This is a genomic window from Rhodanobacter terrae (assembly GCF_042657005.1).
Lineage (GTDB): Bacteria > Pseudomonadota > Gammaproteobacteria > Xanthomonadales > Rhodanobacteraceae > Rhodanobacter > Rhodanobacter terrae.
Genome location: NZ_JBHSNG010000015.1, coordinates 57672 through 100069, shown reverse-complemented (window position 1 = coordinate 100069; position 42398 = coordinate 57672). Strand labels below are relative to the sequence as shown.

Annotated in this window: 43 protein-coding genes (1 of these 43 only partly in view); 24 read left to right on the top strand and 19 right to left on the bottom strand. The window is 66.4% G+C overall.

Annotated elements, in window-relative coordinates:
* Positions 1 to 147 precede the first annotated feature (147 nt).
* The gene (locus tag ACFPPB_RS14015; RefSeq protein ID WP_377328124.1) at positions 148 to 642 is read left to right on the top strand and encodes a hypothetical protein; all 495 of its coding nucleotides are present in this window, start codon (positions 148 to 150) and stop codon (positions 640 to 642) included.
* 42 nt (positions 643 to 684) lie between these two features.
* On the opposite strand, the gene metG is transcribed toward ACFPPB_RS14015, so the two are convergent.
* A complete protein-coding gene (gene metG / locus ACFPPB_RS14010) occupies positions 685 to 2793 on the bottom strand; it encodes a methionine--tRNA ligase (RefSeq protein ID WP_377328122.1) in 2109 nt (702 codons plus the stop codon).
* A gap of 218 nt (positions 2794 to 3011) precedes the next feature.
* Here metG and ACFPPB_RS14005 point away from each other — a divergent pair, with 218 nt between their 5' ends.
* The 3 genes from ACFPPB_RS14005 to ACFPPB_RS13995 are packed head-to-tail and all read left to right on the top strand — an operon-like array spanning position 3012 to position 5650.
* The gene (locus tag ACFPPB_RS14005) at positions 3012 to 4175 is read left to right on the top strand and encodes an MFS transporter (RefSeq protein WP_377328120.1); all 1164 of its coding nucleotides are present in this window, start codon (positions 3012 to 3014) and stop codon (positions 4173 to 4175) included.
* Between the two features lie 25 nt (positions 4176 to 4200).
* Complete coding sequence (locus ACFPPB_RS14000) at positions 4201 to 4863, top strand: HAD family hydrolase (RefSeq protein WP_377328118.1); 663 nt, start codon at positions 4201 to 4203, stop codon at positions 4861 to 4863.
* A complete protein-coding gene (locus tag ACFPPB_RS13995; protein ID WP_377328116.1) occupies positions 4856 to 5650 on the top strand; it encodes a DeoR/GlpR family DNA-binding transcription regulator in 795 nt (264 codons plus the stop codon). The genes ACFPPB_RS14000 and ACFPPB_RS13995 overlap by 8 nt, the downstream gene beginning before the upstream one ends.
* A gap of 83 nt (positions 5651 to 5733) precedes the next feature.
* Here the strand turns inward: ACFPPB_RS13995 and ACFPPB_RS13990 are convergent, their stop codons facing one another.
* Positions 5734 to 6198: a DUF2147 domain-containing protein gene (locus ACFPPB_RS13990; RefSeq protein ID WP_377328114.1), complete on the bottom strand. Its 465-nt coding sequence runs from the start codon at positions 6196 to 6198 to the stop codon at positions 5734 to 5736.
* Positions 6199 to 6360: 162 nt separating this feature from the next.
* Here ACFPPB_RS13990 and apbC point away from each other — a divergent pair, with 162 nt between their 5' ends.
* From apbC to ACFPPB_RS13970, 4 genes are all read left to right on the top strand, one after another.
* Entirely contained in the window at positions 6361 to 7455 is a 1095-nt protein-coding gene (gene apbC / locus ACFPPB_RS13985) for an iron-sulfur cluster carrier protein ApbC (RefSeq protein ID WP_377328112.1), read from the top strand.
* The gene (locus ACFPPB_RS13980; RefSeq protein WP_377328110.1) at positions 7452 to 7997 is read left to right on the top strand and encodes an NADPH-dependent FMN reductase; all 546 of its coding nucleotides are present in this window, start codon (positions 7452 to 7454) and stop codon (positions 7995 to 7997) included. The genes apbC and ACFPPB_RS13980 overlap by 4 nt, the downstream gene beginning before the upstream one ends.
* A 189-nt stretch (positions 7998 to 8186) precedes the next feature.
* Positions 8187 to 8753: a dCTP deaminase gene (gene dcd, locus ACFPPB_RS13975; protein WP_072761435.1), complete on the top strand. Its 567-nt coding sequence runs from the start codon at positions 8187 to 8189 to the stop codon at positions 8751 to 8753.
* Between the two features lie 97 nt (positions 8754 to 8850).
* The gene (locus ACFPPB_RS13970) at positions 8851 to 9324 is read left to right on the top strand and encodes a hypothetical protein (RefSeq protein ID WP_377328108.1); all 474 of its coding nucleotides are present in this window, start codon (positions 8851 to 8853) and stop codon (positions 9322 to 9324) included.
* Between the two features lie 106 nt (positions 9325 to 9430).
* Here ACFPPB_RS13970 and pcp read toward each other — a convergent pair whose 3' ends face one another.
* From pcp to ACFPPB_RS13930, 8 genes are read right to left on the bottom strand one after another with little or no spacing between them, the layout of a single operon-like run.
* Positions 9431 to 10087: a pyroglutamyl-peptidase I gene (gene pcp, locus ACFPPB_RS13965; RefSeq protein WP_377328106.1), complete on the bottom strand. Its 657-nt coding sequence runs from the start codon at positions 10085 to 10087 to the stop codon at positions 9431 to 9433.
* Positions 10088 to 10105: 18 nt separating this feature from the next.
* A complete protein-coding gene (locus ACFPPB_RS13960) occupies positions 10106 to 11074 on the bottom strand; it encodes a 5-oxoproline transporter, DUF979 family subunit (RefSeq protein WP_377328104.1) in 969 nt (322 codons plus the stop codon).
* 2 nt (positions 11075 to 11076) lie between these two features.
* On the bottom strand, positions 11077 to 11772 hold the full coding sequence (locus ACFPPB_RS13955; protein ID WP_377328102.1) for a DUF969 domain-containing protein: 696 nt from the start codon (positions 11770 to 11772) through the stop codon (positions 11077 to 11079).
* A gap of 31 nt (positions 11773 to 11803) precedes the next feature.
* Positions 11804 to 12586 carry a LamB/YcsF family protein gene (locus ACFPPB_RS13950; RefSeq protein ID WP_377328100.1) on the bottom strand — a complete coding sequence of 261 codons (783 nt, stop codon included), beginning with the start codon at positions 12584 to 12586 and terminating at the stop codon, positions 11804 to 11806.
* Positions 12583 to 13566, bottom strand: coding sequence for a 5-oxoprolinase subunit C family protein (locus tag ACFPPB_RS13945; protein WP_377328098.1), 984 nt, complete (start codon positions 13564 to 13566; stop codon positions 12583 to 12585). Before ACFPPB_RS13945 ends, ACFPPB_RS13950 begins: the two co-directional genes overlap by 4 nt.
* Positions 13563 to 14261, bottom strand: coding sequence for a 5-oxoprolinase subunit PxpB (gene pxpB / locus ACFPPB_RS13940; RefSeq protein ID WP_377328096.1), 699 nt, complete (start codon positions 14259 to 14261; stop codon positions 13563 to 13565). Before pxpB ends, ACFPPB_RS13945 begins: the two co-directional genes overlap by 4 nt.
* Before the next feature lie 7 nt (positions 14262 to 14268).
* Positions 14269 to 14694: an HIT domain-containing protein gene (locus tag ACFPPB_RS13935; protein ID WP_377328094.1), complete on the bottom strand. Its 426-nt coding sequence runs from the start codon at positions 14692 to 14694 to the stop codon at positions 14269 to 14271.
* Complete coding sequence (locus tag ACFPPB_RS13930) at positions 14691 to 15359, bottom strand: dienelactone hydrolase family protein (protein ID WP_377328092.1); 669 nt, start codon at positions 15357 to 15359, stop codon at positions 14691 to 14693. Before ACFPPB_RS13930 ends, ACFPPB_RS13935 begins: the two co-directional genes overlap by 4 nt.
* Positions 15360 to 15468: 109 nt before the next feature.
* On the opposite strand from ACFPPB_RS13930, the gene rimO reads away from it, so the two are divergent.
* The 3 genes from rimO (at position 15469) to phnD (ending at position 18746) form a co-directional block, all read left to right on the top strand.
* Positions 15469 to 16803: a 30S ribosomal protein S12 methylthiotransferase RimO gene (gene rimO, locus ACFPPB_RS13925; RefSeq protein ID WP_377328090.1), complete on the top strand. Its 1335-nt coding sequence runs from the start codon at positions 15469 to 15471 to the stop codon at positions 16801 to 16803.
* Positions 16804 to 16807: 4 nt separating this feature from the next.
* The gene (locus ACFPPB_RS13920; RefSeq protein WP_377328088.1) at positions 16808 to 17608 is read left to right on the top strand and encodes a DUF3025 domain-containing protein; all 801 of its coding nucleotides are present in this window, start codon (positions 16808 to 16810) and stop codon (positions 17606 to 17608) included.
* Positions 17609 to 17744: 136 nt separating this feature from the next.
* The gene (gene phnD / locus ACFPPB_RS13915) at positions 17745 to 18746 is read left to right on the top strand and encodes a phosphate/phosphite/phosphonate ABC transporter substrate-binding protein (protein WP_377328126.1); all 1002 of its coding nucleotides are present in this window, start codon (positions 17745 to 17747) and stop codon (positions 18744 to 18746) included.
* Between the two features lie 369 nt (positions 18747 to 19115).
* On the opposite strand, the gene greB is transcribed toward phnD, so the two are convergent.
* Together greB and ACFPPB_RS13905 are read right to left on the bottom strand one after the other, a co-directional pair.
* Entirely contained in the window at positions 19116 to 19616 is a 501-nt protein-coding gene (gene greB, locus ACFPPB_RS13910; RefSeq protein WP_377328086.1) for a transcription elongation factor GreB, read from the bottom strand.
* Complete coding sequence (locus ACFPPB_RS13905) at positions 19613 to 20863, bottom strand: tetratricopeptide repeat protein (protein WP_377328084.1); 1251 nt, start codon at positions 20861 to 20863, stop codon at positions 19613 to 19615. Before ACFPPB_RS13905 ends, greB begins: the two co-directional genes overlap by 4 nt.
* 210 nt (positions 20864 to 21073) lie before the next feature.
* On the opposite strand from ACFPPB_RS13905, the gene ACFPPB_RS13900 reads away from it, so the two are divergent.
* Positions 21074 to 22549: a transglycosylase SLT domain-containing protein gene (locus tag ACFPPB_RS13900; RefSeq protein WP_377328082.1), complete on the top strand. Its 1476-nt coding sequence runs from the start codon at positions 21074 to 21076 to the stop codon at positions 22547 to 22549.
* Between the two features lie 23 nt (positions 22550 to 22572).
* Here ACFPPB_RS13900 and ACFPPB_RS13895 read toward each other — a convergent pair whose 3' ends face one another.
* Both ACFPPB_RS13895 and asd read right to left on the bottom strand, forming a co-directional pair.
* Positions 22573 to 23010, bottom strand: coding sequence for a hypothetical protein (locus ACFPPB_RS13895; protein ID WP_377328080.1), 438 nt, complete (start codon positions 23008 to 23010; stop codon positions 22573 to 22575).
* A gap of 148 nt (positions 23011 to 23158) precedes the next feature.
* Positions 23159 to 23998: an archaetidylserine decarboxylase gene (gene asd / locus ACFPPB_RS13890; protein WP_377328078.1), complete on the bottom strand. Its 840-nt coding sequence runs from the start codon at positions 23996 to 23998 to the stop codon at positions 23159 to 23161.
* A 161-nt stretch (positions 23999 to 24159) separates the two neighbouring features.
* Between asd and prmB the strand changes: the two genes are divergently transcribed.
* The 9 genes from prmB to ACFPPB_RS13845 all read left to right on the top strand — a co-directional run bounded on the left by prmB (position 24160) and on the right by ACFPPB_RS13845 (position 33778).
* Positions 24160 to 25086: a 50S ribosomal protein L3 N(5)-glutamine methyltransferase gene (gene prmB / locus ACFPPB_RS13885; RefSeq protein WP_377328076.1), complete on the top strand. Its 927-nt coding sequence runs from the start codon at positions 24160 to 24162 to the stop codon at positions 25084 to 25086.
* Between the two features lie 92 nt (positions 25087 to 25178).
* Positions 25179 to 26267, top strand: coding sequence for a chorismate synthase (gene aroC / locus ACFPPB_RS13880; RefSeq protein ID WP_377328074.1), 1089 nt, complete (start codon positions 25179 to 25181; stop codon positions 26265 to 26267).
* Positions 26268 to 26298: 31 nt separating this feature from the next.
* Entirely contained in the window at positions 26299 to 27315 is a 1017-nt protein-coding gene (locus tag ACFPPB_RS13875; protein WP_377328072.1) for a 2-hydroxyacid dehydrogenase, read from the top strand.
* A gap of 18 nt (positions 27316 to 27333) precedes the next feature.
* Positions 27334 to 28365 (top strand): aspartate-semialdehyde dehydrogenase, encoded by a 1032-nt coding sequence (locus ACFPPB_RS13870; RefSeq protein ID WP_377328070.1) that lies wholly within the window; start codon positions 27334 to 27336, stop codon positions 28363 to 28365.
* Between the two features lie 10 nt (positions 28366 to 28375).
* Complete coding sequence (locus ACFPPB_RS13865; RefSeq protein ID WP_377328069.1) at positions 28376 to 28663, top strand: hypothetical protein; 288 nt, start codon at positions 28376 to 28378, stop codon at positions 28661 to 28663.
* Between the two features lie 169 nt (positions 28664 to 28832).
* Positions 28833 to 31229: a motility hub landmark protein FimV gene (locus ACFPPB_RS13860; protein WP_377328067.1), complete on the top strand. Its 2397-nt coding sequence runs from the start codon at positions 28833 to 28835 to the stop codon at positions 31227 to 31229.
* A 106-nt stretch (positions 31230 to 31335) separates the two neighbouring features.
* The gene (gene truA / locus ACFPPB_RS13855; protein WP_377328065.1) at positions 31336 to 32118 is read left to right on the top strand and encodes a tRNA pseudouridine(38-40) synthase TruA; all 783 of its coding nucleotides are present in this window, start codon (positions 31336 to 31338) and stop codon (positions 32116 to 32118) included.
* Positions 32115 to 32747 (top strand): phosphoribosylanthranilate isomerase, encoded by a 633-nt coding sequence (locus ACFPPB_RS13850; protein WP_377328063.1) that lies wholly within the window; start codon positions 32115 to 32117, stop codon positions 32745 to 32747. The genes truA and ACFPPB_RS13850 overlap by 4 nt, the downstream gene beginning before the upstream one ends.
* Complete coding sequence (locus ACFPPB_RS13845; RefSeq protein WP_377328061.1) at positions 32744 to 33778, top strand: cupin-like domain-containing protein; 1035 nt, start codon at positions 32744 to 32746, stop codon at positions 33776 to 33778. The genes ACFPPB_RS13850 and ACFPPB_RS13845 overlap by 4 nt, the downstream gene beginning before the upstream one ends.
* Before the next feature lie 11 nt (positions 33779 to 33789).
* Here ACFPPB_RS13845 and ACFPPB_RS13840 read toward each other — a convergent pair whose 3' ends face one another.
* Positions 33790 to 34680, bottom strand: a complete 891-nt coding sequence (locus tag ACFPPB_RS13840; RefSeq protein ID WP_377328059.1) for a LysR family transcriptional regulator — start codon at positions 34678 to 34680, stop codon at positions 33790 to 33792.
* Between the two features lie 129 nt (positions 34681 to 34809).
* Between ACFPPB_RS13840 and trpB the strand changes: the two genes are divergently transcribed.
* The 3 genes from trpB (at position 34810) to accD (ending at position 37987) form a co-directional block, all read left to right on the top strand.
* Positions 34810 to 36021, top strand: a complete 1212-nt coding sequence (gene trpB / locus ACFPPB_RS13835) for a tryptophan synthase subunit beta (RefSeq protein WP_377328057.1) — start codon at positions 34810 to 34812, stop codon at positions 36019 to 36021.
* Positions 36022 to 36151: 130 nt separating this feature from the next.
* Positions 36152 to 36952 (top strand): tryptophan synthase subunit alpha, encoded by an 801-nt coding sequence (gene trpA / locus ACFPPB_RS13830; protein ID WP_377328055.1) that lies wholly within the window; start codon positions 36152 to 36154, stop codon positions 36950 to 36952.
* A 165-nt stretch (positions 36953 to 37117) separates the two neighbouring features.
* Entirely contained in the window at positions 37118 to 37987 is an 870-nt protein-coding gene (accD, locus tag ACFPPB_RS13825) for an acetyl-CoA carboxylase, carboxyltransferase subunit beta (RefSeq protein ID WP_377328053.1), read from the top strand.
* 57 nt (positions 37988 to 38044) lie between these two features.
* Here the strand turns inward: accD and ACFPPB_RS13820 are convergent, their stop codons facing one another.
* From ACFPPB_RS13820 to ACFPPB_RS13805, 4 genes are all read right to left on the bottom strand, one after another.
* The gene (locus tag ACFPPB_RS13820; protein WP_377328051.1) at positions 38045 to 39331 is read right to left on the bottom strand and encodes an NRAMP family divalent metal transporter; all 1287 of its coding nucleotides are present in this window, start codon (positions 39329 to 39331) and stop codon (positions 38045 to 38047) included.
* 37 nt (positions 39332 to 39368) lie between these two features.
* Entirely contained in the window at positions 39369 to 39758 is a 390-nt protein-coding gene (locus ACFPPB_RS13815; protein WP_377328049.1) for a response regulator, read from the bottom strand.
* A 100-nt stretch (positions 39759 to 39858) separates the two neighbouring features.
* Positions 39859 to 41067, bottom strand: a complete 1209-nt coding sequence (locus tag ACFPPB_RS13810) for a cation:proton antiporter (protein ID WP_377328047.1) — start codon at positions 41065 to 41067, stop codon at positions 39859 to 39861.
* A gap of 80 nt (positions 41068 to 41147) precedes the next feature.
* On the bottom strand, positions 41148 to 42398 hold the 3' portion of the coding sequence (locus tag ACFPPB_RS13805) for an MFS transporter (RefSeq protein ID WP_377328045.1). It continues 225 nt past the right edge of the window; only the last 1251 of its 1476 coding nucleotides appear in the window; the start codon falls outside the window, past its right edge; it ends in the stop codon at positions 41148 to 41150.

The window sequence follows — 42398 nt, the reverse complement described above, 5'->3', positions numbered from 1 at the left end:
AGCGTTCGTCCTGGCTCAGGTGCGTGTAGCTCAATGTGCAGTTCCACTTGGCGGTGAAGCTGCGCAGGCTACCGCACCTGCGCTACTTCCCGGGGCTGGAGTGATGCACTTCTAAATTGAATCCGCCGGCGAACGAGTCAAGCCATCGTGCGGCTCATCGAGCGCGCGCGGGAACTCCGCGCAGAAGGTCGTGAGGTGGAGGTCTTCACGACGGTCCCCGAATATCCCGGCGATACGGCCGTCAAAAAGGCAGGCGGTTTGAATGCCTATCGAAGCGCGGGGATGGCGCAGGCCATCCACACCGAAGTTCAACACGGAGCAGCGCATTCGCTGGTGATGGCATTCGTGGGCAACGCACATAGTGCTTACGCAGGTCCCGCCCGCGGTAGTGAGGCCACGGTGACGGAGCGCTTGCTGTCGGACTCCCCCTACGTCGTGAATCTGGACCTGCGTGGCGGTTCGGCATGGGGCTGCGCGCCCGACGGTTGCGGTCCACATGCGCTGGTGGTTAAGGCCACGCCGGCAAAGAAAGGCGGCGTGCTTCGCAAAGCGCAGAACCGATCCGGCCAACCAACGCAGGTGTGGGTGCGGTTTCCGTTATTGACGCCGTCGCCGCCCGCCAAGCAGAAATCCCGTTCCTGAGTCGAAGGAACTGAAGACGAAAAGCATGCGCAGGCGCCGGGTTTAGCGGACGGTCGCGCCTGGCTTCGCACCCTGGTCGGCATCGAGCAGGAACAGGTCGCTGCCGCCGTCGCCGGCCGACAGGATCATGCCTTCGGACAGGCCGAAACGCATCTTGCGGGGGGCGAGGTTGGCAATGAAGACCACGTTGCGGCCGACCAGTTTCTCCGGTTCGCCGTAGGCGGCGCGGATGCCGGAGAAGATCTGTCGCGTGCCCAGCGGGCCGGCGTCCAGTTCGAAGCGCAACAGCTTGTCCGAACCATCGACGAATTCGCAGGCGCTGACCCTGCCGATGCGCAGGTCGAGTCGTGCGAAGTCGTCGATGGCGATCGTGCTCGGCGCTGCAACGGTTTCGTTGCCGGGGACATTCTCGTTCATGGACTTGCCCGCTTCCTTTGGCTTCTTGTCTTTTGCTGGCGCCGCAACGGGTTCTGGGGATGCGCCCATCGAATCCTTCGAGGCCTCGACCATCGCCTCGATGCGCTTGGGATCGATGCGGCCGAGCAGCGGCTCGAAGGCATGGATGGCGTGGTTGTGCAGTGCGGCGCGGGCGTCGTCGAAATCGGCGATCGGCGCGGCCAGGAATTGTTCGGCGGCGGTCACGGTGGCCGGCAGTATCGGCTTGAGCATGCCGGCCAGCAGCCGAAACGCGGTCAGCGCGAACGAACACACCTGGTGCAGTTCCTCGCGCCGGCCTTCGTCCTTGGCCATCGCCCACGGCGCCTTGGCGGCGATGTGGCCGTTGACCAGATCCGCCATCAGCACGAAGCGGCGGGTGACCTCGGCGAAATCGCCACTGTCGTACAGCGCGTCGATACCGTCGTAGTGTTCCAGCAAGCTGTTCCACAGCACGGTTTCCTGTTCACCGAACTGCGGCGCCAGGCGGTCGTCGAAGAACTTGTGCACGAAGCCCGCGGTGCGGCTGGCGATGTTCACCCACTTGCCGACCAGGTGCGAGTTGACGCGCTCCTCGAACGCCTTGAGATCGAGATCCACATCGACCGGCGCATCGCTGAGCATGGTGGCGAAGTAATAGCGCAGGAATTCCGGGTGGATGCCGGCATCGAGATAGGTACGCGCCTGGATGAAGGTGCCGCGCGACTTGGACATCTTGGCGCCGTTCACGGTCAGGTAACCGTTGACGTGCAGCGCGGTCGGCGTGCGGAAGCCGGCGCCGTGCAGCATCGCCGGCCAGAACAAGCCGTGGAAGTTGATGATGTCCTTGCCGATGAAGTGGTGCATCTCGGCGCTGCTGTCGGCGCCCAGGAAGTCGTCGAACTTCAGGCCGGTGCGGTCGCATAGCGCCTTGAAGCTGGCCAGGTAGCCGATCGGCGCATCCAGCCACACATAGAAGAACTTGCCCGGCGCGCCGGGGATCGGAAAGCCGAAGTACGGCGCGTCGCGCGAGATGTCCCAATCCTTCAGGCCGCCGTCCAGCCATTCCCGCAGCTTCGCGGCGACGCCGCTGTTCGCCACCGGCCTGCCATGGGTGAACTTGCCGGCGAACCAGTCGCGCAGCAGTCCGTGGAACTTGCTCAGCTCGAAGAAGTAATGCTCCGAATCGCGCAGCACCGGCGTGACGCCGGACATCACCGAGTACGGATTGATCAGGTCGGTCGGCGCGTAAGTGGCGCCGCAGTGCTCGCAATTGTCGCCGTATTGGTCGGGCGTGCCGCAGTTCGGGCAAATGCCTTTGATGTAGCGATCCGGCAGGAACATCTGCTTTTCCGGATCGAACAGCTGCTTGATGTTGCGCCTGGCGATATAGCCGGCATCGCGCAGCCGCGTATAGATCAGCGAGGCCAACTCGCGGTTCTCGTCCGAATGCGTGGTGTGATATTGGTCGAAGCTGAAGTTGAAATCGGCAAAGTCGGCTTCGTGGCCCGCACGGATGCCCGCGATGAATGCTTCCGGCGACATGCCGGCTTTCTCCGCGGCCAGCATGATCGGCGTGCCGTGGGCGTCGTCCGCGGCCACGAAATGCACCTCGCTGCCCATCATCCGCTGCGCACGTACCCAGATATCCGTCTGGATGTAGCCCAGCATGTGGCCGAGGTGCAGCGGGCCGTTGGCGTAGGGCAGGGCGTGGGTGACGAGCAGGCGGCGACTCATGGCAGACAGACACTCCGGAATGACTGCGTATTATGGCATGCGGGGCCTGCGGTTGGCCGTATATGAGGGCTCGCGCAGGTTATGGACCCCAACGGAGTGAGATGACGGCACTCATTCGCGGTGGCCTGCCGGCTGCGCGAAGTGCCTCTATTTCGATTTGCACGATTTAGTGTATTTGTTTACATTTATACGCGTTTTGAAATAGACGGACCGGACCAATGAACGTGCTGAGTGGATCAATCCCGGCGGGACGAGCGCAGCTCGGGGCGGCTGCCCGCGCCACCCGGCTGATCTTCCTGACGTCCGGCATCGGCATGGCCAGTTGGGCGCCGATGGTGCCGTACGCCAAGGCCCGGCTGGGGTTGGACGATGCGGATCTCGGCCTGGTGTTGCTGGCCTTCGGTGGTGGCTCGATGCTGTCGATGCCGCTGGTCGGCTGGTTGACTCATCGCTATGGCAACCGCAAGGTGATCAGTGTGGCTGGGCTGATGTTGTGCGTGGCGATCCCGCTGCTGGCGATCGTGCCGAACGCGGCGGCGCTTGCCGCAGTGCTGCTGTATTTCGGCGCGATGCTAGGCGCCGTGGACGTGGCGATGAACGCACACGCGGTCGAGGTGGAGCGGTGCGACGGTCGCGCGCTGATGTCGGGCTTCCACGGCCTCTTCAGCATTGGAGGCCTCGCCGGTGCCGCCATCATGAGTGCGCTGCTGGCGCTGGGTCTGACGTTGTGGACCAGCGCGCTGACCATTGCGCTGCTGCTGGCGCTGATCGTGCTGAGCCAGCGCAGCAGCCTGCTTCCCGGCGTGGACGATGCCGCTGAATGGTCGGCGACTTTCCGTCTGCCGCGCGGGCTGGTGCTGCTGCTCGGCGTGCTGTGCTTCGTCAGTTTCCTGGCCGAGGGTTCGATGCTCGACTGGAGCGCCGTGTTGCTGCGCGACTTCCGCGGTTTCTCCGCGGCCTCCGCCGGCATCGGCTACGCGTGTTTCTCGGTGGCGATGGCAGCCGGCCGGCTCGCCGGCGACCGCGTGGTCGGGCGGCTGGGTCCGGTAAGCGCTGTACGCATTGGCGCCAGCACGGCGGCGATCGGATTTCTGCTGGCGGCGATGGCGCCGTGGCCTGCCGCCTCGCTGTCCGGTTTCGTGTTGATCGGCCTGGGCGCATCGAACATCGTGCCGGTGATGTTCAGTGCGGCGGGGCGCCTGCCGGGCAATCCGCCGGCGATCTCGATCGCCGCGGTGACCATGCTGGGCTACGCCGGCCTGCTCAGCGGTCCGGCGCTGATCGGTTTCATGGCGCATGCCAGCAGCCTGCCGGTGGCGCTGGCGGCGGTTGCCGCGATGTTGCTGCTGGTGGCCGGCTCCGCCCGGATCGTGCGGCGCTGAATATCTACACCATGAGGATGACGACATGAGCGAGCGTGGAACCATGCATGCGGCACCGGACACGGTGATCTTCGATCTGGGCGGCGTGCTGATCGACTGGAACCCGCGCTATCTGTATCGCCAGCTGTTCGATGACGAGCAGGCGATGGAGCGGTTCCTGGCCGAGGTCTGCCATTCGCGGTGGAACGAGCAGCAGGACGCCGGACGTCCGTGGGACGAGGCGATCCGGCAGCTGAGCGCGGAGTTTCCCGAACATGCGGCGCGGATCGCCGCCTATCGCACGCGCTGGGACGAGATGCTGAGCGGTCCGATACACGACAGCGTGGCGATCCTCCACGAGCTGCGCGAGCGCGGCGTGCGCCTTTACGCATTGACCAACTGGTCGAACGAGACGTTTCCGCTCGCCTACGAGCGCTACGCGTTCCTGCACGTATTCGAGGGCATCGTGGTGTCCGGAGCGGAGCGGATGATCAAGCCCGATCCGGCCATATTCCACGTGTTGCTGAATCGCTACGGGGTCGATCCGGAACGGGCCGTGTTCATCGACGACGCCCCGCGCAATGTGGCGGCGGCGGCGAAGCTTGGCTTGCATGCGCTGCACTTCCGCGATGCCACGGCACTGCGCGCGGAACTGGCCGCGCTGGGACTGCTCGACGCCGCGTCGCGGGAGACGTACCAGGATGGCTAAGACGAATCCCGCCGAGATGCTGCCGCAGGAGCGCCAGCAATGGATACTCGATCGGCTGCGCCAGAGCGGACGCGTGGTGGCGGTGGAGCTGGCGGCGGAATTTGCCGTGTCCGAGGATTCGGTCAGGCGCGACCTGCGCGAGCTGGCCGCGCAAGGCCTTTGCAAGCGCGTTTACGGCGGCGCGCTGCCGCTGTCCGCCATCGTCGCGCCGCTCAAGCAGCGGCGACAGGAACATGCAAGCCGCAAGCTGGCGCTGGGACGCAAGGCGGCGACCCTGGTACGGCAAGGCCAGGTCCTGCTGATCGATGCCGGCTCCACCAACGCGGCGATCGCCGCCGCGCTGCCGCGGGATTTCGGCCTGACCGTGGTAACCAATGCGCCGGACATCGCGCAGATATTGCTGGAACGCGAAGGCTTCGAGATTCTGCTGATCGGTGGCCGGATCGACGCGCGGATTGGCGCGGCCGTCGGCGCGCAAGCCGTGCAGGAGATTCAGCGGGTACGTGCGGATATCTGCTTTCCCGGTGCCTGCGCGGTCGATGCGGTCGGCGGCCTATGGGGTTTCGACAGCGAGGAAGTCTTGCTGAAGCGGGCGATGGTTGAGGCCAGCGGCGAGACCGTCGTCGTCGCGACCAGCGACAAGCTGGGCACCGTGGCGACGCACCGGGTGGCGGGCATCGCCGAAGTGCAGCACCTGGTGGTCGAGCACGATGCCGGTCGTGCGCTGCGCGCGGCATTCGTGGCGCATGGCGTAACTGTGCATCGGGCCGATGCGGCAGTCGCGTGAGTCCGGCGGGCTTGTCCGCGACCAATGAGAAACCCCATGCGGGTGCATGGGGTTCGGCGTGACAGGAAAGAGTTCGACTGGCGTTATTCCTGCCGCTCCCAGATCTGGCTGCGGCCGAGCAGGGCGAAGCCGATGTAGCCGTGCACATCGAGCTTCTGGCCTCCGTTGTTGAGGGTGAGCTTCACCTTGTAGATCTTGCCGTTTTTCGGATCGAGGATCTTGCCGCCGTCCCACACGTCGTCGTCCTTGCTGACGCCCCACATGATGGTCATGCCTTCGATCGGCTTGTCCTTGCGCTCGCCATCGCACTTGCGGCAGATCGGGTGTTCTCCGTCCCTGGCGATCTCCTCCGGGCTCAGGTTCAGCACCTTGATGACCTTGGCCTGCAACTGGCCATTGGATTCGGTGATCTCGATGATCGACTTGGCCTTGCCCGAGACATCGTCGATCTGTTTCCAGGTACCGACCGGGGTGTCGTTGGCGGCGAAGGCGGTGCCGGCGCCCAGCAGCAAGCCGGTGGCGATGGCGAATCGGAACAGTGACTTCATGGTGTCCTCCCGTACGAAAGCGTATGGATGAAGCCTGCCGAGGCCTGTCGGGGGCGTCAAGCTGCAATGCGCCATGTCCATCCGGCGATCGGACTGACCTGAATCAGATGGCTTCGCGACATGGCTGGCATAATGCGCACTCTCTCCATCGTCCGAGCCCACATGACACAGGCGAACGAAGCCCTGGTCCGCCGCATTCTTGGCGACCTGACCGATACTCATACCGGCGCACCGCTGGCCGAGGTGGTGCGCGCGGTCGGCGTGGACGGGGCGAAGGTGTCGGTGGACCTGCAGCTGGGCTATCCCGCCGCCGGTGCGATCGACAGCATGACCGCCCGTGTGCGCCAGGCGCTGGAAGCCGATCCGGCGATCGAATCGGCGGCCGTCTCGATCACCAGCCGCGTCCACGTGCACAAGGTGCAGGGCACGCTGGGGCCGTTGCCGAACGTGAAGAACATCATCGTGGTGGCGTCGGGCAAGGGTGGCGTGGGCAAGTCCACGGTATCGGCGAATCTTGCGCTGGCGCTGCAGGCCGAAGGCGCAAAAGTCGGCGTGCTGGATGCCGACATCTACGGCCCCAGCCAGCCGACCATGCTGGGGGTCAGCGGCAAGCCTGGTTCGCCCGATGGCAAGAGCATCATCCCGATGCAGGCGCACGGCATGCCGGTGATGTCGATCGGCTTCCTGGTGGAAGCGGACACGCCGATGATCTGGCGTGGCCCGATGGTCACCCAGGCGATGATGCAACTGCTCACCGACACGCGCTGGGAGCAGTTGGACTATCTGATCGTGGACCTGCCGCCGGGCACTGGCGACATCCAGCTCACGCTGTCGCAGAAAGTGCCGGTGGCCGGCGCGGTGATCGTCACCACGCCGCAGGACATCGCACTGCTGGATGCGCGCAAGGCGCTGAAGATGTTCGAGAAGGTCGAGGTGCCGGTGCTGGGCGTGGTGGAGAACATGGCCACGCATATCTGCTCGAACTGCGGCCATGAGGAACACGTCTTCGGCGAGGGCGGCGGCGAACGGATGTCCACACAATACGGCGTGCCGTATCTGGGTTCGCTGCCGCTGGATATCCGCATCCGCGAGCAGGCCGACAGCGGCAACCCCACCGTGGTGGCGATGCCGGATTCCGAGCTCGCCGCGCGTTACCGCGAGATCGCCCGCAACGCCGCCGGCCGGTTGTCGCGGCAGCCGCGCAACAAGTCGCTGGGGCTGGGCAAGATCGTGGTGCAGGGTGCGCCCGCGGCATGAGGGCGACGACGCGCCGCGTGCTTTGCCTGTCCGGCAGCCTGCGCCGCGTGTCGTCGAATACCGCCGCGCTGGAAGCCGCGCGGCGGCTTGCCGCGCCGGGGCTGGAACTGGTGGGCTACAGCGGACTGGGCGTATTGCCGCTGTTCAACCCGGATGATGACGTCGAACCGTTGCCGGCCGCGGTGCTGGCCTTGCGCGAAGCCGTCGGCCGCGCGGATGCGTTGCTGATCGCCTGTCCTGAATATGCGCACGGCGTACCTGGCGCGTTCAAGAACCTGCTCGACTGGCTGGTCGGCAGCCTGGAGTTTCCGGGCAAGCCGGTATTGCTGCTGAACAGCGCCGCGCGCGGCTCGTACCATGCGCAGGAAGCGCTGGACGAAATCCTGCGCACCATGTCCGCGCAATTGCTGACGACGCACCCATGCAAGGTGTCGTTGCCGGGCGCGGGCTGCACGGCAGAGCAGGTGCTGGCCAGCGCGGACCGCTGCGCGGAATTGCGCGCCGCACTGGATAACCTGGCCGACATTCCACCCCGCTTGTAGGAGCCCGCTAGCGGGCGATGCTCTTGCTCTGATGGTGGGTAGGAAAAATCAAAACAAGAGCATCGCCCGCTAGCGGGCTCCTACCGGGACAGGCGAGCGATCGGCTGGCGCAGCGATGCCCTGACCATGTATTTTCACCGCTTTGCGCCCGGCTCGCCCGGGTCGCCCGCTACCGACACCGGAGACCGCGTGAGCATCAAATCCGACAAGTGGATACGTCGCATGGCCGAGAGCCACGGCATGATCGAGCCGTTCGAGGCCGGCCAGGTCAAGTTGCGCGACGGCCAGAAACTGGTGTCTTACGGCACCTCCAGCTACGGCTACGACGTACGTTGCGCGCGCGAGTTCAAGATATTCACCAACATCAACTCCACCATCGTCGACCCGAAGGCGTTCGACCCGACCAGCTTCGTCGACGTCGAGGCGGATGTCTGCATCATTCCGCCCAACTCGTTCGCGCTGGCACGCACGGTCGAGTACTTCCGCATTCCGCGCCAGGTGCTGACGATCTGCCTGGGTAAAAGCACTTACGCGCGCTGCGGCATCATCGTCAACGTGACGCCGCTGGAGCCGGAATGGGAGGGTCACGTGACGCTGGAGTTCTCCAACACCACGCCGCTGCCCGCAAAAATTTACGCCAACGAAGGCGTGGCGCAGATGCTGTTCCTCGAATCCGACGAGGAATGCGAGACCAGCTACAAGGATCGCGGCGGCAAGTACCAGGGCCAGCAGGGCGTGACTCTGCCGCGCACTTGAGCGCGTGCCTGAACGGCGCGTGCGGGCGGCGCTCCGATTGCCGCGACCCGGCGTTACACTCCACCCGATTGAACCGAATGATTTCCAGGAGACCTGCATGATCCGTTTTTCCACATGGCTGACGCGCGCCACCGCCGCGATCATGCTGGGCAGCACACTGCTGCTTGCCGGTTGCCATTTCGGTGGCACCAAAGGTGTCTCCACGGCCTCGATGCAGGGGCAGTTCGACGCCACCATCCAGGCCTACAAGGAAGGTCAGTTCCTGGTCGACGGTGCCGTGCTGTCGGCGGTCGATCTCGGCAGCCATTTCGCCTATCTGAAGGATCAGGGCAAGTTGCCCAAGACCGTGCTGCTGGAGAACAGCGACGATTCGAAGATCCGCAAGCTGCACCTGCAGTATCTGGCACGCCTGCAGCTCGATTACGGGTTCCACGCGTACTACGACAAGAAGGGCACGCTGACCGAAATCAACCCGCAGGACACCAAGGCACGCGCGCTGCAGGATCACCAGGAGCGCGCTCCGACACAAGCTCCGCCGCCGCAGGATCATACGGGCAGCAGCCAGTACTGATTTCGGCAGTCCCAGCGTACGGACTTTCCATCGAAAGCCCGCGGAGCGATCCGCGGGCTTTTTTGTGGGTGACGAATCCCGGTGAGGTCGTCGGCAGGTGTTGCACTCAGTCGAGCGCGCCGGCGCCGAGCCTTCGATCGACCGGCGTGGCGATCGCCGTGCGAAGTGCGATCTCCAGGCAGCGCACCACGTCGGCCAGCGCCATGCTGGCGCTGCCATGTCGCTGTGCGGCCTGCACCGGCAGGTACGGGATGTGGATGAAGCCGGCGCGCATTCCGCGCCGCTTCGCCGCCAGATGCAACATGGCGTAGGCGATGTGGTTGCAGACATAGGTGCCGGCGCTGTTCGATATCTCCGCGGGCAGGCCTTGCGCATGCAGTGCGGCCAGCATCGCCTTGATCGGCAGCGTGCTGAAATAGGCGGCAGGTCCGCCGGCAATCACCGGCTCGTCCACCGGCTGCACGCCGGCGTTGTCGGGAATGCGAGCATCCTGCAGGTTGATCGCCACCCGCTCGATCGACAGCTGCCGGCGGCCACCGGCCTGGCCGACGCCGAGCAGGATCGCCGGCGCCTGTTCGCGCACCGCCGCCTTGAGCATGCGCAGCGAGCCCGCAAACTCCGTCGGCAACTGCAGCGCCACGATCCGATGGCCGCCGATGCGCCTGCCATGCAGCGCGCGCACGGCTTCCCACGATGGGTTGATGCTTTCGCCGCCGAACGGATCGAAGCCGGTCAACAGGATGCGAGGGATGGGTGCGTTCATATTTGCCTCGTCGCTCATTCAGCGGAATACCAGCAGCCACATCAGCACGAAGGTGATGGCCAGGATCGCCAGCGCGCTCCACACCTGCGCCCGTATCACTCCATACGGACTGCGCAGTTCCAGCAGCGCCGCAGGCACCAGGTTGAAGTCGGCCGCCATCGGCGTCAGCAAGGTACCGCAGTAGCCGCACAACATGCCCATCGAGCCGAGTATCGCCGGATGCGCGCCGTGCTGATGGATCAGCAGCGGCAGACCGATGCCGGCCATCATCACCGGAAACGCCGCGAACGCATTGCCCATGATCACGGTGAACAGCACCATGCCCAGCGCGAAGGCGAGCAGGCAGGCGAAGGCGCTGCCGGTCGGCAAAAACGTACCGGCCAGCGCGGCGATCGCCGCGCCCACGCCGCTTTGCGTGAACACCTCGCCCAGCGCCGCCAGCAGCAGCGGCAGCAGTGCCGCCCAGCCGATCGCGTCGAGCAGGCGCCGGCCTTCGGCCACGCCGTCAAGCATGGGTGCATGCGCTACCTGGGCCGCCGCGAACAGCGCCACCAGGCATGCCAGCGCCAGTCCGGTCAGGGTCATCTGCGGTGCCGCGAACACACCATGGCCGGCAACGATCAGATGTGCGCCGAACAATGCCACCAGCAAGGTCACCAGCGGAATCAGCAGGGCGGGCACGAACAGCTTGTGGCCGAGCCGGACGGCCGACTGCAGGCGTTGCGCGGCGCTGCTGCTCTCGACGTGCGCATGCCGATGCAGCCGTGGCGCCAGCAACGCCAGCACGATCACCCCGATACCGGCGAGTTGCGCGGGCAGCGGGTTCCCGCTCGCCTGCTGCGACAGCACGTAGTCGCCACCGCCGAACAACGTGCCGAGTACGAGCCAGAACGCTGCGTGCCAGCCGTGCCGTTCGCGCAGGTTGCGCAAGCCGGTGTAGAGCAGGAAAGCGGCGATCAACCAGTAGGCGTATTCGATGTGAAGCATGTTCAGCCCGCCGCTTCGGTGCGTGCGCTGGCGGCACGGCGCTGCAGCCGGCGCTGGTACAGCCAGATCCGCACGGACTGAATGACGAAGGCCGCGATCGCCGTAGGCAGTGCCCACCACGCGATCGACAGCGGAGTCAGCTCGATGCCGTGCTGCGAGTAGAAACTCTGGATCAGCAGCACCGCACCGAGCGCGATGAATACGTCCTCGCCGAAGAAGCGGCCGATGTTGTCGGTGGCGGCGGCCACGGCGCGCAGCTCGTCGCGATCGGCATCGTTCAGCGTGGGCAGGATCTTTTCCACCGCCGCTTCGCCCATCGGCGCGAGCAGCGGGCGCACGGTCTGCGCGGGACCGGCCACGCCGGTGAGCCCGAGCATGGCCAGCAGCTGGCGCAGCAGCAGATAGCCGATCAGCAGCCGCGCCAGGGTCAGCCCATGCAGGCGGGCCATCCAGCGTTGCGCGTGTTCGCGCAGTCCGGCCCCTTCCAGCAAGCCGATCACCGGCAGGGTCAGCACGAAAATCAGCAGCATCCGGCTGGAAACGAAGCTCTTGCCGAGCAGGGCAAGCAGGGCCGGTATCGTGAAACCGGCGAGCAGGGCGCTGCTGATCGCCGAGGTGACCACCACCAGCACCGGGTTGAAGCGCAGCAGAAAGCCGATCACGATGACGGCGACGCCGAGCAGCGGCCAATAGTTCATGAGTGGTTTCCGTCGTGGCGTGGCAAAGGGATCATGCCGCGTCCGGCGCGGCGATCCGCAAACCAGCGGCTTCGAGCGCCTTGTGCAGCTTGCGGGCCAACTGCAGGGCATGGGCGCCGTCGCCGTGCAGGCACAGCGTGTCCGCACGCAGCGGCACGCGCTGGCCGTCCGCCGTGTGCACCACGCCGTCACGGGCGATGCCGAGCGCCTGCGCCAGCGCCTGATCCATGTCCTCGATCACCGCATCGGCTTCGCGGCGCGGCTGCAACGAGCCATCGGCGCGATAGCGGCGATCGACGAATGCCTCGGCGGCGACCGCCAGGCCGAGCGTCTTGCCCGCCTCGATCAGGGCCGAGCCGGCGAGGCCGAACAGGCGCAGTCGCGGATCGAAGTCGTGCACGGCACGGGCGATCGCATCGGCCAGCGCCGCATCGCGCGCGGCCATGTTGTACAGCGCGCCATGCGGCTTGACGTGGGTCAGCCGAGTGCCGGCAGCGCGGGTGAACGCGTGCAGCGCACCGATCTGGTACAGCGTCAGCGCGTGGGCTTCGTCGGGGGTGACGCTCATTTCGCGGCGGCCGAAACCCTGCAGGTCCGGCAGCGAAACGTGCGCGCCGATCGCCACGCCGTGCGCCATCGCCTGGGCCACCGTGTGGCGCATGATCTCCGGATCGCCGGCGTGGAAGCCGCAGGCGATGTTGGCCGAGCTGAGCTGCGCCAGCAGCGCGTCGTCGTCGCCCATGCGCCAGGTGCCGAACGATTCGCCGAGGTCGCCGTTGAGGTCGATGCGGTTCATGGTGATTGTTTTGGTCAAGCATGTTCCAGTCGTTGCGAGATGGTGCCGAGCAGGCGTGCCAGCCGCTGTCGGTGTGCGGCCAGTCGCGCCAACGCTTCGTCCATGCAGGTTTCATGAAAGCATACGGCATCGCCCGGACGCAGTTGCGCCAGCCGCGGCAGATCCACCGCGGCGATCTGACCGATCCGCGGGTAGCCGCCGGTCACCGGCGCCTCGGCCAGCAGGGCGATCGGCCGGCCGGCCGGCGGCAGTTGCAGTGTGCCGGGCAGCACCGCCTCGGAAATCAGCTCCAGCGGCGCACGCAACTTCAGCGTATGGCCGTCCAGACGGCTGGCGGTGCGGTTGCTTTCCTTGCTCAGGACGAACCTGCCGCCAAGCAGCAGTCGCTGCGAGGCTGGATCCAGCTGCGGCCAGTGGCTGCCGTGCAGCAGGGCCAGCGGACGCCGGGCGAAGTCGAACCATGGCTGCGGGTCGAGGCTCCAGCCCAGTGCGTGCACCTCGTTGCCGACCGGCGAACCGGGCAAGGGCGCAGCGGCGGCGACCGGCAGCACGTCGCCGGCGCGCAATGCCCGGCCGTGGGCGTAGCCGATGCGCGCATGCAGGTCGCTGCTGCGGCTGCCGAGCAGGGTCGGCACGTCGAAGCCGCCACGTATGGCGAGATAGCTGCGACAGCCGCCGGCCATGCTGCCGAGCTGCAGCACGCTGCCTGCGGGCAGGTGGCAGGTAGTCCACATCGGCACAGTGCGCTCGCCGGCATGGGCGGCGATTTGCGCGCCGGTCAGGGCGATCAGCGCGGCGGACTCGAAGCGCAGGCTGGGCCCGACCAGGGTGCACTCGATCGCTGCCTCGCCGCGGGTATTGCCGACCAGTGCGTTGGCCAGCTGCCACGCGGGAGCATCCATCGCTCCGGTACGCCCCACGCCCAGCGCGGCATGGCCGGGGCGCCCGGCATCCTGCAGGCTGCTGAGTACGCCCGGCTTGATGACGGTGACGTTCATGCCGGCCTGGTCGCCGCCAGGTCGCGGAACCGGACTTCGTCGATCGCCTGAAAGCGCACGCGATCGCCCGAGGCGAGCAGCGACGGCGTATTCGCCGCGATGTCGAACAGGCGCAGCGGTGTGCGTCCGATCAGCTGCCAGCCACCCGGCAATGCATCCGGATAGATGCCTGTCTGGCTGCCGCCGATCGCCACGCTGCCGGCCGGCACGCCTTGGCGCGGATCGGCGCGGCGCGGCACCGCCAGTTGCGGATCCAGTCCGAGCAGGTAGGGAAACCCGGGCGCGAACCCGAGCATCGCCACACGGTAGTGGGCGGCGGTGTGGCGGGCGATCACGATTTCCGCATCGAGCCGGCAGAGCGCGGCAACCTCGGCCAGATCCGGCCCGTACTCGCCGCCGTAGCAAACCGGGATCACCAGCTCACGCGGCGCGGCGATGACCGGATCAGATTTTTCCAGGGCCGCGCAGGCGGCCGCCTGCACCTGTCGGTGCGGATCGCCGCCGGGCCAGTGCTGCGGGTCAAAGCGCAGCAGCACGCTGGCATACGCGGGTACGCATTCCAGTTGCGGCAGGCGTTGACGCAGGCAGGCGGTTGCGGCCTGCACTCGCGCATTGAGTTCGGTATCGATGCGGTCGCCGAAACGCAGCAGCAGCGCATCTTCGGCCAGCGCTTCGAACTGGATGGCCGCCGACATCGCGGCCTTACCCGGCGGCGCGGTCAAGAGCCGACCGCAGCGCATCCAGCCGTGCGGCCAGGCTGGCTTCGGCGTACGGCTGCGCGGATCCGCAACCCCACACCGGGCCGGGCCAGGCCGGGTCGCCCTCGCGGCGCGCAACCACGTGAACGTGCAGCTGGCGCACGATATTGCCGAGCGCACCGAGGTTGAGCTTGTCGTACGGGGCGACCGCGCGCAGTGCCACCGAGGCGCGATTCACTTCCTGCCACAGCAGCGATTGTCCGTCGGCGGCCAGGTCGGTGACTTCCACCAGCCCGGCGTGGCGCGGCACCAGTATCAGCCAGGGAAAGCGCGCGTCGTTCATCAGTCGCACATCGCACAGGGCGAGTGACGCGACCGGTCGCGTGTCCGCATCCAGCCGCGCGTCGAGGACGAAGTCGGGCCTGCTCATGCGCCAGCCAGATATCGGTCGAAGAACGCCAGCGTTCGCTGCATGGCCAAACGGGCACTGGCTTCGTCATATTGCGCACCGACGTCGCGGTTGAAGGCGTGATCGGCCGGGTAGGTGAAAGTCTCCATCTGCGGCAGCGCCTCGCGATGCGCGGCCACCATTTCCGGCGTGATGCTCTTGTCCTTCTCCCCGAAATGGAACATCACCGGCGCCCTCGGTGCCTCATGCAGGAAGGGCAGGTTGCGTGCGCCGTAATAGCTCACCGAGGGCAGGCCCAGCCGCAGCGCGGACAACAGCGCCACCGTGCCGCCCCAGCAGTAGCCGACCGTGCCGATCTTTCCCGCGGACGCGATCGCCTCGGCCGCACTGGCGACATCTTCCAGCGCACGATCCAGCCCCAGTTCGTTGACCAGTTGCTTGCCCCTGGCATAGCCGCCGCTGTCGTAATCCAGCTCCACGCCGGTTTCCAGGTGGTCGAAGAACGCCGGTGCGATCGCGGTGTAGCCGTGCTCGGCGAAGCGATCGGCGACGCTGCGCATGTGCGCGTTGACGCCGAATATCTCCTGGATCACCACGATGCCGCCTTTCGGCTTGCCGTCGGGTTGGGCCAGATACGCGCCGATGCACTGGGTGCGGGTGGTGGGTAGGTTGATCTGCTGGCCCATGATGGATTTCCGGCTGGTTATCGGGAGCCGAGCTTAGCGGCCCGGCGGGTTGGCCGGCGCTGACGTATAATCGCCTGTTTCCCGCACGTTTTCACGGTAAACCAAGCCCATGTCACAGGCCGCACACAAGATCGGTTTCGTCAGCCTCGGCTGTCCCAAGGCGCTGGTCGATTCCGAGCGCATCCTGACCCAGCTGAAGGTCGAGGGCTACCAGATCGTGCCCAGCTACGGCGAGGCGGATGCGGTGGTGGTGAACACATGCGGCTTCATCGATGCGGCCGTGCAGGAATCGCTGGATTCGATCGGCACCGCCCTGCACGAGAACGGCAAGGTCATCGTCACCGGCTGCCTGGGCAAGCGCGAGGGGCTGATCCGCGAGGCGTATCCGGACGTGCTGTCGATCAGCGGGCCGCAGGACTACGCCAGCGTGATGAATGCGGTGCACACGGCGCTGCCGCCGCAGCGCAACCGTTTTCTCGACATCGTGCCCGACACGGGGGTGAAGCTCACCCCGAAGCACTATGCGTATCTGAAGATTTCCGAAGGCTGCAACCACCGCTGCAGCTTCTGCATCATCCCGTCGATGCGCGGCAACCTGGTCTCGCGGCCGGTCGACGAGGTGTTGCTGGAAGCCGAGCGCCTGGTCAAGGGCGGCGTCAAGGAACTGCTGGTGATTTCGCAGGACACCAGTGCCTACGGCGTCGATCTGAAGTACGCCGAGCGCGAGTGGCGCGGCAAGCCGTATCGCACGCGCATGACGGAACTGTGCGAAGGCCTGTCCGAGTTGGGCGTGTGGACGCGGCTGCACTACGTCTACCCGTACCCGCACGTGGACGAGGTGATGCCGCTGATGGCCCAGACCCATAACGGCATGCCCAAGCTGTTGCCGTACCTGGACATCCCGTTCCAGCACGCCAGCCCGCGCATCCTCAAGCTGATGAAGCGGCCCGGCAATATCGACAAGACGCTGGAGCGCATCCAGAACTGGCGCGGGCTCGTGCCGGATCTGACCATCCGCAGCACCTTCATCGTGGGTTTTCCCGGCGAGACCGATGCCGAGTTCGAGGAGTTGCTGGATTTCCTGCGCGAGGCCAAGCTCGATCGCGTCGGCGCGTTCGCCTATTCGGCGGTCGACGGCGCCAGAGCGAACGAGCTGCCCGGTCCGGTTCCGGAGGAATTGAAAGAGGATCGCCTCGAACAGTTCATGGCGGTGCAGGCGGAAATTTCCGCCGCCAGACTGCAGCGCAAGATCGGCCGCACCATCACGGTACTGGTCGATGAGGCCGGTGCCGACGGTGCAGTCGCGCGATCGGCGGCCGATGCGCCGGAGATCGACGGCACGGTGTTGATCGCCGACGGCCAGAAACTGAAGCCTGGTCAATTCGTCGACGTCGTGGTCGAGGGTGCCGGCGAACACGATCTGCACGCGCGCCTCGCCGGCTGATCGCATGCGCTACCACGCGCCGTCGCGCGAGGCCGTCGATCCTGCGGTATTCGATCGGATGCCGCTGACGGCGTGGCGCGAATATGCAGAGCTGCTCGACGGGGCCGAATGGCCGTCCATCGAGATAATCAACCGTCACCTGGCCGAGAGCGCGGCGCATCGCTTCGTGGCGCAGACGCCGGACCTGCTGGCCGATGGTCTGCATTACGAACAACGCATCGCCGAGCGCGGCGGGATCGCCACCCGTGAAGGCAACTGGCACGACTTGCTCAATGCGCTGGTGTGGCTGCGCTACCCCGCGTTGAAGCAGTTGCTGAATCGGCGCCAGATGGCCGAGATCGCGCGCATGGGACCGAAGCTGCGTTCGCGCGCCCAATATGCGATGACCCACTTCGACGAGGGCGGCGTCATCGTCGAAATGCATGATCCGGCGCTGCTGGCGCTGTGGGATGCCCACGACTGGCACGGCCTGTTCTGGCGCCACAGGCAGGCGTGGCTGGATGGTTCGATCCGGCTGGAGCTGTTCGGGCATGCGCTGCTGGAGCACGCGTTGAGCCCCGACAAGTTGCTGGTGGGCAAGGCGCTGGTCTTCGCGCCGGCCGGCGATGCCGGGCCGGCGTCCGCCCGTTGCGTCGAGGCGATGGCGTCGGGCCGCTTGCTGCATGACCCGCTGGAACTGCGGCCTTTGCCGCTGTCGGGTATTCCGGGCTGGCATGCGGACAACGCGGACGAGGCATTTCACCGCAATACCGTCTGCTACCAGCCGCGCCGCGCCGGTCGCGAATATCCGCCCGTTTTCCCGTAGCCGGCCCGACCTCCTGAGTTACAGCTTGCTCAGATCCGTGTTCGCGGCTATATAGACAGGACGGGGCTGGTCGGGGGCGGGCGCATTGAATATCGCGAGATCTCTGGGGTACTCCAGGTTCGGCGGCGGTTTCCCGGTGCGCATCGCGGCGGGACTGCTGACGCTGGGTTCGCTCTTGTGCGCAAGCCATGCCACGGCAACGGATGTGAATACCGCGCCCGCATCGCCGATCCGCTTCGGCATCCTGCCGATCGGCAGTGCCGCCGAGTCGCTGGAACAGTGGCGACCGCTGCTCGACGATCTGCGCAAATGGCTCGATCGTCCGGTGACGACGGTGTCGGTGGGCAGCTATGCCGGTCTTTCCGACGCGATCGGTGCGCAGCAAGTGGACATCGCGTTTCTCTCCGGCAGGCTGGCGGTCGAGGCGGTGACGCGGCAGCACATGCGGGTATTCGCCCAGTTCGTGCGCAGCGACGGCGCCAAGGGCAATGTCGCGATGCTGGTGGTGCGCGCGGACAGCCGCGTCCACAATCTCGACGATCTGCTGGCCACGCCCGGACGCTGGCGTTACGCCCGCAGCGAGCACCTGTCGGTGACCGGCTACACGGTGCCGGAGGCTTACGTGTTCGCGCCGAACGGCCTCAACTCCGACACATTCTTTGCCAGCGTGCGGGTGGGTGACCACCAGAGCAACCTGCTCGCCGTGGTCAATCGCGAGGTCGATGTGGCCAGCAGCAACAACCCCGACATGGATCTGTTCCGGCGCCATTTCCCGCACGAAGCCGCCCAGCTCAGGGTGATCTGGCGTTCGTCCCTGATTCCGTCCGGCGTGCTGGTATTGCGCGACGGGCTGCCCGAATCGCTGCGCCGGCAGTTGACCAGTTTTCTAGTCGCCTATGGCAAGGGCGGCGGCGAAACCGGCGCGCACGAGCGTGCCAATCTGGCGCGCATCCCCGACCTCGGCGGCTTCGCGTCCGAGGACAACCACGTGCTGCAGCCGTTCGTCGACATGCAGTACACGCTGTTGCGGCAACAGGCCGAGCACGGCCAGTGGGTCAGCCCGCAGGCGCGGCAGGCGAAGCTGGCGCAGATCGAAAAAGATTATCGGCGCGCGTCGCAGCCGCTGGTGTCGCACTAAGGAACGCCTGAACAAGCTTCTGCTCGTCGCCGAGATGCCCGTTTGCCCACAAAATAAGCCACGGACGAGGGCACTTTTCTCCAGACTGCAGTGGGCTTCGCTCCTGAGGATGGTCTGAATAAGTCCGAATTTTCCAGTGCTTGTTGCCGCATCTTGCGTGAGATGGTCCGGCGCAACGGCGTTCGTTCTCGAAGCGCTGAGGACGCCCCGATCTTGCTCGTCATCCGGGAATCGCGAACCGATATCCAGGGCCCAGTGCCTTTTGTGCTTCACCGCGTTACGCGACAGACCCTGAGTTCCCCGCTTGACCGGCCCCGCGGCTGTTAAAAGCTGCGGGAATGACGTAAACAGAGGTGTAGCAGGCCATCCCTAGTCGTAATCCACTGCCAGCACCGCAAACTCCGCAGGGCCGCCCGGTAGTTCGGCGAGAAACTCGTCGTCGACGCGTCTCTTCATGATGGCGCGGGCCAGCGGTGAATCGATGCTGATCCAGCCGAGCCTGGCATCGGTCTCGTCCGGACCGACGATGCGGTAGCGGAGGATCTGGCCGGTGTCGGTGTTCTCCAGTTCGATCCGCGCGCCGAAGAAGACCATGCCGCGATCGCTTGGAGCGCCTTCGGCCACCTTCAGCGAGGGAATTCGCTTGCTCAGGTAGCGGGCGCGGCGATCGATCTCGCCCAGCTGTTTCTTGCGATAGATGTATTCGGCGTTTTCCGAACGGTCGCCCTCGGCTGCCGCGGCCGCCAGCGCCTTCACCACTTCCGGGCGCAGGACGTGCCACAGGTGGTCGAGCTCGGCCTTGAGCCGCTCGAAACCCTCGCGGGTGATGATCGCGGTCGAACCCGGCGAAGGCGGGCGCCAGCGGCTCATGCAGTGCCGGCCAGCTGGCGCCGTTGCGCATCGATCTCGGCACGCAACGGATGCTCGGGCCATGCCGCCGCGAGCCGATCCAGCAGTGCGGTCGCTTCGGCGTGCTGGTCGGCGTGCTCGGCGAGCTGGCGAGCGGCCAGCAAGCCGTAATGCGGCGCCTGCGTATCGCGCGGCCAGTGCGCGAGAAATCCGTTGCACAGGTGCAGCGCGATCCGCTTCATGCCCAGCCGCCCGGCCAGGTCGGCCAGTTCGCCACAGGTCCGCGGATCGTCCGGGACGAAGGCGGCATCGATGCCGCAACATTCCTGCAGCAGGCCCAGCGCCCGACGCGATTCGCCTTGCGCCATCAGGGCGGCGATCCAGATCTGACCGTGTACCAGCAGCCCGTTGCGCAGGTTCTGCTGCTGCAGCAACCGGCGGTAAGCCAGGTGCAGCGACGCCGGCGCGACCCGATCCTGCATCCGGGCGACCAGCCGTGCGGTGGCGGCGGCCGGATCGTCATGGGCGAGCGTGTCGACCTCGGCCAGCAGGATCTCGTCGGCGTCCTGTCCGCTGGCCCTGGCCAGCTTCGGGGCTTCGGGCTCCAGTCCGAAACGCTCGTGGCGCTGGTGGATCAGCACGCCCATCAAATGGAACGCGAGCACGATGAGGTAGGTATAAGCGAAGGCAAACAGCGGCAACGCCAGCAGCCGCGGCAGCAGCGCGGCGCCGATCGAAGCAAGCACGACCAGCACCCCGAGCAGCAGGTTGATCGCCACCGGTATCAGGTAGGCCGCGCCGAAGCTGCCGATGACGCGGCCCCAGTTCGACGGGTTGATCGCCAGCGCCAGGTTGCCGTCGAACGCCAGCGACATGTCGATCGCCGGCAGCACCAGGGCGGACAGGATCAACACCGGCAACAGCAGGCGCGGAAAGAACACGATGGCAATCACGCAGACCGCGACGATCAGCAGATGAATCGCAGTCAGTCCCCAGCCGCTGGACTCATTGCCATCACTGCCGACATCGGGCGGATCGGCATAGCCGTTCGCGGTATGCAGCAGGCAGTCGGCGGCGTACCGCCAGGTCGCGGCCCACACCAGTGCGCTGGCCAGCACACCGATATACGACGGCAACAAGCCTACATAGTGCAGCAGCGCCATGACCACGCAGGTGGGCAGCGCCGCACCACGCAGCGGATAACCGAAGCCCGCCTGCAGGCGTTCTGCGAACGGAGTGTCGTGAGCAATGGTTTCGATGCGCGGCATGTTATCGCGCGCTCAACGCTTGCCGTTGGGGGTGAGACGGACGCTGCTGCTGTCGTTGCGGCCGATCAGGATGTCCGTCATGGGAGTTGCGTCCACAGGTGGTCGCACGATTGTAGCCAACCCGGTGAAGCTGTCGCGTGGCCGCGTGGCTGCGTTGAGTCGGAACGCCGCGCCAGCTATGGTGGGTGTTTTTCGCAGGTGAAGTTTCCGATGCCGTCCTGTTTCGTCTCCATGCGCCTGGCCGCACTCGCCGTGGTGTTCGGCCTGCTAGGGGCCTGCGCCAGTACCGGTGGCGGCAAGCCGTCGGTCGAGGTCAATGCGCTGTACGGTCAGCTCGATCAGGCCAGCAAGGGTTACGAGACCGCATTGCAGCAGTCGCGCGAAGGCAACCTGGAAGCTTCGCAGCTGACGCTGACGCAGTCGCTCGACCGCTTGAAGGAGGCGTCGGCGCATTGCGGCAATACGCCCGGCTGCGATCCGCAGCGGTTCTTCTCGGTGTTCGACCACCTGTTGCGGCTGAAGGACGGCGATTTCAGCGGAAACCAGGATCTGGACAGCGACGTCGCCCCGTCGCAGGCGGCGTTGGCGGCCGGCAAGAGCGGCGTGGCCAGCCTGCCCCAGGCGCAGCGCAGCGTGACCTTGCTGCATGGACAGAGGCTGTCCGAACTGATCGCGATGAACGGGCCGGTGAAGGCTGCACTGGAAATGTGGCTGACCCAGTGGCGCCCGCAATTGATGGATGCCTGGGTCAACTACCAGTACCTGCGCTACCAGATGTGGCCGCAATACCAAAAGGCGGACCTGCCCGAAGCGTTGCTGTTCGGCATCATGGCGAAGGAGTCCGGCGGCAAGGTGCACGCCGTCTCGCGTTCCGGCGCCGCCGGGCCGCTGCAGTTCATGTACGTCACCGGTCTGCGCTTTGGCCTGGGCAGCGACAATGGTTTCGACATGCGCTTCGACCCGGCGGCGTCGGCGCGGGCGAATGCCGAATACATCAACGAGCAGTTGCGGATCTTCAACAACAACCTCGAGCTCACCATCGGCGCCTACAACGGCGGCGAGGGGCGCATGCGGCGCGCGGTCGGCGACGACACCTCGATGAGCTTCTACGACCCGCGCCTCTACGACCAGCTGTCGCAGGAAACCCGCGACTACGTCCCGGCCGTGCTTGCCGCGGCATGGCTGTTCCAGCATCCGGACAGTTACAACCTGCGCTTCCCGAGGATAGACGGCGCGCCCGGCACGATCATCCTGAAACGGCCGGCGTCGCTGTCCGAATTGACGGTGTGCCTGGGTTCGGCCGGCGGCATGAACGACGGCTGGTTCCGCACCTTGCGCAACCTCAATCCCCGGCTGGACCCGCAGGTGACCCAGCCGGCGGGTACCTCACTGCAGCTGCCCAAGCCCCTCGAGCAGGCGTACGCGGCACGCTGCGTCGATGGCCCCTGGCCGATTCTTGCCGCCGACCTGCATCATGCCGTGGTACCCACCGTGGTGCCTGATCCGGCACCCAGTGCGCCGGCAGTGCGGGGAACCCTCCATTACAGGGTTCGCCGGGGCGACACGCTGATCAGTATCGTACGCGACCTGCATTGCTCGAGCGTGCAGGAAGTGACTGAGATGAACGCACTCAAGAACCATCATCTCGCTATCGGAAAGACGCTGAAGTTGCCGGTCTGTCGCTGAATCGAGCGCGCGATCGCCTGGCGTCAGGCGAGCGCGCTTTCCTGCAGCCATGAGTCGACGGGCTTGCCGCTGCCGTGGACTTCCTTCAATTCGCGCAACAGCTGCATCAGCTGCCGATGCTGAGGCTGCAGGCTGCGGTGCGGCGAGTTCTTGGTCTCGTGGTAGGCCACCGCGAGCCACAGCGCGATGCCGCGCAATGCCACCTCGACGTTGGCCGAGCAGGCTCGCTCGTAACCGGCATCGGTACCCTGGCCCCAGGGCAGATAGCGCGCCTCCGGCGCCGTGCCATACAGGTGCGGAAAGTCGCTGCGCGAAGCCTGGCCGATTTCGCGCAGGGTAAGCGCGCTCAACCGTTCGCGGTTGCGCTTGGGCAACGCCCGGACGCTGCGCTCGATATCGCGGAATTGGCGGCCAAGCTGGCGCGCACGCATCAACACGAAGAACGGAGTGAGTATCTGCATGGGATCCCCTCGACGCTGGAATACGGCCGCACCGGGAAGTGCGGCGAAGAGGCGAGCGTAGCGAAAGGTTCCCTGTAAATGCGCCTAGGACGTCACAAAATGACGCGTGACGTCAGTTGTCCAGCCGACGGGAGTGCGTCGTGTGGTGTCAGCGGCGACCGAGCCGTTGTCCCACCCGCACGGCCTGCTGCGGCTGCAACGCATCCAGCGTGGCGGTGCCTGCGGGCAGCAGCACGATCACGGTGGAACCCATGTTGAAGCGCGCCATCTCGGCGAAGCGCTCCAGCGCGATGTGCTGGCCGGCAAACGACTTGCGCCGGATCGACGAGGCATACGGCGGGATCACCAGCCCATCCCACACCGTGGCTACCGAGGAAACCAGGATCGCGCCCACCATCACCACCACGAACGGACCGTGCTCGCCCTCGAAGTGGCAGACCAGCCGTTCGTTGCGTGCGAACAGGCGCGGGATCGCCGCCACCGCGAACGGCGCCACGCTGAAGATGCGGCCGGGCACATGCACGGTTTCCTTCAACGTGCCTTTCAGCGGCATGTGCACACGGTGGTAGTCGCGCGGCGACAGATAGACGGTGACAAAGCGGCCGTTGCGGTACGGTGCGGCAGCCGCCTCATCGCCACCAAGCAATTCGGCGGCGGTGTACTCCTGGCCCTTGGCCTGGAAGATGCGGCCATCGACGATCGCGCCGGACTGGCTGATGCGGCCATCGGCGGGCGAGAGCAGGGCGGCCGGATCGCCATCGGCATGACGCGCGTCGGGGCGCAGCTTGCGCGTGAAGAACGCATTGAAGTGCTGGTAGGCCAGCGCATCGGGCTGCGCAGCCTCGGCCATGTTCACCTGGTAATTGCGCACGATGGTGCCGATCAGCCAGTTCTTCCACGGTGCGAAGGTCCAGCGGGTGGCCCAGTAGACCACGCGCGACAAGGCGCGGTGCGGCAGGATGTACTGCAGGAATACGTTGAAAGTCATCCGCCCAGTATACGGGGCAGGAGTGAGTGGAGAGGGATGAAGCGCATGCACAGCCGCTTTCTCTCGTTTCCCACTTCTCTTCACTCACTTCCTTCACAGCCCGATCCTCAGCCATTCGACGCCAGCTATACTTGTCGGCCTTTTCCGCTCCGGGCGCCGCCGTGACCGCCGAACTCGCCTCCATCATCGACTTCATCCGCTACGGCGCCAGTCGCTTCTCAGCCGCCGGGCTCACCTTCGGTCACAGTCACGACAACCCGATCGACGAGGCGACCCACCTGGTGCTGGCCAGCCTGCATCTGCCGCCGGACATTCCGCCGGCGTACGGCGCGGGCAAGCTCACCGCGGCCGAGCGCGAGAACGTGCTGGCGCTGATCGAGCGTCGGGTCGGCGAGCGCCTGCCGGTGGCTTATCTCGTGGGCGAAACCTGGTTCGCCGGGCTGAAGTTCAAGAGCGATCGCCGCGCGCTGGTGCCGCGTTCGCCGATCGCCGAGCTGATCGAGTCGGGCTTCGCGCCGTGGCTGGACGAGCGTCATGTCGAGCGCGCGCTGGACCTGTGCACCGGTTCGGGCTGCATCGGCATCGCGATGGCCGAGTACAACCCGGAATGGCAGGTCGATATCGCCGACATCAGCGAAGAGGCGTTGTCGCTGGCGCGCGAGAACATCGTGTTCCAGCACGTCGAGGGCCGGGTCGAGGCGATCCAGTCCGACTTGTTCGCCGGGGTGAAAGATCGCCGCTACGACCTGATCGTCTCCAACCCGCCGTATGTCACCGAGGACGAGTACACTGCGTTGCCCGGCGAATACGCACACGAACCCAAGCTGGGCCTCACCTCCGGTGTCGATGGCCTGGACTTGTGCCTGCGCATGCTGGACGAGGCAGCCGCCCACCTCACCGATGACGGCCTGCTGATCGTCGAGGTGGGCGAGAGCGAGCATGCGCTGGCCGCATTGCTGCCGCAGGTGCCCTTCATATGGATCGAGTTCAAGGTCGGCCAGATGGGCATATTCGCGCTGGAGCGGCGCGATCTGGTCGAACATGCGGCGGTGATCCATGCGGTGGCTGCGGCACGCCGCGCCGCCTGACGGAATCTGGCCGGTGGAATGGGAGCGGCCCGCTGACTGACAAGGCGCCGTCGCGCTAAGCTGTAGCGGTTTCCTTCGGACGTCCAAACCTCGTGTCCAGCAATTCCTTCGGCAAACTCTTCACCGTCACCACCTTCGGCGAAAGCCATGGACCGGCGATCGGCTGCGTGATCGACGGGTGCCCGCCGGGGTTGCCGATCAGTCGCGAGGAGTTCAAGGGCGACCTCGAACGTCGCGCTACCGGCCGCAGCCGCTATACCTCGCAGCGGCACGAAGCCGACGACGTGGAGATGCTCTCTGGCGTCTACGAGGGCAGGACCACCGGCACGCCGATCGCGTTGCTGATCCGCAACACCGATCAGCGCAGCAAGGATTACGGCGACATCGTGCAGACCTTCCGGCCCGGTCATGCCGACTACACCTATTGGCAGAAATACGGTATCCGCGATCCGCGCGGCGGCGGACGTTCGTCGGCGCGCGAGACCACCATGCGCGTGGCGGCCGCGGTGATCGCCAAGAAATGGCTGGCCGAACGCTACGGCGTACGGGTGCGCGGCTACCTGGCGCAGATCGGCGAGATCACGCCGGATGCGTTCGACTGGGAAGCGGTCGAGCAGAACCCGTTCTTCTGGCCGGATACCGCGCAGGTACCCGCGCTGGAAAGCTATATCAATACGCTGCGCAAGTCCGGCGATTCGGTGGGCGCGCGCGTCAACGTGGTCGCCGATGGCGTGCCGCCGGGCTGGGGCGAGCCGATCTACGGCAAGCTGGACGGCGATCTGGCCAGCGCGCTGATGTCGATCAACGCAGTCAAGGGCGTGGAGATCGGCGATGGTTTCGCCGCGGTCACCCAGCACGGCAGCGAGCACCGCGACGAGATGAGCATGGACGGCTTCGCCTCCAATCATGCGGGCGGCATTCTCGGCGGCATCAGCAGCGGTCAGCCGGTGACGGCCTCGATCGTGCTCAAGCCCACCTCGAGCATCCTGATTCCCGGCCACAGCGTGAACCTGGCCGGCGAGCCGGCCGACGTGGTGACCAAGGGACGCCACGATCCCTGCGTCGGCATCCGCGCCACCCCGATCGCGGAGGCGATGATGGCGCTGGTGCTGATCGATCACGCGTTGCGTCACCGTGCGCAGTGCGGCGATGTGGGCGCGGTGGCGCCGCGCATCCCGTGACCGGTCGACCATGGCAACCGGAGATGCGCCGATGACCGGCAAGCCGCGCGTGTGGGTTTCCCGTCCTACTTTTCCGGACATCGTTGCCCGGCTGGAGCCGCACTTCGAGGTGACCGCCGAACCGGACGAGCGCAAATTCAGCCCGACCGAGCTGGCAGCCAGGCTGAGCGGGCAGGACGCGGTGATCGTGGGCCTGAAGGACCATGTCGGCGCGGCGGAAGTGGCCGATGCGACGCGGCTGCGCATCGTCGCCAACCTCGCCGTCGGCTACGACAATCTCGACCTGGACGCGCTGAGCGCGGCCGGCATCGCCGTCTCCAACACCGCCGACGTGCTCAACGAGAGCGTGGCCGACTATGCCTGGGCGATGATGCTGGGCGTCGCGCGACGGATGAACGCCGCCGAGCGCTGGCTGCGCGCCGGACACTGGCATGCCACCGAATTCAAGGGCTGGCTGGGCATGGACGTGCGCGGCCGCACGCTGGGCATCCTCGGCATGGGCCGCATCGGCCAGGCGATCGCACGGCGCGCCGGCGGCTTCGGCATGGCGGTGCTGTATCACAACCGTTCGCCGCTGCCGGAGGCGGAGGAGCGCGCCTGCAACGCGCGCTACGTCGACAAGCAGCAACTGCTGCGCGAGTCCGATTTCCTGATGCTGGTGCTGCCGCTGACGGCGCAGACCCGCCACGCGATCGGCGCGCCCGAGCTGGCGCAGATGAAGCCGACCGCGGTGCTGGTGAACGTGGCCCGCGGCGGCATCGTGGATGACGCCGCGCTGGCGGCGGCCTTGCGCGAGCAGCGGTTGGCGGCCGCTGCGCTGGACGTGTTCGAGGGCGAGCCGGCGGTGCATCCGGGCCTGCTCGAACTGGACAACGTGCTGCTCAGCCCGCATATCGCCAGCGCCAGCCACGAAACGCGCCGCGCGATGACCGCGCTGGCGGTCGACAATGTGCTGGCCTTGTTCGGCCATGGCCCGCATGCAGGGCGCCCCCCCAACATCCTCAACCCCCACGTGCTGGCCTCGGCCGGCCCGGCCATCCACCCCTGAACCGAAGAGTCCCATTGCATGAGTCAGAAGAGCAGTTACAAAGTCGCCATGGTCGGCGCCACCGGTGCGGTCGGCGAGACCTTGCTGGCGATCCTCGCCGAGCGCGATTTCCCGGTCAGCGAGCTGGTGCCGCTGGCCAGCGAGCGTTCGGCCGGCGGCAAGGTCTCGTTCGGCGGACAGGAGATCACCGTCCAACTGCTCGACACCTATGATTTCGCGGGCGTCGACATCGCGTTCTTCTCGGCCGGCGGTTCGGTCAGCCGCGAGCACGCGCCGCGGGCGGCGGCGGCCGGTGCGGTGGTGATCGACAACACCTCGGAATTCCGCTACCAGGACGATATCCCGCTGGTGATCAGCGAGGTCAATCCGCATGCGATCGCGCAGTACACCAACCACGGCATCATCGCCAACCCGAACTGCTCGACCATGCAGATGCTGGTGGCGCTGGCGCCGATCCATCGTGCGGTGCAGATCGAGCGGATCAACGTGGCCACCTACCAGTCGGTGTCCGGCGCCGGCCGCACCGGCATGGAGGAGCTCGGCAAGCAGACCGCGGCGCTGCTGAACTTCCAAAGCGTGGAGCCGGGCAAGAAATTCCCTGCCCAGATCGCGTTCAATGTGATTCCGCAGATCGACGACTTCCAGCCGAACGGCTACACCAAGGAAGAGATGAAGCTGGTATGGGAGACCCGCAAAATCCTGGAGGACGAGTCGATCCAGGTGAACCCGACCGCGGTACGCGTGCCGGTGTTCTATGGTCATTCCGAGGCCGTGCACATCGAGACCAGCGACAAGATCACCGCCGAACAGGCCCGCGAACTGCTGCGGCAGGCGCCGGGCGTGGTGCTGGTGGACGAGCGCAAGCCGGGCGGATACCCGACCCCGGTGGGCGAGGCGGCCGGCAACAATGCGGTGTACGTCGGCCGCATCCGCGAGGACATCTCGCATGAGCGCGGCCTGGACCTGTGGATCGTTTCGGACAATATCCGCAAGGGCGCGGCGCTGAACGCCGTGCAGATCGCCGAGCTGCTGATCGAGGACTATCTCTAAGATGCGTTGCATGCCATTCGTGGGCGCCGTAGGCCTGGTGCTGGCGTCGACAGCCTGGGCCAACGGCAGTCAGCCCGGGCCCTTGCAGACCGGACAATCGGCGACATCGCTGTCTCAGGCCAGGCAGCGACTGGTCAGGAACCAGGCCGAAGTGAAGCGGCTGGAGCAGGATGTCGCCAGGCAGGAATCGGACAGCAAGCGTGCCAGTGAACGCCTGCAACAGCAGGATCAGGCGATTGCCGAGCTGCAGAGACAGTTGCAGGAACTGCGGGCCAGGCCGGCGGCCAGCCAGCATTAAATCGTGCCACTGGGGTGAGAACACACCGCAGCAATACTCTGCAAGTATTCGCCGCAGCTATTGTTGATTGCGCCGCATGTAACTAAAGTGGCACCTCGTTTGCCGCAGTAGCCGCCACCGCGGCGACACCACATAAGAGTCGCGCCAGAGATCGTTCGGGGGAACACGCATGAATCGTTCGTTGAAATTGTCGATGCTGGTGGCACTGGCCTTGGGTACCAGCCAGGTCGTGGCACTGGACCTTGGCCAGATCCAGGTCAAGTCGGCGCTGGGGCAGCCCCTGCTGGCTGAAATCCCGCTGCATCCCGGCAGCCCGGCGGAACTGCAGAATCTCAGCGTCCAGCTGGCTTCGAGCGAGGAATTTGCGCGGGCCGGCATCGTCGGGGGCCGCACCGCGATCCCGCTGCATTTCAGCGTGGCCAACGGCGCCGGCGGCAAAGTCATCCGGATCACCAGCAGCCAGGCGGTCGACGACCCCTATCTCGACCTGTTGCTGGAAGTGAACAGCAACGCCGGCAAGAGCGTGCGTGAATTCGCCATACTGCTCGATCCGGCCAGTGCGCCGGCAGCGGCTCCGGCTGCTGTCGCGGCCGCACCGGCGCATGCGCCGGCACCCAGCCGGCCGGTGCATGGCAATCCGGCACCGGCTCCCGTCGCCGCGGCCCCCGCCAGGGCCGCCCCGACGCCTGTGGCCGCGGCCCCACGAGCCCCAAGGACCGCACCGGCTGCCACCGGCAATGGCCAGTACGGCCCGGTCGAGCATGGTCAGACCTTGTCGTCGATCGCCCGCAGCACCGCGCCGGCGGGGGTCGACGCGCAGCAAATGATGCTGGCGCTGAAGCAGGCCAATCCCGATGCGTTCTACCGCGACAACATCAATGCGCTGAAGAGTGGCGCGGTACTGCGTGTGCCGACGTCTTCCGAGGCGCAGGCGATGACTATCGCGGCGGCCATGGCCGAAGTGCGCCGTCAGAACAGCGACTGGCGCGCCGGCACGCCGGGCAAGCCTGCGGTCGTCGCCGACACGGCGACCCGCGCGTCCGCCTCCAGCGCGCCCAGCAACACGTCCGGCGGCACGGGTGACCGTCTTGCGCTGGTCCCGGCGAAGCAGGGCAGCGGTGCCGGAACCCAGGGCGGCGCTGCCGGCGGCAAGGGCGACAAGGCAGCTGCCAGCCTTCGCCAGGATCTCCTGCGCAGTCAGGAAAGCCTGGCCAGCCTGCAGCAGCAGAGCTCCGATCTGAAGAGCCGCCTGAAAGAGCTGGCCGACATCAACAACAAGAACGAGCATCTGCTGTCGCTGAAGGACAACGAGATCGCCGAGCTGCAAGCCAAGCTGGCGGCAGCGCACAAGTCCGCCGGTGTGCCGGCAGCCGCAGCGGCGCCCGCAGCTAGCGTGGCGAAGGCCGCTGTAGCGACGGCGTTGCCGGGGCACCTGGAAACCGCCACGGCCAGCACGGCGGCCGGTGCAAGTTCGGCACCGGTTTCCGCCGGTTCGACTGCGGCGACCACCGCGCCCATGGTGGCGTCCAGTTCGACGGCGAGTACCCCGGCGGCGAGCCGCTCCGCGCCGGCTATGGCAGCGGCGAAGCCGGCGGTCAAGCCCGTGGCGAAGCCGGCCGCCCCCGTGTCGGTGGTCGAGCAGCCGTGGTACATGCAGACCTGGGCACGGGCTGCCGGCGTCGGTGCGATCGTGCTGTTGATCCTGCTGGCCATGCTCGGTCGTCGCAAACCGGCAGGTGCCGCATCGTCGACATCCCCGTCGTCGCTGGCCGATCGCTTCAGCTCGGCACCGTCGGCCAATGCGGATCTGGTCGGCAGCGACGACGTCGATCAGGAAGAACTGCTCGACCAGCTGGCCGAGCATCCGGACGACATCTATCTGCATCTGGAGCTGGTGACCTTGTACTACTCGCGGCGCGACGTCGAGCATTTCGAGGCCGCGGCCGAGGCCATGCATGCTCATATCACCGATCCGCAACAGGACGAGTGGCAGGACGTGGTGCACATGGGCGAGGACCTGGTGCCGGGTCACCCGCTGTTCGACCATCACCCCGAAGTGCCGGTGCACGAGGATGAGGCCCGTCGCGAATTCGACATCGACGACTATGCGGATAAGAGCGCCGCGTCCGCGACCGTACCGTCCATGCCGCCATTGCCGCCGGGTGGGCCGAAGAAGGTCAGCGAGTACAACTTCAACTTCGATCTGACCAAGGCCGCTGCCGCCGAATCGTCCGCGGATCGCAAGTCGGCCCCGGACGACGCCACGGTGGTGGCGCCGGTGACGGCCGGCACCCACGCTTCCAGCGATCATCCGGCGGCCAGCGCTGCCGAACCGGCTTCGGACTGGCATTTCGACGATGCGGGCAGCGCGCATCACGCCGGCGACGCCGGCCATGATCTGGGCGAGTTCAACGATGATCCGATCGATACCAAGCTCGATCTGGCGCGCGCCTATCTGGACATGGGCGACGCCGATGGCGCACGCGCCATGCTGGGCGAAGTGATGAAGGAAGGCAGCCAGATGCAGCGGGATGTCGCCAAGCGTCTGCTCGACGACCTGCGCTGAACCTGTAGGCGCGGTCCACGTGATGCAATCGGGCCGGCTCTGCCGGCCCGATTGCATGGCGGCCTGCTAATCTTCGGTGTCTCTCGGCAAGTCCTTGCACAACTCCATGCGTATCGCCCTAGGCATCGAATACGACGGCACCGATTTCTCCGGCTGGCAGCGGCTGAAGACGGATGCCAGCGTGCAGGGCGCGCTCGAACAGGCGCTGTCGAAGGTCGCCGCGCACCCGGTCGAAGTCAGTTGTGCGGGGCGCACCGACGCCGGTGTGCATGGCCGTTGCCAGGTGGTGCATTTCGACACCGGGGCGCGGCGCGACATGCGCGGCTGGATGCTCGGCGCCTGTTCCAATCTGCCGGCCAGCGTGGCGGTGCTGTGGGCGCAGCCGGTGCTGGAAAGCTTTCACGCGCGCTACGCCGCGCGCAGTCGCCGCTACCGTTATCACATCCTCAATCGGCCTGTGCGCGCGGCGCTGGACGCGCGCTACGTCACCTGGGAACGCCTGCCGCTGGATGCCGGGCGGATGCATGTCGCCGCGCAGGCGCTGCTGGGCGAGCACGACTTCAGCGCGTTCCGCGCGCTGTCCTGCCAGGCGACGCATCCGCGGCGCTCGGTGCTGGCGGTGAGTGTGCGGCGCGAAGACGAGGAGGTTTTCGTCGACATCGAGGCGAATGCGTTTCTGCATCACATGGTGCGCAATATCGTCGGCTCCCTGCTGATGATCGGCCGCGACGAACGGCCGGTCGAATGGATGGCCGAACTGCTGGCTGGCTGCGATCGCCAGGCGGCAGGCCCGACGGCCGCGGCCTCCGGCCTGACCTTCATCGGTCCGCGCTACGAGCGCCACTGGGGACTTCCGGCAGAAGTCTGCCTGATGGGGGCCGCCCAATGACCCGCATCAAGTGCTGCGGCATGACCCGGATCGAGGATGCGCTGCTGGCCGCGCGCCTCGGTGCCGATGCAATCGGGCTGGTGTTCACCGCGCGCAGCAAACGGCGGACGACGCCGGCACGGGCGCGCGAGATCGTCGCGGCGCTGCCGCCGTTCGTCGCTACCGTCGCGCTGTTCATGGATGACGAGGCCGATCGGGTGCGGCAGGTGATCGATGAGGTGGAACCCACGCTGCTGCAATTCCATGGCAGCGAAACCGACGGCTGGTGCATGCAGTTCGGCCGCCCGTTCCTGAAAGCGATCGCGATGGGCGAGGGCGCTGCCGCATTGGAGCGGTTGCGCGAGTACCCGCGAGCCGCCGCCCTGTTGCTGGATGGTCATGGCTTCGGCGAAGCAGGCGGCAGCGGCAAGGCCTTCGACTGGTCGCTGACGCCGCACGATCTCGTGCAGCCGCTGATGCTCGCCGGCGGACTGCATGCGGGCAACGTGGACGCGGCGATCCGCGCCGCGCGGCCGTGGGCGGTGGACGTGGCCGGTGGCGTGGAGTCCGCACCAGGCATCAAGGATCCCGCCAAATTGGCCGCCTTCATTGCAGCGGTGCGTGCCGCGGACAGGGTGGGGGAGCCATGAGCGAACTTTCCGGCGCGATTCTGCCGCCCGCCGCCATCGAGCAATACCACGTCGATGGGGATCACCCGCCCAGTCTCGATGACATCGTGGGCCGAGACCACCCGCTGGTGATTCGCGGTCTGGTTCGCGACTGGCCGATCGTGAAACTGGCGCTGCAGTCGGACACCGCCTTCGCGGAGAGGCTGGCGGCACTGGACGGCGGCACCGATGTAAACACCTTGATGATCGCGCCGGAGGCCGAGGGCGTCGTCGGCTATACGCCGGACATGAGCGGTTTCAACTATCGGCATTTCAAGGTGCCGGTCACTCTCGGTCTGCAGCGACTGGCGAAGTACAGCCGGCGCGAGCGCGCGCCCGGGGTGGTGATCCAGAGCGCGCTGATCCGCGATTGCCTGCCCGGGTTTCTTGCCGACCATGCGCTGTCCTTCCTCGACCCCGGCGTGGAACCGCGACTGTGGCTCGGCAACCGGGTCACGACGCCCACCCATTTCGATTCGCAGCACAACATCGCCTGCGTGGTGTGTGGCACGCGCCGCTTCACGCTGTTCCCGCCGGAGCAGCTGCCCAATCTCTACGTCGGCCCGTTGGACTTTGCGCCTACCGGCGCGGCGATCAGCATGGCCCGGCTCGATCGGCCGGATGACCCGCGCTACCCGCGCCTGAAACTGGCGCTGGCCGCGGCGCAGGTGGCCGAACTGCATCCAGGCGATGCGATCTACATGCCGCCGTTGTGGTGGCATAACGTCGAGTCGCTGCGGCCGCTCAACGCGCTGGTGAATTATTGGTGGAACCCGGTGAAGGTCGAGGGCTACCACACCGGCCACGCGCGGGCCGCGCTGTATCACTGTCTCCTCGCTTTCCGCGCGTTACCTCCGGCCGAGCGGGCCGGTTGGCGGAACCTGCTGGATCATTTCGTGTTCGGCGGGGAGGACGTCGTCGCACACATCCCCGAGCATCGCCGCGGCGTGCTCGGCCCGCTTACACCCGAGTGCGTGGAAGAGTTGAAGCAGGGGGCGCGACAGTACCTTTGAAGCTGCTGGCTTTACTTCCCGGCCAGCTGCTGTCGCAGCCATCCCGCCAGCACCGCCAGCCGCGGATCGTTGGCGCGCTTTGGTGCGCACAACGTCCAGCTCGCTTGCGTGGTGCGAAAGCCCCAAGGCGCTGCCAGGCGACCGGCGGCGAGGTCGTCGGCCACCAGCGGTTGCGGGGCGATCGCCACGCCGAGGCCGGCCACCGCCGCCTCAAGCAGGTAGTAGAGGTGCTCGAAAGATTGGCCGTAGTGCAGCCGGCCAGTGGCGATCCGATGCGCGCGCGCCCACGTCGGCCACGCCTGCGGGCGAGAGGTGGTGTGCAGCAGCGCCTCCTTGCACAGCGCGTCCACGTTGGCCTTGCGCAGGGCGGCGTAGCGCGGATGATGCGGGCTGAGCACGGGGCCGATTCGTTCCGGCGACAACACATGCGCCTGCCATGCCGTCGGCCATGGCGGCTCGGCCAGCAGCAGTGCGGCGTCGAGGCCGGGCAGGGCCGGCGCGGACACATCCTCGACGGCTGACAGGTGCAGTTTCAGATCCGGCAGGTCGCGGCCCAGCCGCTCCAGCCTGGGGATCACCCAGCGTGCCAGCACACTGCCGGCACAGCCGAGCACAAACGGCGCATGACTTGCCTCGCGGCGTAGTTCGTCGCAGGTCTGGCGCAATTGCGCAAATGCACTGGCGGCGCCGTCGCGCAGTTGGCGGCCCATAGGGGTCAGCGCCAGCCCGCGACCCTCGCGGCCGAACAGGGGTACCCCCAGTTCGGTTTCCAGCGCGCGGATTTGCCGGCTCACCGCGCCGTGGGTCACGTGCAGCTCGGCGGCGGCACGGCTCACGCTTTCCAGTCGCGCAGCCGCCTCAAAGGCGCGCAGTGCATTCAGCGAGGGCAGTTCGCGGGGCATGGCATCTGTGAGTTTTTCTGACAGGTGGCATCAATCTTATCGCTTTTGTCGCCCGTGTCGCTGCGCTAGGGTGGACATCTTGCCGCAGCGCATGGGCGCAGTGGTATTTTCCGGATGCGAGCGACGACCATGCCCACGATCGACGATTTCCACGCCTGGCCCGATGCCCACGGCCGCTTCGGCAACTACGGCGGCCAGTACGTCGCCGAGACGCTGATGGCACCGTTGGCCGAGCTGACCGCGGCCTACCTGCGCCTGCGCGAGGATCCCGACTTCATTGCAGAATTGGACCGCGACCTGAAGCACTACGTGGGCCGGCCCAGTCCGGTCTATCACGCCGAACGCTTGTCGCGGCATGTCGGCGGCGCGCGCATCCTGCTCAAGCGCGAGGACCTGAACCACACCGGTGCGCACAAGATCAACAACACCGTGGGGCAGGCCCTGGTGGCGCGGCACATGGGCAAGACCCGCATCATCGCCGAGACCGGCGCCGGCCAGCACGGTGTGGCAAGCGCCACGGTGGCGGCCCGGATGGGGCTGAAGTGCGTGGTCTACATGGGCGCGGTGGACATCGAGCGGCAGAAGATCAACGTCTACCGGATGAAGCTGCTCGGCGCCGAAGTGGTGCCGGTGACGTCGGGCTCGAAGACGCTGAAAGACGCGCTGAACGAGGCGATGCGCGACTGGGTCACCAACGTGGCCGATACCTTCTACATCATCGGCACGGTGGCGGGTCCCCATCCGTATCCGCTGATGGTGCGCGACTTCAATGCGATCGTCGGGCGCGAGGCGCGTGCGCAAATGCTGGAGCAGTACGGCCGCCTGCCGGACGTGCTCACCGCCTGTGTGGGCGGCGGGTCCAATGCGATCGGATTGTTCCACGCCTTTTTGAACGATGCCGGCGTGCGCATGGTCGGCGCCGAGGCGGCAGGCCTGGGCCTGGCCACCGGCCAGCACGCGGCCTCGCTGGCGGCCGGCCGGCCCGGCGTGCTGCACGGCAACCGCACTTACGTGCTGTGCGACGACAACGGCCAGATCACCGAAACGCATTCGGTGTCGGCCGGTCTCGATTACCCGGGCGTCGGCCCCGAGCATGCGTTCCTCAAGGATGCGGGGCGCGCCGAATACGTCGGTGTCACCGACGACGAGGCGCTGGAGGCATTCCACCTGCTCGCGCGCACCGAGGGCATCCTGGCCGCGCTGGAGTCCAGTCATGCGGTGGCGCAGGCGATCAAGCTGGCCCGCGAGTATCCGAGGGACGGCCTGGTGCTGTGCAATCTGTCCGGCCGCGGCGACAAGGACGTGCATACGATCGCCGCACGCGAAGGGATCGAGCTTTAGGAGTGAGTTGAGAGGAGCGGGAAGTGAGAAAAAGGCAAAACCATCTCCGTCGGCAGTCTTCGGTTCGAATCATTCAGGGCATCCCTATGGACACTCGTTTCTCATTTCTCTCCACTCATTTCTCGCTGTCATGAACCGTATCGACCGCCGCTTTGCCCAGCTCAAGTCCGCCGGCCGCACCGGCCTGATTCCCTTCGTCACCGCAGGCGATCCGTCGCCCCGACATGTCGTCACACTGATGCACGCGCTGGTCGATGCGGGCGCCGATCTGATCGAGTTGGGCGTGCCGTTTTCCGATCCGATGGCCGATGGCCCGGTGATCCAGCACGCCAGCGAGCGGGCGATCGCGAAAGGCGTCGGCCTGCACGAGGTGCTGGACTGGGTTGCCGCGTTCCGCCAGCGCGATGCGGACACCCCGATCGTGCTGATGGGTTACCTGAATCCGGTGGAGATCCATGGCTATGCGCGCTTCGCGCAGGAAGCCGTACAGGCCGGCGTCGATGGCGTGCTGCTGGTCGACTGCCCGCTGGAAGAGTCGGCCGTGCTGCAGTCGCTGCGCGACGCCGGCCTGCGACAGATCCTGCTCGCCGCACCGACCACCGCACCCGCGCGTATGGCGCAGTTGTGCGGTTCCGCGGAGGGTTTCCTGTACTATGTCTCGTTCGCCGGCATCACCGGTGCGGCACACTTGAGTACCGGCGATATCGCCGCGCGCGTGGCGGATATCCGCGCCCGCGCCAAGGCGCCGGTGGCGGTGGGCTTCGGTATCCGCGATGCGGCGAGCGCGAGGGCGATTGCCGGTTTTGCCGATGCGGTGGTGATCGGCAGCGCGCTGGTGGAGCAGCTGGCCGGGGCCACGGAGGCCGAAGAAATAACCGTGCGGGTCCACGCGTTTCTCGCGCCGATCCGCGCTGCGCTCGATGCAGGTTGAAAGCGGCAGGGCCGAGGCGGCGCGAACCCTCACCCTTTGCCCACTCACCCGCAAGGGGACTCCTGCGGTCGCCGGAGGGAGAGGGAACTGTGGCGCCATGCGGGCTCGCTTGATGGAGGTTGTCGAATACGACAGCCCCTATTTTCAGATAGAGGTTGGGTTGATATGAACTGGCTGCAGAAAATCATGAACCCGCGCACCCGCCCGCAGAATCCGAACGGCGGCAAGGGTTCGGTACCCGAGGGCGTATGGGAAAAGTGCGGCGGCTGCGGCACCGTGCTGTACCGGCCGGAGCTGGAGCGCAACCTGATGGTCTGCCCGAAATGCGGCTACCATCACTACATCAGCGCGCGCATGCGGCTGGACGCGTTGCTCGATGAAGGGTCCGGCCAGGAACTGTGGGCCAGCATGGAGCCCACCGATCCATTGAAATTCCGCGATTCCAAGAAGTATCGCGACCGCATCGTCGCGACCCAGAAAAAGCTTGGCGAGAAGGATGCGATGGTGGCCATGAGCGGCAGGCTCAAGGGCCGTCCGCTGATGGCAGTGGCATTCGAATTCGCCTACATGGGTGGTTCGATGGGTTCGGTGGTGGGCGAGAAATTCGCCCGCGCGGCCGAGCGCGCACTGGCCGACAGGAGCGCCCTGGTGTGCTTCTCCGCCACCGGCGGCGCACGCATGCAGGAAGCGCTGTTCTCGCTGATGCAGATGGCCAAGACCTCGGCGGCGCTGGCGCGCCTGCGCGATGCCGGCGTGCCGTACATCAGCGTGCTCACCAACCCGACCACCGGCGGCGTATCCGCCAGCCTGGCGATGCTTGGCGACATCAACATCGGCGAGCCGAAGGCGCTGATCGGATTCGCCGGTCCGCGCGTGATCGAGCAGACCGTGCGCGAGACCTTGCCGGAAGGCTTCCAGCGATCGGAATTCCTGGTCGAACACGGCGCGATCGACCTGATCGTCGACCGTCGCGAGATGCGCGACAAGCTGGCCGACCTGCTCGGCATCCTGGCGAAGGCGCCGCGCGCGGCGTGATGCCCGCGCGTTTTGCGCAGCGAAGCCGCCTGCGGGCGGCTCGTCGTTTGCGCCCCCTCACGTTTCCCAGGTAGCAAACATCACTACCGCTGCCGCTGCCATCGCCACGGTCGCCATCCACCCGAAAACCTTCAACTGCCACGGCATGGTGAACTCGCCCATCACTTTCCTGCTGGATCCCATCAGCATCATCACGATCATCAGGGGCACGGCGGTAACGCCGTTGACCACCGCGCTCCAGTACAGCGCCTTGATCGGGTCGAGCGGCGTCAGGTTCAGCGCAATGCCGGCGAGGCTGGCGAAGATCAGCACGCCATAGAAAAACTTGGCCTTGCGCGGCTTGTTTTCCAGTCCGCTGCGCTGGCCGAAAGCGCCGGATGCGCCATAGGCGGTGGCGCCGGCCAGCACCGGCACGGCCAGCAGACCGGTGCCGATGATGCCGGCCGCGAACAGCGCGAACGCCAGATCGCCGGCCAGCGGGCGCAGGGCTTCGGCGGCTTCGGCGGACGACTGGATGTCGGTCTTGCCGTGGGCGTGCAGCACCACGGCGGAGGTGAGGATGATGAAGAACGAGATCAGGTTGGAGAAGATCATGCCCACCGTGGTGTCGATGCCGATGCGCCGCAACGCGCTTGGCGCCTGCAGCGGCGCCCACCGCAATGCTCTGCGCCGCTTGCTCGATCCGATCTCCTCCACTTCCTGCGCAGCCTGCCAGAGAAACAGATAAGGACTGATCGTGGTGCCGAGCAGGGCGACCAGTCCCACGGCGTATTTGGCGTTCCAGCTGATCGGCGGCACCACGACGCTCAAGAGCACGGCCCGCCATGGCACGTGGATGACCAGGACGGTGGCTACGTAGGCAAACAGGCTCAGCGTGAGCAGCTTGAGGAGAGGCGAGTAGCGCGTGAACGGAATGAAGATCTGCAGTACCAGCGACAGCACCGCGAAGCCCGCGGCATACAGCAGTGCCGGTCCACCTATCAGCAGCTTCAATGCAGCGCCCATGGCGCCGATATCCGCTGCCAGGTTGATGACGTTGGCGACGAGGGTCAAGCCCATCAGGACGTAGACCAGCCTGTGCGAATAGTGCTTGCGCATGCCGTCCATCAGGCCATGACCGGTGACCCGCCCGATGCCGGCGCTGATGGCCTGGATCGCGATCATCAAGGGCATGGTCACCAGGACGCACCACAGCATGCCGTAGCCGAACGCGGCGCCCACCTGCGAGTAAGTGGCAATGCCGCTGGGATCGTCGTCGGCTGCGCCAGTGATCAGGCCTGCACTGAGATTCGCCCACGGCGGCTTTTCGATGCCGCCGTCCTCGGTATTTTCGTGATCGACCATGAAATGTTTCCGATAAGGGATGCGGCGAGTCCCGCGATCAAGCGTCCGCCGTTCCACCGGCCTGCGTCTCTGCCTCTTCAATTGCTTCCAGCAACTGCTCCCCACCGAACGGCTTGCGCAGGAACACGCCGCCCTCGGGAATTTCTGCACAGTGAACCTCGGGGTCGGCGGTGATCACGACGACGGCAATGCCGGGGTACTGTTCGATCGCCCTCCGGCAGATATCGATGCCGCTCGTGCTGCCGGCGAGGATGACGTCGGCAACGATGACATCGATGATCGGCGCGCTCCGCATGTAGCTCAGCGCGGCCGCCGAGCCGAGCACCCGGATGGTCTGAAAATCCCCGGTGGCGGACAAGTGCAGGTCGATCGATTCCAGTACCAGGTCATCGTCGTCGACGATAAGTACGGTTTTCTTCGTTTTCACAGATTACCCCTGAAGCGGTTCGGCGCTGTCCAGCATATTCCCGGTCCGATCCCAATGGCGACTCAAACGGGATGGGCTTGCCGCGCGGATACCGGGCTGCTCAGCCCTCCACGTCGGGCACGTCGACCGTGTCGCCACTGCCGCCGCCGCGCTTCAGCAACCACGCCAGCACCGGCGGCGTGACCATCGCCGTGAGCAGCGACATCGCCACGATGATGGCGTAGATGCGGTTGTCGAAGACGCCGGCGGCGAGGCCGAGGGTAGCGACCACGATGCCGACTTCACCGCGCGGCACCATGCCGAAACCGATGATGGTGGCGCTGCGTTGGCCCAGCGACAGCGCGCCGAGCCAGCCGCCGACAAACTTGGAGATGATCGCGATCACGGTGACCACGGTGAGCATCAGCAAGGCGTCGGCGCTGGCCAGTTCGTGCAGGTCGATCTTGCTGCCGGTGATCACGAAGAAGAACGGCGTGAGCAAGGCGAGCAGCGGCTTGGTCTGCTGCTCCAGCGTGTGCTGCTGGCGGGTTTCCGAGGCGATCATGCCGGCCAGGAACGCGCCGATGATCGCGGCCAGCCCGAACAAGGTGGACAGGTAAGCCAGGCCGAGGCACAGCGCCAGCACGATCATCAACGGCGAATGCGGACCCAGCGGCCGCTCCAGCCAGTTGGAGTTCCAGCGCATCACCCGCGCGCCGCCCCAGCCGATCACCGCGATGAAGCCGACCGCGCTGGCCAGCACGAGCAGCAGATGCGAAGCGTTGAAGCTGCCGCCGGCCTGCAGCGACACCACGACGCCGAGCAGCAGCATGGCGAGAATGTCGTCGATCACCGCGGCGCCGAGAATCACCTTGCTCTCGATCCGCTGCAGCGCGCCCAGCTCTTGCAGCACACGCGCGGTGATGCCGGCCGAAGTGGCCACGAATGCGGCGGCCACGAACAGCGAGCGGTCCCAGTTGAAGCCGTTGCCGTGGGCCCACACGCTGCCCATCCCGAACGGCACCAGGACCCCGATCACGCCGACCACGAAGGCCACCTTGCCGACTTTTTTCAGGTCCTCCAGCCGCGTTTCCAGACCCACCGCGAACAGCAGCAGGACCACGCCGATCTCGGCCAGCACGTCGAGCGGTGTGCCGGTGGCGATCTGATCCAGGCTGATCCAGCCGAGCAGGGAAGGGCCGATCACGCAGCCCGCGGCAATCTCGCCGACCACACCGGGCAGCTTCAGCCGCTGCGCGATCTCGCCACCGATCTGCGCAGCGACGAACACGATGAACAGAGTGAACAGGATGTCGCTGGCGTGGTGCATGTGGCGTGCGTCCGGGCAGTCGGCGGAGCTTGCATGCTACAGGCACGCCAGCGCGCGGTGGCAGCCGGTCGTGCGTCGGATCACCCGGCCGCGGCGCTGACCGGCAGCGGACGATCATGCCGCAGCCGGCTGAACACGCGGCTGGCCGCGGCGGTGATCGCCGCCAGCAGTAACACTGTCCAGCGGAAGGCCACCACGTAGTCGTCGTGCGCGTGACCTTGCAGCATCGCTTCCATCAGCAAGGTAGACAGCGCGATGCCGAAGCTCATCGCGAGGTACTGTGCGGTCGAGGCCATCGACGAGGCCATCGAGGCGTGCTGGATGTCCAGGTCGCTGTAGATCAGCGTGTTCATCGCGGTGTACTGCAGCCCGGCGAAACTGCCGTAGAGGAACGTCAGCGAGGCAATCAGCCATACCGGCGAAGCCGGCCCGAGCAGGGCGAACGTGGCCAGCAGCATCGCCACCATCAGCGTGTTCCCGAGCAGCAGGCGCCGGTAGCCGAAATGGACCAGCGCGCGGTGGATCACCCACTTGGCGCTGATCGAACCTAGCGCCTGCGGCACCATCATCAGGCCGGCCATCAGCGGCGACCAGCCGCATCCCACCTGCAGGAACAGCACCAGCAACAGGAACATGCCGGAGATGCCGAGCCGCGTGAACAGGCCGCCGGCCAGCGCGACCCACACGCTGCGCACCTGCAGCAGCCGCAGATCCGCCACCGGATGCACGGTGCGCCGGCTGTGCCACACGTAGGCCACGCCCAGCAGCACCGCGCTCGCGCTGCTCAGTCCGATCAGCTGCCACGGCACCGGCTTGCTGCCGGCCAGTTCCGATGCGGTGAGCAGCAGCGCCGAAGCGGCGGCAAACAGCAGGAAGCCGAACAGGTCGAAGCGGTTGGCGCGATCGAGACGGTAATCGGGCATGTCGCGCTGGTTCATCCATACGCCGGCGATCGCCACCGGTACGTTGATCAGGAAGATCAGCCGCCACGAGGTGAACTGCACCAGCGCGCCGCCGAACAGCGGGCCGAGTACCGACCCGAGCAGGCCGAACGTGGCCACCGTACTCATCGCGCGCACGAACTCGTGCTTGTGGATACTGCGCACCAGCACATAGCGGCCCACCGGCATCAGCGAGGCGCCGCCCACCCCTTGCAGCACGCGCGCCGCGACCAGTTGCGGCAGCGTCTGCGCGACACCGCACAGCAGCGAGCCCACGCCGAAGATGACGATCGCGATGCCGAACACGCGCCGCGTGCCCAGCCGATCGCACAGCCATGGGCTGGCCGGAATCAGGATCGCCAGGGTCAGCACGTAGCTGGTCAGTGCGGT

What these genes read in the sequence shown, in the direction of transcription:
- ACFPPB_RS13995 (WP_377328116.1), top strand. Translation starts at nt 4,856, where the DNA reads ATGGCTAAGACGAATCCCGCCGAGATGCTGCCGCAGGAGCGCCAGCAA.
- ACFPPB_RS14000 (WP_377328118.1), top strand. Translation starts at nt 4,201, where the DNA reads ATGAGCGAGCGTGGAACCATGCATGCGGCACCGGACACGGTGATCTTC.
- trpB (WP_377328057.1), top strand. Translation starts at nt 34,810, where the DNA reads ATGCCCACGATCGACGATTTCCACGCCTGGCCCGATGCCCACGGCCGC.
- ACFPPB_RS13905 (WP_377328084.1), bottom strand. Translation starts at nt 20,863, where the DNA reads ATGCCGCGCATCGAAACCATTGCTCACGACACTCCGTTCGCAGAACGC.
- ACFPPB_RS13840 (WP_377328059.1), bottom strand. Translation starts at nt 34,680, where the DNA reads ATGCCCCGCGAACTGCCCTCGCTGAATGCACTGCGCGCCTTTGAGGCG.
- ACFPPB_RS13875 (WP_377328072.1), top strand. Translation starts at nt 26,299, where the DNA reads ATGACCGGCAAGCCGCGCGTGTGGGTTTCCCGTCCTACTTTTCCGGAC.
- rimO (WP_377328090.1), top strand. Translation starts at nt 15,469, where the DNA reads ATGTCACAGGCCGCACACAAGATCGGTTTCGTCAGCCTCGGCTGTCCC.
- ACFPPB_RS13810 (WP_377328047.1), bottom strand. Translation starts at nt 41,067, where the DNA reads ATGCACCACGCCAGCGACATCCTGTTCACTCTGTTCATCGTGTTCGTC.
- ACFPPB_RS13990 (WP_377328114.1), bottom strand. Translation starts at nt 6,198, where the DNA reads ATGAAGTCACTGTTCCGATTCGCCATCGCCACCGGCTTGCTGCTGGGC.
- ACFPPB_RS13820 (WP_377328051.1), bottom strand. Translation starts at nt 39,331, where the DNA reads ATGGTCGATCACGAAAATACCGAGGACGGCGGCATCGAAAAGCCGCCG.
- ACFPPB_RS13945 (WP_377328098.1), bottom strand. Translation starts at nt 13,566, where the DNA reads ATGAACGTCACCGTCATCAAGCCGGGCGTACTCAGCAGCCTGCAGGAT.
- asd (WP_377328078.1), bottom strand. Translation starts at nt 23,998, where the DNA reads ATGACTTTCAACGTATTCCTGCAGTACATCCTGCCGCACCGCGCCTTG.
- ACFPPB_RS14005 (WP_377328120.1), top strand. Translation starts at nt 3,012, where the DNA reads ATGAACGTGCTGAGTGGATCAATCCCGGCGGGACGAGCGCAGCTCGGG.
- ACFPPB_RS13960 (WP_377328104.1), bottom strand. Translation starts at nt 11,074, where the DNA reads ATGCTTCACATCGAATACGCCTACTGGTTGATCGCCGCTTTCCTGCTC.
- trpA (WP_377328055.1), top strand. Translation starts at nt 36,152, where the DNA reads ATGAACCGTATCGACCGCCGCTTTGCCCAGCTCAAGTCCGCCGGCCGC.
- pcp (WP_377328106.1), bottom strand. Translation starts at nt 10,087, where the DNA reads ATGAACGCACCCATCCCTCGCATCCTGTTGACCGGCTTCGATCCGTTC.
- ACFPPB_RS13845 (WP_377328061.1), top strand. Translation starts at nt 32,744, where the DNA reads ATGAGCGAACTTTCCGGCGCGATTCTGCCGCCCGCCGCCATCGAGCAA.
- ACFPPB_RS13970 (WP_377328108.1), top strand. Translation starts at nt 8,851, where the DNA reads ATGATCCGTTTTTCCACATGGCTGACGCGCGCCACCGCCGCGATCATG.
- pxpB (WP_377328096.1), bottom strand. Translation starts at nt 14,261, where the DNA reads ATGTCGGCGGCCATCCAGTTCGAAGCGCTGGCCGAAGATGCGCTGCTG.
- ACFPPB_RS13870 (WP_377328070.1), top strand. Translation starts at nt 27,334, where the DNA reads ATGAGTCAGAAGAGCAGTTACAAAGTCGCCATGGTCGGCGCCACCGGT.
- ACFPPB_RS13930 (WP_377328092.1), bottom strand. Translation starts at nt 15,359, where the DNA reads ATGGGCCAGCAGATCAACCTACCCACCACCCGCACCCAGTGCATCGGC.
- metG (WP_377328122.1), bottom strand. Translation starts at nt 2,793, where the DNA reads ATGAGTCGCCGCCTGCTCGTCACCCACGCCCTGCCCTACGCCAACGGC.
- ACFPPB_RS13980 (WP_377328110.1), top strand. Translation starts at nt 7,452, where the DNA reads ATGAGGGCGACGACGCGCCGCGTGCTTTGCCTGTCCGGCAGCCTGCGC.
- ACFPPB_RS13850 (WP_377328063.1), top strand. Translation starts at nt 32,115, where the DNA reads ATGACCCGCATCAAGTGCTGCGGCATGACCCGGATCGAGGATGCGCTG.
- truA (WP_377328065.1), top strand. Translation starts at nt 31,336, where the DNA reads ATGCGTATCGCCCTAGGCATCGAATACGACGGCACCGATTTCTCCGGC.
- ACFPPB_RS13920 (WP_377328088.1), top strand. Translation starts at nt 16,808, where the DNA reads ATGCGCTACCACGCGCCGTCGCGCGAGGCCGTCGATCCTGCGGTATTC.
- ACFPPB_RS13865 (WP_377328069.1), top strand. Translation starts at nt 28,376, where the DNA reads ATGCCATTCGTGGGCGCCGTAGGCCTGGTGCTGGCGTCGACAGCCTGG.
- accD (WP_377328053.1), top strand. Translation starts at nt 37,118, where the DNA reads ATGAACTGGCTGCAGAAAATCATGAACCCGCGCACCCGCCCGCAGAAT.
- ACFPPB_RS13935 (WP_377328094.1), bottom strand. Translation starts at nt 14,694, where the DNA reads ATGAGCAGGCCCGACTTCGTCCTCGACGCGCGGCTGGATGCGGACACG.
- ACFPPB_RS13895 (WP_377328080.1), bottom strand. Translation starts at nt 23,010, where the DNA reads ATGCAGATACTCACTCCGTTCTTCGTGTTGATGCGTGCGCGCCAGCTT.
- ACFPPB_RS13860 (WP_377328067.1), top strand. Translation starts at nt 28,833, where the DNA reads ATGAATCGTTCGTTGAAATTGTCGATGCTGGTGGCACTGGCCTTGGGT.
- apbC (WP_377328112.1), top strand. Translation starts at nt 6,361, where the DNA reads ATGACACAGGCGAACGAAGCCCTGGTCCGCCGCATTCTTGGCGACCTG.
- ACFPPB_RS13955 (WP_377328102.1), bottom strand. Translation starts at nt 11,772, where the DNA reads ATGAACTATTGGCCGCTGCTCGGCGTCGCCGTCATCGTGATCGGCTTT.
- greB (WP_377328086.1), bottom strand. Translation starts at nt 19,616, where the DNA reads ATGAGCCGCTGGCGCCCGCCTTCGCCGGGTTCGACCGCGATCATCACC.
- ACFPPB_RS13900 (WP_377328082.1), top strand. Translation starts at nt 21,074, where the DNA reads ATGCCGTCCTGTTTCGTCTCCATGCGCCTGGCCGCACTCGCCGTGGTG.